Source organism: Gemmatimonadales bacterium, assembly GCA_036265815.1.
Classification (GTDB): Bacteria; Gemmatimonadota; Gemmatimonadetes; order Gemmatimonadales; family GWC2-71-9; genus CAVVWJ01.
This window is the reverse complement of sequence record DATAOI010000001.1, coordinates 57672-108208: the sequence shown is the minus strand read 5'-3', so window position 1 is coordinate 108208 and position 50537 is coordinate 57672. Positions and strand designations below refer to the sequence as shown.

The following is a 50537-nucleotide window of genomic DNA, read 5'->3' as shown; positions in this document are numbered from 1 at the left end:
GCGCTGCGCCACGCGTCCCACTCGGCGGCATCGGCCGGACCCCTGTTCGAGACCGGGGAGCTTCGAGTGGATCTGGAGCGCCGCCTGGTGTTCCGGCTCTCCGACGAGGTCCACCTCACTCCGACGGAGTACAAGCTCCTGGTCACCCTGGTTAGGAACGCCGGCAAGGTGCTCACCCACCGGCACCTGCTGCACGAGGTCTGGGGGGCCAACTACGAGGGGCAGACGCATTACCTGCGGGTGTACATGGCGCAGCTGCGGCAGAAGCTGGAGCGCGATTCCGCGCGGCCGAGGCTGCTGCTCACGGAGCCGGGGGTGGGATACCGGCTGATGACGCGGGCGTGAAGTAATGACTTTACATCAGGCATAAGTCTGACTAAGTCAGACAATGCTCGCCGACGAGATCGCTCAGGTCCGCCGCTTCAACCGACTGGTCACCCAGCGCGCCGGCGCGCTGAACGACCACTTCCTCGGGCGCGCCCGCCCGCTGGGCGAGTCACGCCTGCTCTACGAGATCGGAAACGAGGGCGCTGACCTTCGCGACCTCCGTCGGCGCCTGGGACTCGATTCCGGGTACGTGAGCCGCCTGGTCACTGCGTTGGAGAAGAAGGGTCTCGTCCGACTGACTCAGAGCCGTGCCGACCAGCGGGTCCGGGAGGCTCGCCTGACGGCGAAAGGGCGGCGGGAGCTGCGCGAGATGAATGCGCGCTCCGATACCGCCGCCGAAGCCGTGCTGCAGTTGCTGACGCAGGCCCAACGCGCGCGCCTGGTGGCCGCGATGGCGGAGGTGCACCGGCTCCTGCTGGTGGCCGGCCTCCAGATCGAGTGCGTCGATCCAGCCGACCCGGCCGCGCGATGGTGCGTCGGCCGATACTTCGACGAGTTGAACCAGCGCTTCGAAGCCGGGTTCGATCCGGCGGCCAGCCTGTCCGCCGAGGATGGTGACCTCATCCCGCCGCGTGGCGCGTTTCTGGTGGCGTCGGTTGACGGCGAGTCCGTCGCCTGCGGGGCGGTGAAGACGATCGCGCCCGGCGTCGGCTCGCTCAAGCGCATGTGGGTGGCCGACACGGTGCGCGGGCTCGGCATCGGACGGCGCATGCTGGAAGCGCTGGAGGCGGAGGCGCGGGAGTTGGGATTGACGAGGCTGCGGCTGGAGACCAATCACGCGCTGCTGGAAGCGATTGGCCTGTACCGTAGCGCGGGCTATAGCGAGGTGGCGTCGTTCAACGACGATCCCTACGCCCAGCACTGGTTCGAGAAGATCCTCGGGTGAGCCGGCTCCCCCGCTCACCTCGTTGCAGGAATCACCCCCCGCCCGGCATAGCCGAGATACAGCAGCGTGATACGCCCGAGGCCGCACCAGGCGGCCGTTGATCTACATGTAACGGTGGTTACCTTCTCTCCATGCCCCCGCTCCGCTGGATCCTCCTCTCCTCCCGCCTCCCCCGCGACCCCAGCCGTCTCCGCCTGGGCGTCTGGCGCCGGCTCCGCCGTCTTGGCGCCGTGCTGCTCCACGATGCCGTGTGGCTGCTACCCGCCGATCCCAAGACCCGGGAAGCGTTCGAGTGGCTCGCCGAGGAGATCGCCGAGCAAGGCGGGACGGCGTTCGTCTGGGAGGCCGCCAGTCTGGACCAGCCACAGGACCGCGAGCTGGTGCGCCGCTTCCGCGCCGAGGCGGATGACCGCTACGCGGGGTTGGCCCAGTCCGCGCGCGACCTGGTGCGCGCGGCCGGGCGGCCTCGCCGGCGTGCCGCGCCGTCCGACAAGCCATCCGCGCTCCGCCAGCTCCAAGGATTGGAGCGCGCGCTCCGCCTGGAGCGGCACCGTGACTACTTCCGCGCCCCTGGGCGGCTGAGCGCGGCCGCGGCGATCGCCGATGCCCTCGCAGCCCTGGACCTCCCCCGTTCCGTCACCCGCACTGCCAGAGACGCCCATGCGCTGGATCACCCGGCCGCATCCGCACGTTGACCGGACCGCGTGCGCCTGGCTGCTCCGGCGCTTCGTGGATCCGGAGGCCGAGTTCGGGTTCGCCGAGGACACGGAGGCGGCGGCCGCGCTGGGGGGCACGCCGTTCGACATGCGCGGCGTCGAGCTGGGCCATCACCAGGGCCGCTGCTCCTTCGAGAGCATCCTCCTGCGTTACCGGCTCACCGATCCGGCGCTGCAGGAGATCGCCGCGATGGTCCACGACGCCGACCTCGACGACGAGAAGTTCCGCTCACCCGAGGCGCCCGGACTCGACGCCATCGTCCGCGGGCTCGGGCTGGTGATCCCCGACGACCAGGAGCTCCTCCGCTTCACCTACCGGCTCTACGACGGTCTCTACGCGTGGGTCCAGCGCCTGACCCGGTGACCCGGCCGGTGCCACCCAGCCGGTTGGGCCGGGTAGGTCACCTGCTCGCGCTGGAGCGGAACACGCTGGCCGTGGTGGCCGCCATGTTCCTCATGGCGCTGGGCGAGAACCTCTGGCGCCGTTTCCTGCCCAAGTACCTGCAGGCGCTCGGCGCGCCGATCGTGGCGATCGGCGCCTACGGCAGCGTAGAAGACGCGCTCGACGGCCTCTACCAGTATCCCGGCGGCTGGGCCAGTGATCGGTACGGCCGCCGGCACGCGTTGCTGCTCTTCGTGATGCTGGCCGCCGTGGGCTACATCATCATCGCGGCCGCGCCGGCCTGGCCGGTGGTCTTCGTGGGCCTCCTCTTCATCATGGCGTGGACCAGCATGGCGAGCCCCACGCTCTTCGCCGTGGTGGGGGACGCGCTGCCGGCCGGCCGGCGCTCGGTCGGATTCTCGGTTCAAGCGATTCTCCGCCGGGTGCCGATCCTGGTGGCGCCGGCCCTGGGGGGTGCCGTCATCGCAGTGGCGGGGATCCAGGCCGGCGTGCGCGCTGGCCTTCTGACGTCCGTGGTCCTTGCCCTGGTGACCCTCGCCGTGGTGCGACGCATGCGGCTCGATCGGCCCGCGGCGCCCGCTCCGGCCAACGTCCGGCTGGTGTGGCGCTCGCTCCCGGGACCGCTTCGGCGACTCCTGGTCTCCGACATCTGCATTCGTACCTGCGACGCGATGGTCGACGTCTTTCTGGTGCTGTACGCGGTCAACGTCGCCGGAATCAGCCCGCCGGTGTTCGGCGGCCTCATCGGCGTGCAGATGGCCACCGTCATCCTCTGCTCTTTGCCTGCCGCCCGCCTGGCCGACCGGTTCGGGCGGAAGCCATTCGTGGTCGCCACCTTCGTCGCCTTCGCGAGCTTCCCGCTGGCCGTGGTGGCCGCGCACTCGCTGCAGGGGCTGGTCCTGGCGTTCGTGGTCGGCGGCCTGCGGGAGATCGGCGAGCCGGCGCGGAAGGCGCTCATCCTCGATCTGGTCCGGCCCGACCTGCGTGCACGCGGCGTCGGGCTCTATTACCTGCTCCGGAGCCTCGCCATCGCGCCGGCGGCCACGGTGGGCGGGCTTCTGTGGAAGGTCTCGCCCACGACCCCGTTCCTGATGGCAGGAGCCATCGGGGCGATCGGACTCGTCCTCTTCACGCTGACCGTGGACGAGCGGTATGCCGGCTGAGGCCACGCGGGCCCGCCTGGCGTGGTACTTCCTCCGGCTCGGCACCGTGGGATTCGGCGGGCCGATCGCTTTGACTGCCGCCATGCACCGGGACCTGGTCCAGGGCCGCCAATGGATCTCGACGGCCGAGTACAAGGAAGGACTCGCGCTTGCCCAGCTGGCCCCCGGACCGCTCGCTGCCCAGCTGGCGATCTACCTCGGCTGGGTTCGTTGGGGCGTGTGGGGAGCCACCATCGCGGGACTGGCCTTCGTCGGACCCTCGCTCCTCATGGTGCTGGTGCTGTCGGCCTGCTACGTCCGATTCGGGGGACTCCCGTGGATGCGGGGGGCATTCTACGGCATCGGCGCCGCCGTCATCGCGATCATCGCACGCGGTGCGAGCAAGCTGCTGCGAACCAGCGTCAGCCGTGATCCGCTCCTCTGGGTCGTCGTCCTGGTGAATGCCGTGGTGGTCGCCTGGAAGGAAGCCGAGATTCTGTGGGTGTTCGGCCTCAGCGGAGTGGTGGTCCTGATGTGGCGCGTCTGGCAGGAGCGAGTCGCCACGTCCGGACGAGCGGCCGCGGCCGTGCTCCCCTGGTGGTGGCTCCTCTCCGGCCTCCATGGTACGGCCTCCAGCGAGACGCTGCTCCGGATTCTCGGCTTCTTCGCCAAGGCGGCGGTCGTCGTCTTCGGCAGCGGGCTCGCCGTGGTGCCCTTCCTGCACGGCGGAGTCGTTCGGGACTACGGCTGGCTCACCGAGCGGCAGTTCCTCGATGCGGTCGCCGTATCGATGATCACCCCCGGGCCCGTCGTCATTACGGTGGCCTTCATCGGCTACCTGGTGGCCGGTCCGGTGGGCGGACTCGCAGCCGCGGTGGGCATGTTTCTGCCGACCTATCTGGCGGTGGTCGCGGCGGCCCCCTGGTTCCACCGGGTGACCGGAAATCAGCGTCTGAGAGCCGCGGTCGACGGAGTCACCGCGGCTGCCGCGGGAGCTCTCGCCGGCGCCGTCGTGGTCCTCGGTCGCCGGGCGATCGTCGATGTGCCGACCGCCCTGATTGCCGTCGCGGCGCTCCTAGTGCTGGCCCGCGTCCGCTTCGCCTTGGAGCCTATAATCATCATCGCCGCCGGTGTCATCGGCGTCGTGGTGACCCAACTCCGGTGACTTCAATCCGCTCCGCCCCACTCCTGGCGCTTCTCACCGCCACAGCAGCAGCCCAAGCGCCCGGGCCCGCGCCGAAGTGGCGGATGGTCGCCGAAGTGCCATTGCCCGGCCCAGCGGGCCGCTTCGACTACCAGAGCTTCGACTCGAGCTCGACGCTGCTGTGGCTGGCGCACATGGCGGCCGGCGAGGTCCTCGCGTTCGATGTCGGGAGCCGGCGCGTCGTGGCGCGCGTGTCGGGCATGGCCGGTGCAACGGGCGTGCTTGCTGTTCCGTCGCTCCGGCGGGTCTTCGTCTCCCTCAGCGAGAAGCATCAAGTGGCGGTGCTGGACGCCCACACCGGCCGGGTGCTCTCCCGGGTGGAGGCCGGTCGATTTCCTGACGGGCTGGCGTACGCGCCCTCGGCGCACAAGCTCTTCGTATCGGACGAGTATGGCCGGCAGGAGCTGGTCATCGATGCGGCGTCATCCGTGCCGCTCCCGCCGATTCCGATGAACGGTGAGGTGGGCAATACCCAGTACGACCCGGTCTCGGGCCGCATCTGGGTCGCGGTGCAGACCCGGGATCAGCTTGCCGCCATCGATCCCGCGACGGACGCGGTGGTGGCGCGCGTCGCGGTTCCAGGCATCGAACGGCCCCACGGCCTCGTGATCGACGCGGTCCACCAGCTGGCCTACGTGGCGGGCGAAGGGAACGGCCGGCTGGGTGTGCTCGACCTCCGCACCGGGCGCCTGCTGGAGACGTATCCCGTCGGGGACGAGCCCGACGTGCTCGCGATCGACGTCGAGCGTGGCCGCCTGTTCGTCGCCTCGGAGTCGGGCGCGATCGCGGCGTTCCAGATCCGGGGCGAGAGACTGATCCCGCTGGCGACCTACCGCGCACCGCACGCCCACTCCGTCGCACTCGATCCCCGCACCCACCTGCTGTACGTGCCGCTCGCGCAGGTCAATGGACGACCGCTCCTGAGAATTCTGGAGCTGGAGGAGGATTGACCGGGTACCGGCGGACGGATCAGGGTATACTAGGGTGCCCATGAACATCGATCCGCTCCTCGCCCTCGCCTCCTTCGGCATCGGCATCGTCGTCGGCCTCACCGGCATGGGGGGCGGGGCGCTGATGACACCGGTGCTGGTCCTCTTCTTCAACGTGCTGCCGCTCACGGCCGTGTCCTCCGACCTGGTGGCGAGCGCGGTGATGAAGCCGGTGGGCTCGATCGTCCATCTGCGCCGGGGCACGGTCCACCTGGGTCTAGTCAGGTGGCTCTGCGTGGGCTCCATTCCCGGCGCGTTCAGCGGCGTACTCATCGCCCGGGCGCTGGGCAAGGGACAGCAGGTGCAGGACGTGATCCGGCTCTCGCTCGGTGTCGCCCTGCTCCTCGCGGCGTTCGGGCTCACGGTGCGGGCCTACATCCGGCTGCTCGAGCGGGCCCGCCGTCGCGACGGCCGGGCAGATCCGCTCCCGCAGGGGCGCCCATCGGTCCAGCTCCGGCCGATTCCGACCCTCATCCTTGGCGCGCTAGGAGGCCTCGTGGTCGGTCTCACCTCGGTGGGGTCGGGGTCGCTGATCATCATCGCGCTGATGGCGCTCTACCCCACGCTCAAGGCCAGCGAGCTGGTGGGCACTGACCTGGTCCAGGCGGTGCCCCTTGTGGCCTCCGCCGCCGTGGGGCACATCCTCTTCGGCGACTTCCGATTGGGGCTCACGACTTCGATGCTGGTGGGGTGTGTTCCCGGTGTCTGGGTGGGAGCCCATCTGTCGGCGCGCGCGCCGGGCGGCCTGGTACGACGGGCGCTGGCCTTCGTGCTGCTGGCGTCGGCCCTCAAGCTCCTCAATGTGTCGAACAAGGACACCGGCATCATCCTGGCGCTGGTGGCCGTAATCGCTCCGGTGCTCTGGATGCTGGTGCGCCGGCGCCATGGCTTCCCCGCACTGGCCCGCAGGAAGGCCGCCTAGTTCAGACTGAAAGTTGGAGGGGCACTACCGCCGGCCGGCTCGGATCCGCTCGTACAGCTCGATATGGCGCTCCGCCATGGCGGCCTGGGTGAACCGCTCGTGCACCCGCTTGCGGCCGGCCTCCCCCATCGCCCGGCGCCGGCCGGCGTCCCCGCCGAGGGTCTCCAGAGCCTGGGCCAGCGCGGACACGTCGCGGAGCGGCACCTCCAGTCCGGTGACCCCGGGGACATTGACCTCGCGCACGGCGCTGGGCAGTGCCGTGGTGATCACCGGCCGGCCGGCGGCCATGGCCTCGAGCACCACGAGGCCGAACATCTCCTCGACAGTGACCGATGGGAGCACCAGGAAGTCCGCATCCGCCATCCGGCGGGGCAGGTCCTCATCGGGATGCTCGCCGTACCAGCGCACCCGCTCGGTGATCTCCAGCGCCTGCGCCAGGGTGCGGAGCCTGGGCCCCTCCGGCCCCGAGCCCACGATGTCCAGCCGCAGGCCCGGCACCCGCTCGAGCGCCCGCAGCAGGATGTCCAGTCCCTTGTACGCCAGGAGGCGTCCGATGAAGATGGCCCGGGGCGTTCCCCCCGGCGGCGGTGGTGGTACCATCTCCCAGCGGGTCTGGTCGATACCGAAGGGGATGACCTCTACCTTGCTCTCGTAGCCCTGCAGCTCGCTGGAGAGCGCCAGGTGGGCTCGGCTGGGGACCACGACCGCTGCCGCGCGGCGGAGCACCAGGCGGGTGAGCGGGCGGTACGCGGAGTGGCGGGAGTCGGCGTGCTGGGTGACCACCACCGGAGTGCGCCGGGCCCGAAGCAGGCAGGCCACGTCGGCCAGCGGGTGAGGATGGTGGACGTGGATGATGTCGGCCCGCTTCCACGCCGCGGCGATGTATCCAGGGGCGATCTCCTGCGTGCCCAGGGCAGCGAAGGAGAAGGCCCGGGTCACCGCGGAGCGCTGCCGGCCCTGACTGCCGGCGCGGCCCCGGCTCTCGACCGCGACCACCTCGACTTGGTGGCCCAGGTTCGCCGCGCCCTCGGCGAGGCTCTGGACCACCCGTTCCATGCCGCCCGAACGCGGCCAGTAATACTTCGCGAGGTGGAGGATGCGCATGGGAGTCACGCGAAGTTCGCTATGATCCGTGACCGAAGTCAACCGGCGTGCGCGCCGCGCCGCGCGCCCTTGGAGTCGGCCGGGTGTCCTGCCACATTTAGGCGCGTCCCACCGCCCGATCGCCCACGATTCTCGGAGACCCATGGACCGGACGGATATCGCGCTCTGCTACGGGACCCGGCCGCAGGTGATCAAGGCCAGCGCGCTCCGCGGTCCGCTGGACCGGCTCGGCGCGGTGCTCGCCATCGACACCGGCCAGCATTACGACTACGAGCTCAATGCGCTGCTGTATGAGCAGCTCGGCGTCCGTGCCCCGGAGGTGCTGCTGGACGTGGGCTCGGCGGGCCAGGCGGAGCAGACCGCGGCCATACTGGTCCGCGCCGAGCGGGTGTTCCGCGAGCGGAGACCCAGGGTGATCATGGTCATCGGGGACACCAACTCCACGCTGGGCTGCGCCCTGGCCGGCGGCAAGCTGCGAATCCCGGTGGTGCACGTGGAGGCCGGCCTCCGCTCCCGCGACGCGCTGATGGCGGAGGAGATCAACCGCCGAGTGGTCGACGCCTTCGCCACCGTGCTGTGCGCGCCCTCGGAGCGCGCCGCCGCCCGGCTCCGGGCCGAGCGCTGCGGCGACGGCATCGTGTTGGTGACGGGCGACGTCGCCCATGACGTGCTTCGGGCCCACCTGGATCAGCTCCCCCCGGCGCCTGCACCGGACCCGCCCTATTGCTATGCGACGCTGCACCGTGCCGAGCTGACCGACCGGCCCGAGCTGCTCTGCCAGACGCTCACGGCACTCGGCGCGCTCGACCTGCCGGTGGTGCTTCCACTGCATCCACGGACCCGTGCCGTGCTCGATGCCAGCGCGCCCGGTCTCGCCGCCGAGCTCGGGCTCGCTGTGGTGCCTCCGGTGGGCTACCTGGAGAGCCTGGCGCTCACCCGCGGAGCCGCCGTCGTCGTCACCGACTCGGGCGGTCTCCAGCGGGAGGCGTACTGGTTGGGCGTTCCGTGTGTGACCCTGCGCCGGGAGACCGAGTGGGAGGAGACCGTCGAGCTGGGCGCCAATCTCGCCCTGGACCCGAGCGCGGTGGCGGGACTGGGCAAGGCGGTCGAGAGCCAGCGGCGGCGCTGGGCGGCCGGGCCGGGCTGGGACCGGACCGTTTACGGCGATGGACACGCGGCCACGCGCATCGCCGCGGCCGTCGCGCCGCTGCTCGCCGCGTGAGCCACTCTCCTGGCCCCGGCGGCAACTGACGTGCGTGCCGTGGTGATGTCCCGGGTGTACGCCGACCCCGCCGCGCGAGGCAAGCTCAAGGCGCTGGCCGGCCTCGATCTCGCGGTGGCGGCGGCGGTTCCGGACCGCTGGGTCCCTGCCGGGCTGTCCCACGAGCAGCAGACGTCATGGGAGGACGAGGCCCGGGTCCGGACCGTCCCCATTCCGATCCGCGGCCGCGCCGCGGACCCGAACCCCCGCTGGCGCGCGAGCGCGCTCCGCGCTCTGCTGACCGATTTTCGTCCCGATATCATTCAGATCGAGGAGGAGCCGTGGACCCGGGGCGCGTCCATCGCGGCGCGAATCGCCCGGCGGCTCAAAGTGCCCTACGTGGTCCTTGCCCGGGAGAGTCTTCCAAGGGCGTACGCGCCGGTGGCGCGCTACCGGCGGAACCGGGTGCTGGGTGGGGCGGCCGGTCTCGCCGCCGTGAACGAGCTCGCCGCGCGTCTGGCCCTCCGGGTCCGCCCCACCCTTCCGTTCCAGGTGGGGCCCCAGCTCGGGGTGCGGCTTCCGCTCACCGCGGAACGAGTGCCGCACAGCGGACTGGCCCTCGGGTTCGTCGGCCGCCTGGTGCCGGAGAAGGGTCTCGATCTGCTCTTCCGGGCCTGCGTGAAGCTGGTGGGCCGCTGGAGCCTCACCGTCGTGGGGACGGGGCCGGCCCAGGAGGAGCTGGAAGGGCTGGCCGAACGGCTGGGCCTGGCGGGACGGGTCACCTGGCTGGGCGCGCTGCCGCGCGATGCGGTGGACCAGGTCTGGCCTCGACTCGACTGCATCGTGATTCCCTCGCGCACCACGCCCCGTTGGATCGAGGCCAGCCCGCGAGCCGCCCTCGACGCCATGGCCCGCGGCGTGGCCGTGGTGGCCACCTCCGCGGGTGCGCTCCCCGAGATCCTGGGTGACGCGGGCCTCCTCGTTCCGGAAGAGGACGTCGGCGCGCTGACCGAGGTGCTCCAGCGGCTGCACGATTCGCCCGAGGAGCACCAGCGCCTCGGCGCGGCCGGGCGGCGCCGGGTCCTGGAGCGGTACTCCGACGCTGCCATCGCGGAGCAGACCCGCCGATTCTGGTCGGGCCTCGTTCCTGCAACCGCTTGACTTCGCCTTCTGACGAGCGATCTTCGCACCTCATGTCCATTCCAGCTCTTCGACTTGGCCAGCGCCTCAGGGTCGCCGGGGTTCTGGCCTGTGTGCTGCTTTCGGCCGCTGCCGCTCTCTCCGCGCAGGTGCCCACCCAGCTGCCCTCGGGCGAGTTGCCGAGCACCGACTCGGCTCGCGCGCTGCTGCAGAACCCGGCCGTGGTGGATCAGCTTCGCCGCTCGCTCGGCAGCTCGGGACTTACGCCCGACCAGATCCGGACTCGGCTCCGGGCCGCAGGCTACCCGGAGAATCTGCTGGATGAGTACATCGCGGGGGCCGATACCACCCGCATGGTGCGTCCCGGGCCGCGGACCTTCGACGCGGTGCGTGCGCTGGGGGTGGTGAGCGACGAGCAGCTCGATTCTCTCCGCATGCGCGACTCGGTGCGGGTCCTGAGCGACTCGCTGCAGCAGATCGTCGATTCACTCACCGACCTGCGCACCGACTCGCTCCGGGCCGACTCGCTGGCCGACTCGCTCGGACGGCTGCGGCCCAACCAGCTCCACCTCTTCGGCCTGGAGACGTTTCGCAAGGCCTCGACCCGCTTCCAGCCCAACATGGCGGGCCCGGTCGACGAGAACTACCGCTTCGGTCCCGGCGACATTCTGGTGCTGATCCTCACCGGAGACGTGCAGCAGGCCTACACCCTGGAGGTCACCCGCGAGGGGTTCGTGGTGATTCCCTCGGTGGGTCAGGTCTACGTGGCCAACCTGACGCAGGGCGAGCTGCGGGACCAGCTCTATGCCCGGCTGCACCGGGTCTACTCCGGCGTCCGGAGGGATGCCCGCGCCACCACCCAATTCCAGATCTCCCTCGCCCGCCTGCGGAACATCCAGGTCTTCGTGGCGGGCGACGTGGTGCGGCCCGGCTCGTATCAGATCTCCGGGGCGGGCACCGTGATGAGCGCGCTCTATGCCGCGGGCGGCCCGACCGAGAACGGCAGCTTCCGCCAGGTCGAGATCCGGCGCGGCAGCAAGCTGGTGGATTCGCTCGACCTGTACGACTACCTGCTCCACGGCAACAACAGCTCCGACGTCCGGCTATCCAACGGCGATGTGGTCTTCGTGCCGGTGCATTCCGCGCTGGTGCGGTTGGCCGGCAAGGTGATCCGGCCGGCGATCTACGAGACCAAGCCCGGGGAGACTCTTCGCGAGCTCATCGGATTCGCCGGCGGCTTCGACCCTTCGGCCTACCAGTCGCGGGTGCAGATCCAGCGGATCCTCCAGCCCGCGGACCGGGCGCCGGGTGGCCGCGCCCGCGTGGTGATCGACATCGCCGCCGATCAGTTCGTGAATGGGCAGGCGCCCCCGGTGCCGATCGCGCCGGGCGACTCGGTGACAGTCTTCTCGATCGCCGACCGGCTCCGGGGATACGTCACCGTCAAGGGCAACGTGTGGGTCGAGGGTCGCGTCGGATTCACTCCGGGCATGAAGCTGAGCGACGCCTTGCGGTTGGCCGGTGGACCCAGGCCGGACGTCTACCTCGACCAGATCCTGATCACCCGGGTGCGGGAGGATTCGAGCATGGCGCAGCTCCGCTCCGCCTTTGCCGACTCCACCGGCAAGCTGCGAGGCGATCTCGTGCTGGAGGATCAGGACGAGGTCCGGATCTTCTCCCGCTCCACTTTCCGGGGCGTCCGGTACGTGTCGGTGGTCGGCGCGGTGCGGCGCTCCGGCAGGGTTCCCTTCCGTGAGGGTATGACCATGCGGGACGCGATCCTGCTGGCGGATGGTCTCACCGAAGATGCGTATCTCAAGGAAGCGGAGATCGCCCGTATCGCCGACCGGCGCGATCCGCAAACCCTGGCCCAGACGCTCCGGGTGCCGCTCGACTCGACGTACCTCTTCGGCCGGACCCGAGCCGGCGAATACCTCGGCCCGCCGGGCGCGCCGGCCCCGGCCTCGGGCGCGCCGGAAGTCCCACTCGAGCCGTACGACAACGTGCTGATCATGCGCCAGGCGGGGTTCGACCAGCAGCGGCTGGTCTACCTTACGGGCCAGGTCAAGTTCCCCGGCCGCTACGCGCTCCGCAGCAGGACCGAGCGGCTGGGGGATCTCATCGATCGCGCCGGTGGGCTGACCGCCGAGGCGTATGCGGCAGGGGTCCAGTTCTACCGGGCGCACGCGCCGGCCGGTGGCGGCGGCGATGAGCGCCTACCGGTGCTCGACCGTCCGACCAACGGCAACGGCGCGCTGCCACACGGATACGCCGAGCGGGTCGGAATCGACCTGGCACGCGTGCTTCAGGATCGGAAGTTTCAGGAGAACATCATCCTGGTGAGCGGGGATTCGATCAACGTCCCGGAATACAATCCGATCGTGCAGGTCCAGGGCGCCGTCAACTCACCGGGACCGGTGGCGTACACGCCGGGGAAATCGCTCGACTGGTACGTGAGCGCCGCCGGCGGATACGCCCAGAACGCCGACTCGAAGCGTCCCTACGTCACCCAGCCCAATGGCAAGCGGGAAGCCGTCAAGCGGAGGTCGATCCTGGCGGACCACGTCCCAAAGCCGGGCTCCGGCGCGGCCGTGTTCGTCCCCACCAAGGTGGCCCAGGATCGGCCGAGCAATCTCCCCAGCCTGCTGGGGATCGCGGCTCAGGTGCTGGGTGCGCTGGTGACTCTGGTCGTGGTGGCGAAGCGCTGAGTACCAGCCCTTATCGACTCTTGGTGATGAGCGCGAGCGAGTGGGTGCGCAGGAGAGGGATCCGGGCCAGGAGCAGACCGGCGAGCCAGCTCCATCGAGCCACCCGGCGGGCGATGGGCGGCGCGAGGGTCACCCGATGGAGGTCGATCGCGGAGCCTGGAAAAAGCCGGCGCAACTCCCCCCGGCCGACGGGCTGGACATCCGGATTTCCCGGATTGGGCACGTGGAAATCGTACCAGAGCACGCTCCCGCCAGGCCTGAGCACTCGCATCATCTCCCGAGCCACCCCGATGCGCGTGGTCTGGTCGAGGATCGAAGTGAACACGGTGGACTGGATCACGAGATCGAAGGTTTCCGGGGGGAACGGAAGCTCCTCCCCGCTCGCCTGGGCGATGCCGGTCTCCGGTGGCCCTTTCTTGACCGCATCCCCCAGCCTCTCGGGGAGGACATCGACTCCCACCAGCCGCTCCGGCCTGGCGCCCCAACGGACCAGGTCCCGCAGCCAGTTGGCGTCCCCGCAGCCGATCTCCAGGATCCGAAGCGCCTGCAGATCTTCCAGCCCGTGCCGCGACAGGGCGCGCAGGACCGCCCGCTCGCGCTCCTGCATGAGAAAGAGATGACCCGGCTCGAACCAGGAATACCGCCGATCGTCGTTCGACCGGCGGGCATATGCCGCCCTCAGCCGCTCGCGTTCGGCGCCCGGCGCGGGCCGCGTCTCTGGGTTCATCGTGGTCTCTCGGATCGGGTCTGCCTGCCGGGGCTAAAATAGCCACCGACCAGCCCGTAGACCATTCGCCCACGGTGTCCGTGGTGATCCCGGCGCTGAACGAAGCGGGGTTTCTCCCCGAGTGCCTGGACTCGGTGATCGAGGCGCTAGGTGAGATCGGCGGGGCCGGGGAAATTCTGGTGGTGGACGGAGGCAGCACCGACGGTAGCCGGGAGATCGCCGGCCGCTACCAGCACCGTCACCCGGACACCCGGCTGGTCGACAATCCCCACCGGTCGACCCCCTGGGCATTCAACCTGGGGATCAGCCAGGCCCGGAGCCGGCTCATCGCCATCCTCAGCGCCCATTGCCGGGTGGATCCGTCGTTCTTCACCGCCGCGCTCGCTCGCCTGGCCACCGGTGAGGCGGACATCGTGGGTGGCCCGGTCCGGACCGAGCCTGGCGCACCCGGTCTGCTCGGGTGGATGCTCGCCCAGGTGGTGAGCCATCCGTTCGGAGTGGGCAACAGCCGCTTCCGCGTCTCCCGCCGAGCCGCCTACGTGGACGCGGTGCCGTTCGCCCTCTTCCGCCGCGAGGTGTTCGACGGCGTCGGGCTCTTCGAGACCGCGCTGGTCCGGAACCAGGATACCGAGTTCTTCGGGCGGGTGGCACGGGCCGGGTACCGGGTGTTCCTGGACCCGGAGGTGGGAAGCGTCTATCGGGCGCGCGGCACCCTGACTGGCCTCCTCCGGCAAGGGTTTCGGAACGCCTACTGGAACGTCAAAGTCTGGCGGCAGACCCCGGGCGCCTTCCAGTGGCGGCACGTGGTGCCCGCCGGATTCACCCTGTCGCTCTGCCTGGGTACGATTCTGGCCACCAGGCTCCCGGCGGCTCGGGCGTTCCTCGGCCTGGAGCTGGTTGCCTATGCCGCGGCCGCGGCCGTAGCCGCGGTCCACATCGCGATCCGCACCCGGCGGGCTGCGGGGCTCCTTCTGCCACCGGTGTTCTTTTTGTATCACCTGGTCTATGGCGCCGGATCGCTCGCCGGGGTGCGCTGGCTGATCCCCCGGACATCCCCAGGACCATAGTTATATTGCCCAACGCATAGTCCCTGGCCCGCTCAGGGCGTGTCATCCTGCCCGTTGAGGGCGTGTCGTTACGACACCACTGCTTCGAAGGCGCGCCTTTGAGCCCCGAAACGTCCGCCCCCGGTCTCTTCCTTCCATTCGCCGCCCCTGACATCACCGAGGCCGAGATCGACGCCGTGACCGCGGTGCTCCGATCCGGCTGGATCACGACCGGGGCGGAGGTACGGGCGTTTGAGGGGGAGTTCGCCGAATACGTCGGGGCCCGCTACGCGGTGGCGGTGAACTCCTGTACCGCGGCACTCCACCTGGGCCTCGAGGCTCTGGGCATCAGGGCCGGGGACGAGGTGCTCACCAGCACCCTGACCTTCACGGCCACGGCGGAAGTGGCGGAATACCTGGGGGCCAGGGCCAGGTTCCTGGATGTCGAGCCGGACACCCTCAACCTCTCGCCGGCGATCCTCCGCGCCGCGGTGGAGCGGGACTACGTGCGAAGCGGCGGGAGCTGGCGGCACCGCACCAGCGGCGGCCGGCTGGGCGGCATCCTGCCCGTGCATTACGGCGGCCATCCCTGTGACATGGAAGACATGCTGGCGCTGGCCCACGAGCTCGAGATCCCGGTGCTGGACGATGCCGCGCACGCGCTGCCGGCCGCGGTACGCGACACCCGGATCGGCGGTTTCCCCTGCCCTACGGCTTTCAGCTTCTACGCCACCAAGACGATCACCACGGGGGAAGGGGGCATGCTATGCACCTCCGACCCCGATGTCGCCGATCGGGCGCGGCTCATGGCGCTGCATGGGATCAGCCGGGACGCATGGAATCGCTACGGGTCGGACGGCAAGTGGCACTACGAGGTGCTGGAGGCCGGCTACAAGTACAACCTGACCGACATTGCCGCCGCGCTCGGCCGGGTGCAGCTCTCCCGCGCCGAGACGATGCTGGCCCGTCGGCGGGAGATCGCCCGGCGGTATGACGCTGCCTTTGCCGATCTGGACACGCTGGTGCTGCCGGCCCAGCGCCCCCACGTTCAGCATGCCTGGCATCTCTACCCTCTGCGGCTCCGGCTCGACCGGCTGAGCATCGACCGAAGCGGATTCATCGGCGAGCTCCGGAAGCGGCAGATCGGCGCCAGCGTCCACTTCATCCCGCTGCATCGCCAACCGTTTTATCGGGAGCGTTACGGCTACCGTCCGGAGGAGTTCCCGGTGGCCGAAGCGACCTATCCCACGCTGGTCTCCCTGCCCATCTATTCGGTCATGTCGGACGAAGACGTCGAGCGGGTGGTGGCGGCCGTCACCGAGATCAGCGGCTGCTTCGCGGCGTGAGCCGGGCCGCCCTGGCCCGGCTCTGGATCTCCTGGGGCAAGCGCCCGGCGGATCTGCTGCTCTCCACCGGTCTCGGAATTCTGACCGCGCCGCTTCTGGCCGCCTGCGCGCTCGCGGTCCTCGCGGTGGACGGTCCGCCGGTGCTATTCCGGCAGGAGCGAGTCGGCCGGGGTGGGGGCCGCTTCCATATCCTCAAGCTACGGACGATGCGATCGGCACCCGGTCCCCAGGTCACCGCGGCGGGCGACCCCAGGGTCACGGCGATAGGGCGTCGGCTCCGGCGGGCCAAGCTGGACGAGCTTCCCCAGCTCGCCAACGTGGTCAGAGGGGAGATGAGCCTGGTGGGTCCCCGCCCCGAGGTGCCCCGGTACGTTGAGGATCGTCCCCGCGATTTTCGCGCGCTGGAGCAGTTGAGGCCCGGGATGGTGGATTGGGCATCGCTGGTGTTCCGCGACGAGGAGGAGCTGCTCGCGGCGCATGGTGGGGAGCCCGACTTCTATAGCCGGGTGCTCTTGCCGCGGAAGCTCGCGCTGGCCCGGCTCTATGCCCGCCGGGCCTCGCCGCTGCTCGACTTGCGGTTGCTGCTGGCGACGGGAGTGTTACCGCTGGTGGGCGGACGATTGAGCCGGCGTTTGATCGGCTCCTCGTTCTACACCCGGGCGCGGAGGCTCTGATCCCCTCGGCTCATCCAGCCCGGGCGATGCCACCCGGCGTGGAACGTGTGGGTCCCGGCTCCACCGGGCGGTAGTCGGGCACCAGGCGGACCAGTTGGGCCCGCAGGTCATCGTCCGACCACTCGCGCTGCGCGCCCTCGATCAGCAGGTCCACCACGCTCCGGAGCCCGACCGGCAGCAGCCCATTCTTGGCCCGCAGCACCTTGGGATGCTCGGTCGGGAAGGCGTTCTCGGAGGTGAAGAAGAGCTCCTCGTAGAGCTTCTCTCCGGGTCGCGCGCCGGTGAACCGGATCTCGATATCGAGGCCCACCTCGAGACCCGAGAGCCGGATCAGGTCGGTGGCCAGGTCGACGATCCGGACCGGCTCTCCCATATCCAGCACGAAGACCTCTCCGCCCTTGCCGATGGCGCCGGCCTGCAGCACCAGCTGCACCGCCTCGGGGATCGTCATGAAATAGCGGCGCATCTCGGGATGGGTGATGGTCACCGGACCCCCGGATTGGATCTGCCGGAGGAATGTGGGTACCACACTGCCGCGGCTCCCCAGCACGTTGCCGAACCGCACGGCCAGGAAGTTCCGCCGCTGCCGCTCCGCGATCTCCTGCACCAGTTGCTCCGCCAGCCGCTTGGTGGCCCCCATGACGTTGGTGGGCCGGACCGCCTTGTCGGTCGAGATCATCACCAAATGCTCGACCCCGAACTCGGCGCTCAGCTCGGCGATGTTCTTGGTGCCGAGCACGTTGTTGGTCACCGCCTCGGCGACGTTCTCCTCCATGAGCGGCACATGCTTGTGCGCGGCCGCGTGGAACACGGCGTAGGGCTGATATCGCTCGAAGACGTTGCGCATCCGCTCCCGGTCCCGCACATCGGCGATGATGGGGACCAGACAGGTGGTGGGGAACCGCTCCGAGAGCTCGGCCTGGATGTCGAAGATCGAGTTCTCCCCGTGTCCCAGGAGAAGGATCTGCGCCGGATCGAGTCCGGCGAGCTGGCGGCAGAGCTCGCCGCCGATGGACCCCCCGGCGCCGGTGACCAGGACGGTCTCTCCGGTAGCCAGACAACGGACCAGCTCGAGGTCGGTCTGGATCGGCTCCCGCCGGAGCAGGTCCTGGATCTCAACCTGCCGCAGCGAGGCGACGCTCACCTTGCCGGAGATGATATCGGACATGGAGGGGACGGTCCGGGTCTTGACCCCCGCCAGGAGCGCGGCGCGCACCACCTGGCGGACCGTGGCGCCCGACGCCCGGGGCATGGCGATCACTACTTCGTCGACCTCATGGGCCGTCACGATCTTCTGGATCTGTGAGATTGGACCCAGGACCGGGAGATCGCACATCCGGTGGCCGTGCTTGGAGCGGTCGTCGTCCACGAAGCCGATCGGGTTGAGTCCCAGCATCGGGTGGCTGAGCAGCTCTTTGACGATCATCTCCCCGGCCGCCCCCGCGCCCACGATCAGAGCACGGCGTCCATCTTCCAGCCGGCGCCACTGTCCCCGCCGGCCGTAGGCCAGGACCGCCAGTCTGGGAAGGGCGGCGAAGGCGGCGGTGATCAGGGCGTCCAGAAACAGGACCGAGATCGGCACCCGGCTTGCGATCAGTCCGGCGCTGGGCAGGAGCAGCCCCCCGATCAGCAGGCAGATCAGCCCCGACAGGGACGAGGCGGAGATCAGCCGTTCCAGGTCCACCATGCCAGCGTACCGCCAGAGCCGCCGGTAGAGGCCGACGAACCAGAAGATGCTGACTTTGAGGGGGAGGGAGAACAGGAGGTACAGGCGGGCGGCGTGGATCTGGTCGGAGCCCCAGTCGAAGCCCTCGAACCGGAGCGTGAACGCCAGGATCGTCGACGCGGCGAAGAGCAGCACGTCCGACCCGAACAAGTAGCGATTGCGGACGCTGTTCGCTACCGGCAACGGAGAGAAGGCTGACATTGCGCTAGAGTATCTCTGTGAACGGGGGCGCAGTCAAGACTTTGCCCTTCCGACGGTTAGAGTACCCCGGCGGTCCCGCCCGCGAGTTATCGGCCGCGGCGCAGCAATCGGAGGGGACGCTTGAGGTCGTCCACCGCCTCCCGCTGCAGCACCACGAAGTCCTCGTAGGTCGTGTCACCCGCCTCGCGATTGCGCCTGCCATATTCGCGCCCAAAAGCAAGGAGCACGCCAAGCATCAGCCCCAGGGTCACCCCCACGACGGCCCGGACGATCAGGCGCCGGGAGTCCGGCTCCACCGGGAGGACCGGCGACTCGACCACCGTGATCACCGGGGTGTCCCGCACCTCGTCCATCTTGGATTGCTCGTACGAGGTGGCCAGTGAGGTGTAGACCTGCTGGCGCAGGGAAACCTCCCGCTGGAGGCGATCCCGCTGGAAGGACAGCTGGGGCGAGTCCTCGAAGTCCCGGTTCTGCTGCAGGAACGCCTGCAGGGCGTTTTCGGCGGTCCGAAGCTCCCCCCGCACCTCGTCCATCCTCCGCCCGGCGAAGAGCCGCTCCTGCCGTGCCTGGGACTGCCGGGTGCGCAGGTTGAAGTCGTTCAGCAGCTCGAGCATCCTGAGCGCGACCTGCTGGGCGATCACCGGGTCGGAAAGGCGCACGTCCAGCTCGACCATGCCAGTCTTGTTGGACGTCACCACACCCACGGCCCGGAGCAGCCGATCCACCGTCCGTTCGCGGCGGAGGGCACCGCCCCCCGGCGCGTGCAGCACGTCAGCGAGCAGGAGCGAACCCCCGGAATCAGCGGGGAACCGGGTGTCGACCACCGCCCGGAGGAGCTGGCGTGAGGTCATCACGTCGGCGTAGAACTCCGGGCTGGGCCCGTTGCCCGTGGGCAGCCCCACGACGCCGAACTGAGCGGCGAGGCCGGCCAGACGGGAGAGCCCTTTATCGGTGGTCTGAGGAACGAAGCTGGCGGTGGCGGTATAGGACCGGTGCGCCAGCAGCCCGGCGGAGACAAGGACGGTGCTCACGGTGAGGACCGCGATGGTGATCAGGTACCGGTACCTGAGGAGCACCACCCCGACACTGGCCAGGGAGAGCGGAGGGATCTCCGAGGCTTCCGCCTCGTGGAACCCCGTGCTCAGGCGACCCGTGCCCGACCCTGTGACGTTGCCCACACTCATCGCACCTCCCCCGTTGCCGGTGAAGTGTAATAGGACCGGGGACGCCCCGGATTTCGATGGGTCATAGGGCGGGAGCGGCCAGGGAGGCGTTGAACCGCCGGGCCCAGAGCTCCAGCATGAGGGGGCAGAGGATGTCCTGCGCCCGCATGCTGCCCCGGGGACCCTGCGCCAGGTACGCCGCGTAGCGGGTGCGGAGCGCTGCCCGGTCGATCAGTCCCCATTCCTCGGTGAGCATGGGCTCAGCCAGCCGGGCGAGGATCCAGGGCCGCAGGCCCCCGGCCACCCAGCGGTCCTCCGGGGTGGTGAACCCCTTCTTGTCCTTCCGCCAGGCGATGGCCGGGGGCAGATCGGGCGCCATGGCCTGGCGGAAGATCCACTTGGTCCAGCCGCCCCGGAGCTTCCAGCTCGGGGCCATCGGCAGCAGCAGAGAGACCAGCCTGTAGTCGAGGAACGGCACCCGCATCTCCCGGCTGTAAGCCATGGACATGCGGTCCTCGTTGTGCAGCAGCGCCGGCAGCGAGTAGCGAGCGAGGTCCTCCGCCTGGCGCCGCACCAGGTCCAGGCCACCCAGGCCGAGCTCCAGGGGGGCGCCGCCGGGGCGGAGCCGGGCTCCCCGGATGTCCACCTGCGAGGGCCGCAGCGCCCGGGGCAGGTACCGGCGGGCGTCGGCCACCCGGAACTGGCGCAGGACGGTACCCTGAGCGGCAAAGGCGGAAAGGAGTCGGCCAGCCTCCAGCAGGCGGCCCCGGCGCGCCAGCCATTCGAGCTGGAAGCCGAGGTACTTGAGGTAGCCGCACAGGAGCTCGTCGGCGCCCTGGCCGGTCAGCAGGACCGTGATACCCAGCTCCCTGGCCTGCTCCATGACCAGGTAGTGTGCCACCGGCGAGAGCCCTCCGAGCGGCTCGTCTCCGTGGTAGATCGCGCGGTCGAGGTGATGCGCCAGCGGGCCCGGCTCCGACGGGAGCCGCACCTTGTGCACCGGGCACCCCAGGTGCCGGGTCATGCGATCGATGTGCTGGTCTTCGCTGTAGGCCGGATCGTCGCTGACGGCCGCCAGCGCATGCAGATCCGACTCCCGCCCCAGCGAGTGCTGCATCGCGACGGCGATCGAGGAGGAGTCAACCCCGCCCGAGAGGAGGACCCCCACCGGCACGTCGCTCCGGAGGCGCAGGCGGACGCTGTCGAGGAACAGCTCGCGAACCGCCTGGATGCGGTCCTGCTCGGTACCGGTGAAGTGGTCCTCGAGTGGCAGCCGCCAGAAGGAGCTCGGCTCGGGAAGCCGCGTGGCGGAGCCCTGCCGGAGATCGATGGTGAGGTGAGTACCCGCCGGGAGCTGCGTGATACCCGCGAAGAAAGTCTCGCTCTGCGCATCCAGCTGCTGCTGCTCCAGATACCGCGCCGCCACCGTGGGGTTCACGGTGAACCGTCGGCAGGTCCCCGCCAGGATCGCCTTGATCTCGGAGCCGAAGTACACCGTTCCGGCCTCATCGCTGTGCAGGTACAGCGGCTTCACCCCCATCCGGTCGCGGGCAAGGAAGAGGGTGCCCCGCCGGCGGTCCAGCAGCGCGAGGGCCCACATGCCGTTGAACCGCTCCAGCGCCGCGGGCCCCCAGGCGGTGAGCGCCTGCAACACGACCTCGGTATCGCACCCGGAGTGGAACTGTATGCCGGCGGCGGCGAGCTCGGAGCGCAGCTCGAGGTAATTGTAGACCTCGCCGTTGTAGATCAGGGCGTGGTTTCCGTCCATCGACCACATCGGCTGCCGGCCCGCGTCGGATAAGTCCAGTATCGCAAGCCGGGTCTGTCCCAGCGCGACCTGGCGGGTGCCGGAGGGCCCGCACCAGATGCCGTCGCCGTCGGGACCCCGATGGCGCAGGCAGCCAACCATGCGCTCGATCGCCTCGTCGAGGCGGGCGTCCGCGGAAGCGATGATGCCGGCAATGCCGCACATGGTTCAGCCCTGCCTCAGGCGCACTTCGAGGTCCCCATAGGCCGACAGGAGCACGCGTTCCATCCGATCCCAGCTGTATCGCTCGCGGACGGCGCGCTGGCCCGCGTGGCCCATGCACGCCAGCTCCTCGGGCGAGCGAAGCAGCTCCTCGATCCCGCGCACGATCGCCAAGACTGACTGGTCGTCCACCAGCACACCACATCCTTCCTCTCGGATGATGCGCCGCATCTCCGGGAATCCGAGGCTGAGGACCGGGAGACCCGCGTTCATGTAGTTGAACAGCTTGTTGGGCGGGCCCGCCAGGGTGTTCGTCAGGCACTCACGGAAGAGGATGAGCCCGGCGTGGCTCCCGCGCAGCGCATCGCCCACCTCGGCATAGGGGAGCCACCCCGTCCGGACGACCGTCTGGTGGAGCCCGCGGGAATCGAGCTCGCGGTCCAGCCACTCGCGCTCGGCGCCGAACACGTCCCCGATGATCATCAAGCGTACCCGGTCCCGCAGCTGCTCCACCGCCGATACCATCTCCCGGAGCCCTCGGTTGAAGCCGAGGGAGCCCTCGTGACACAGCACGAATGGGTGACCGGGCCCGGGCCACGGCTGGATGGGGGACTGGCGAAAGAGCCGGAGGGCGGGCCCGTTGTAGAGCACGTCCACCGAGGTCGTTGGGGCCAGCACCTGGGCGTACCCGCGGACCACACTGTTCGCGGTGAAGATGTGGTCGACTCGGCGGTTGGTGGACCAGTCCCAGCCGACCAGCGCGGCGTGGGCCGGGCGCTTGACCCACCGCGGGAGGGTGTCGACGGTGCCGCCGGGCGGATACTCGTGCATGTCGTGTACGACCAGCGCGCGCCTGCCCTGCCCGGCCAGCATCCGTCTGGCGCGCAACGCGACCGCGAGCGCCAGATCCGGCTCGTGAGCATGGTACACGTCGGCCTGGACCGCGGCGGCGAGCCGCGCGAGCGCCCGGTAACGCTGCCATCTGCCGGCAGGCCCATGGCGCCGGGGCACGCCGAGGACACGAAACCCCAGGTGCTCGGTTTCGCCGTGCGGGGCGGTCCCGGTGGCGATCACCCGACCGTCATGACGGGTGAACCGGTACTCGCGGTCACAGGAGAACAGGAGCACGACCTCGTGGCCGGCAGCCCGGAGGGTGTGCGCCTCCTTGTGAACGACCCTCGCATCGTCCAGCGTGTGACGCGAGGCCACCATACAGATTCTCATCCGGCGGGGGCGCCGTCCTGGGCGGCGGCTCCACGCATTCGGGGGCGGAGCCGTCCAAAGATCGGGTGAAGCTCGCGGACGACCAGCAGGTGCCACAGCACCGCTCCGAGCAGCACCACTACGACTTCCTCCGAAAAGACGTTCTGCAGCGACTCGGACCCGTATTTGACCATCCGCTCGGTCAGGAGGGCATACAGCGCCAGAAAGAACGGCGTCCGCGGCAGCCGTTGAAAGAGGAGCTGTAACGCGATCACCTGCACGGCCATCGCGCCGAGGACCAGGAAGATCCCCGGAAAGCCGAAGTTGGCGTATCCGATGGTGAACGAGGGCGTGGACCAGTTGGTTTGCGTTCCCAGCGCGCGGTCTCCCAGAAAAATGGAGATGTCCACCGGGGTGTAGGGCAGCAGCCCGCCGGGGTTGGCCAGCGCGCGTCCGTCGAAGAACGGCTGCTGCAGGGGAATGATCTTCACCAGAAACGCATGCCCCTCGGCGTAGATGAAGAGCAGCCGCTCCGCGAGGTAGTTGCCGAAGACCGACAGGACGGCGCCCGCGGACCGGTCGAGCAGGTACAACCGGTAGAACAGGAACACGGAGGAGACCGCCAGCAGTCCGTAGAGACTCACCTGGCGGAACGAGAGCCCGGTGCCCCGCCAGAAGATTCGGGTGATCAGCACGATCAACACCAGATGCAACAGGACGTCCTTGTTGGCAAAGCTGGTGGCAAAGGCCAGGGTAAGGAGAGTGGTGGCGACGAAGACCAGCCGCATTCCCCACGTACGATGCTGCAGCCAGAGTACGTAGCTGTAGGCGAACAACAGGTAGGGGATGACCTGGAGACCCAGGACATACCAGTGGGCTCCTTCGGCGAGTCGGGTCGTCTTCTCCGCCCGCACGGCGTAGAAGTCCACGTACTGATTCAGTCCCCCGGCCAGCGCGAAGATCGGGGGGAGTCCGTGACGACTGATGTACAGCGCCAGGAGCCAGCAACTCACGGCCCAGAGCGGCAGCGCGGTCGCGGCAAAGAGCGTCAGCGAGGGATCGCGGTCCGCGCGGCTGTAGTCGACCATGACCGGTGGGCCAATGCCGATCAGGATGGCATAGAACGCATAGCAGCACGCGATGACCACGAGCATGCTGTAGAAATAGGCATCGGTATAGAGGTCGGGCGTGTAGATCACCTTCCCCGCCCCGATGCAGGTGAATCCGTAGATGCCGGCCACCGCGACGAACGCCGGGAGGCACCGCCGGTAGTGACCGCTCCGAAGGGCCCACACCAGGAGCGGCAGTGGCAGGACTGCCAGGGTGAGAGTGAGCAACAGTCTCATGGCGGTAAACCTAAGTCGCCACGGTGGCGCGTGCGATCTCGGTCAGGGACGACGCGCGCCAGAACACCAGCAGACAAAGCACGCCGGCGCTTACCGCGGAGGCCATGGCCACGCCGAACAACCCCGACTCCCTCACCAGCAGCGCCGCCCCCAGCAGGTTGAGCAGCAGCGCGACGAAATAGGAGAGGGCGAGCTCGCCGGTCCGGCCGGCAAGGTAGTAATGGGTGGAGAGCAGGCGGTAGACGCCGAGCAGGAAGCTGGAGGCGAGCAGGGCGGCAAAGACCCGAGGCTCCACCCGATAGGCGGAGCCGGCGATCAGCGGAATGAGCCACGGCTCCGCCAGGTAGAACGCCGCGGCCGTCAGCGCGCCTACCAGGGTGTAGATCAGGAGATATCGCCCCAGGATGCGGTGGGCTTCGGCCGGCCCGTTGCGCTCCCAGGCCTGGAAGATGCGCGGGTGAATGTAGGTCACCAGCGGCTCGTACAGCGCCTGCAGTCCCAGCGTGGCCACGGTGTAACCGATCACGTATCGTGCGATGAGCGTCGTGCCCATTCCGGCCAGCCCGATCACGTACCGATTGAGGGTCGCGTACATCTCCCCCAGGAGCATGACGCCGACGATCGGGCCGCCGAAAGTCAGGATCTCCCGCAGCCGGTGCGGCTCGGGCGCGCTGGCCGCCTTCCGCCAGCTCCGCCGGCGGCGCGCGGCGATCGGCAGCACCACCGCGGCGGTCCCGATGGTGCTGCCGATCAGGAAGGCCTCGATTGGCGAGCGGGGCCACCACCACACCGCGAGCGCGACTCCCGCCAGGATGCCCACGCGCTCGAGCACCACGACCATGTTGTAGCGCAGGTGCCGCTCCTGGACCCGCAGCAGCGCCTTGATCAGCGCGGCGAACTGGCCGGCGAACAGCGCGGCGATCAGCAACACCGCCAGGAGGGCACCGGGCCTGATGTCGGCCACACGGGGGTCGACGGCGATCGCCAGTCCGCCGAGTACCAGGCTCACGGCCGCGGTCGCGGCCAGCGAGAGGGAGAGACTCTCCCAGAGCACGGCGCCGCCGTCGCGCGAATAGAAGCGGACGATGAACTGGGGGGTCCCCAGGCCGCCGATGACCACGCACCATCGGATGATGGGGGTGACCAGCTGGAGCGAGCCGAAGGCGGACTGGCTCAACAGCGCGGTCAGGACCCGGGTCTGGGCCAACCCGAGCAGAGGAAGCGCGGCGAAGCTGACGTAGTAATAGAAGGGCGCCGGCAGGCGAAGACGCGACTTACCGGCCGACATGCACGAAGCGATCGATGATGCGGGCCACTCGTACCCCGTCGTGCGCCGTGGTCAGCAGCGGCTCCTGGCCGCGAACCGCGGCAAAGAAGTTGGCGAGGTGCGCGCGAAACCCCTTGTCCGGCTTGGAGAGCGCCGGGGCGGAGCTGCGCGCACCGTGGGCGGAGAGCCGCGAAAACTCGTCCAGCACGAACGCCTTCCCTCCGGCGAAGACCTCCAGTCGCTCCTTGGCAAGCCCGGCGTTCCCCTGGCCCGAGTACACCACGGTGGCCAAGTCCCCGTTCTGGAATCGCAGTGACAGAGCGAAATTGTCTTGCGCGGCCGATGCCTGGGCCGCGCCGCCGAGAAAGCCTCCGCTCACGTCCGTCACCTCGCTGTCGGCCAGGTAGCAGACCAGATCGATGAAGTGACAGCCTTCGCCGATGAGGCGTCCGCCCCCTTCCAGCGGATCGAGCGACCAGTGCCCCACCGGCAGGAGGGGGGCATTCACCCGATAGAGAAACTGCCGCGGCTGTCCGGCCGTAGCGAGCGCCTCGCGCAAGGCAAGGGTGAGCGGCGCGAGCCGGCGATTGAAGCCGATCGTCAGCATTCCGCCCTCCCGTATCACCGCCGCTTCGACCGCCTCGGCGTCGGCCAGGGTGAGCGCGAGCGGTTTTTCCAGGTGCACGGCCTTCCCCGCCGCCAGCGACTGGATCGCCAGCCGGGCGTGGGAATCGTGCCGGGTGCCGATGATCACCGCGTCCACCGCGGGGTCGGCCAGGAGCTCCGATGGGTGCGTCGTCAGCAGCGCCGGCCGGTAGACCGCGTCCAGCCGGGAAAATGCCGTCGACCCCCTGTTGGCCACGGCGTGCAGCCGCGCGCCAAGACCGGAGAGGTGGGGAAGCAGATTGGCCTCGACGAACGAGCCCGCCCCGATCACGCCGATCCGGAGCTCGCCGGCTTTGGCGACGGTGGCCTTCCGGCGAACGGGAGCTGGACGCGGAGCCTCGAGCGGCTTGGTCGGATACAGCAGCACCGCGGCCAGGGCCGTGTCCGGAGTCTCGACCAGGTCCCGGTAGGCCCTCTCCGCCTCCGCGATCGGGACCCGGGCAGAGATCATCGGCTCGACCGAGAGCGTCCCGTCCCGAAGCATGGTCATGACCTGAACGAGATTGCGGCCCTCGGTCCAGCGCACATAGCCGACGGGGTAGTCGAGGCCGCGCCGCTCGTAGGCGGGATCGTAGCGGCCGGGGCCGTAGGAGCGGCTCACGGTGAGCTCGAGCTCCTTGCCGAAGAGCGGCCCTCGTTCGAGCGAGAGTCCCATATCACCGATCATCACGATCCGGGCTCGGTCGCGCGCGTAACCCAACGACTGGTTGGTCACCTCGCTGTCCCGGAGCGCGGCGCAGAGATAGACCACGTCGGCTCCGAGACCGCCGGTGAGTGCCAGCACCGTGCGCCCCAGGTCCTCCTCGGCAGCGGGGTCGAGCACGTGATCGAATCCAAGATCGCGTGCCAGGCGCCGCCGGGCGGCGATCGGCTCGACCCCGATGACGCGCAGGCCCGACGCGCGCGCGCACTGGGCGGCGAGGAGACCCACCAGACCGAGACCCACCACCGCGGCAGTCTCACCGAGGGTCGGCTCTCCCAGCCTGACCCCGTGCAGCGCGATACATCCGACTGCGCCGAAGGCCGCAGCATCCAGGCTCACTCCTTCCGGAACCGGCGCGACGAGCTGCTGGTCCACCGCGACGTATTCGGCATGGACCGCCCCGGCGTACGCCACCCGGTCACCCGGGCCGACCGAGCGCACCTCATCCCCCACCGCAGCCACGAGCCCGGCCCCGCTGTAGCCCAGCGCGGTGCGTTCCTGAGTCTTGGCAACGAGCTTCCGGCCGGTCGCCTCCAGTCCCTCGGACCGGAGGCTCTCCGCCAAGCGGCCGAGCGACGACGGGTTCCGCACGCCGCGCGCGAGCAGCCCGCCGGCGCCGTAGCCGGCCGTTTCCGTCCCGGTGCTGATGAGCGACGCACCGACCGCGATCAGGACCTCGCGTGGTCCGCAGCGAGGCACATCGACCTCGACCACTTCGGCGACCTGGCGGGCGTTGAGGAAGACCTGTTTCACCGCTCGGCCTGCAGTCCCAGGCGCGCGCTGGCCATGGCGCGGAGCATCCAGGCCTGACCCCAGCGGATGAATGGAACCGTGGTGCGGAGCCGGAAGCCGAAGGAGCGACGGCTGGCGGAGGCGAAGTAGCCGGCCTCGCGCGTGGTGGAGACCCAGAGGTAACGCGCCGCCGCGCTCAGGCTCCGCGCCAGGTGAGACGGCAGGTCGGCCACGGCCAGTCCCGGCCGCCCCGCAAGCTGCGCGGCACAGAGCAGCGCCTCGGCGCAGCTGTGGACTTCCACCGTGCCGGGCCGGGCCGGGCTCATCAGCGGGGTTCCGTCGATCGCGAAGTACTTCCGCAACCAGGTCTCGAAGTAACGATCAGCGGCCCGACGGAATTCCTCCCGGCCGGTGCAGCGCGCGATCGAGTCGAGCATGCGGATCTCGAACCCCGAGTGATAGAGGTCCTGCTGCAGACCCGAGCTCTGTGCCGCGGACCAGTAGTTGAGGGTTCCGTCTTCCCGGAGCTCGCGGAGCGCGAAGCGCGCGGCATTGAGTCCGGTCTGCATCCACTCCTCCCGACGCACCTCCCCGCCGATTCGGACCAGGAACTCCGCGGCCAGCAGGTTCGCGTTATGGACCTGGAAGCGGTCCACCGGAGTGTAGGAGAAGCAGAACGCTCCGTCGGCTTCGGGGACGCTGCGGTTGAGACTGTCCAGAATGAATCGGCAGACCTCCTCGCAGCGTCGTAACGCGGCGGGGTCGCCCCGGCGGCGGTAGCGCAGCCAATAGGCGTCGCCGACGAAGGCGGAGGTGACCACATTGGGGGTGTTCCGCGGAATCAGCACCCGGGCGCGCCAGTCAAAGGGATATCCCCAACCGGTGCCCTGCCCCGATGTGACCCGATGGGACTCGAGCCAGTCGAAGCACTGATCCGCAGCCGGAGCCCCGCGGAGACGGCGCGGCGCGCCTTCCATCGATTCGAGATCCAGGAATGCGGCGGCGAAGAGACCCATCGCCTTGGCGTTGACCTCCGGGCGAGCGCCGACCAGGCGTCTCAGGCCCAGCGGGAACAGCACATCGAGGCGTGAGAGGGCGCTCGCCACGGCTCGCCGGGGGAAGCTCCCGCCGGCGAGGGCCCAGAGGCCGAGCCGATGATCCCAGAGATCGTACGGGTCCCAGCCGCTCCAGCCGTTCCGCTCCAGCCAGTTGACCAGCCGGTCGATGTGGGTCTCCAGCAGAGCAATGGTCCGGGTCGGCGTGCTCGGCGGCGAGGAAGTCGTCATCCGGCGACTCCCTCCCGGCGCGCACCGAGGGGCGATGCTACCAGCGCCTCCACCACACGTTCCGCCGCGTGGCCGTCCCAGCCTTCCGGGCATCGCGCTCCCACACCCGGCCGGCCGGATGCCAGCGCGGCTTCGAACGAGCGCACCACACCCGAGACCGTGAGCGGCCAGGGCGCCATGCGATTGGTGCCACGTTCCACGGTCACCGGCCGCTCGGTCACCTGGCGGAGGGTCACGCAGGGCACCCCGAGCGCCGTGGTCTCCTCCTGTAGACCGCCTGAATCGGTCAGCACCACCGCGGCGGCTTCGCTCAGTGAGAGCATCTCGGTGTAGCCCAGCGGTGGACAGGTCCGCAGCGGGCGAGCCAGGTCGTCCAGCCGGAACGCCTCGATGTTGGCCCGGGTGCGCGGGTGCAGCGGCAGGACGACCGGCAGCCTGTCAGATACCTCGACCAGAGCCTCGAGCACCACGCGCAGCGTCACCGGCTGATCGACGTTGGAGGGCCGGTGCAAGGTGGCGAGGACATAGCCTTCGCGAGCGAGCCCGAGCCGGGCCGGCACCGCCAGCGCCTGCGCGGCGGCCAAGTGGGAGAATACGGCATCGATCATCACGTTGCCGACGAACACCACACGCTCCGGTGAAATTCCCTCCGCCAGAAGGTTCGGCAAGGCGTCATGGGACGGGGTGAAGAGCAGGTCGGAAACCCGGTCGGTGAGCACCCGGTTGACCTCCTCGGGCATGCCCCAGTCACCGCTCCGGAGGCCCGCCTCGACATGCGCGAGCCGACAGCCGAGCTCCCGCTTGAGCTTCGCGGTCGTGAGCGCGCACGCCAGAGTCGAGTTGACGTCGCCGACCACGATCACCCAGTGGGGGCGGATGGACACCAGCACCGGCTCGAACCCCATCATCACGCGAGCGGTCTGCTGCGCGTGAGTGCCGGAGCCTACCCCGAGGTAGTGATCTGGTGGAGACAACCCGAGGTCGCGAAAGAACGCGTCGGACATCTGGTCGTCGTAGTGCTGGCCGGTGTGCACCAGGACGCCGGCGTGACCGGCCGCCCGCAGCGCGGCCAGGATCGGCGCCACCTTCATGAAGTTGGGACGTGCGCCGGCCACCAGCAGCACGGTCAGGGTCACGGCATCACGGGGGAGGGTGTGGTCCGCACCGGATCGCCGCTGGGCGGGCCGTCAGTACTCAAGCGGAAGCGCGACCCGACCACCGTCCCGGGCGGAGAGATAGGTGGCGATGAGGATCTCGAGCGAGTGCAGGCCCTCCCGCCCGTCGGTGTCGGGCGTCGCCTCGCCCCGGAGCGAGTTGATCACGTTATCGTAGTAGAGCGGATGCCCGAAGCCGTAGACCGACGTGGTCTCGTAGCTTGCCTGCTCCACGCTGGCATCGTCCGGATCGGCATCCGCGAACTCCCAGGCCTCGATCTTGTTGACAGCCACCCCGCCGATCCGGACCGTGCCTTTCTCTCCGATGATGGTGATCGAGCCTTCGTAATTCTTGGGATAAGTGAGCATGGTGACATTCATCGAGCCCAGCGCGCCGGTCCGCCAGCGAATGCTCACGACCCCGGTGTCCTCCACCTGAATATTGCGGCCCAGGGTGGCCGTGTAGGCCTGCACGCTTTCCACCGGCCCGATGAGCCAGTCGAGCAGGTCCACGTAGTGGCTCGCCTGGTTCATGAAGGCGCCGCCATCGAATTCCCAGGTGCCCCGCCAGGCGGCGCTGTCGTAGTAGGCCTGCGGCCGGGACCAGAAGACGTTGATGTTTACCATGTAGATCCGGCCGAACCGCCGCTTGTCCACCGCCCGCTTGAGCAGCTGGAGGGTCGCGTTCCGGCGGTTTTGCTTCACCACGAAGAGGTGCACACCCGCCTGATCGCAGGCGTGGACCATGCGCTTTCCGTCCTGCCAGCGGGTGGCCATCGGCTTCTCGGTCATCACGTGCCGCCCCGCCGCCGCCACCAGCACCGCCTCCTCGGCGTGAATCCCGCTCGGCGTCGCCAGAATCACGATGTCGGCCGACGTTCCCGCGAGCAAGGCGTCGATGGTTCGGAAGGCGGGGGCTCCGGTCCGTTCCTGAGCCCGCTCCAGGGCGTTGGGGTCGATGTCGCAGATCCCGACCAGCTCGGCCCGGTCGGCATGACGCTCGAGGGCATCGAAATGGTTGGCCGAGATGCGTCCACACCCCACCAGGGCAAATCGAATTTTGCGATCCTTGACGAACGGCTTAGTGATGAACATGGATCTCGGGGTGAGTGCGGGTTCGGGTAGGATCGCCTCCAATCTAAGCGTGGCCCGGGTTCGCAGGAATGCGACAGTGGCGCCACTGGCTGGGTACCGGGGCTGGCGCGAAGCCGCCGGACACGCTATCATGTGAATAGTTTCACAAACCTTTGCTCTCGCCGCCTCTCCTGCCGGGCCGGCCGAGACGGGCGGTGCACCCTGCTCCCGGTGGCGCCGCGATCCACCGGAAGGAGACAAGTTCATGGCCACTGCGAACCCTCCCGTGTCCCCCGACGCGGTCTTTCCGGCCGCGGCCGTCGGCAAGCTGTTCGCTCCGCCGGAGACCGAGGTCCCAGCCGACAAGCTCCGGCGCCTGCTGCGTGAGGCGCAGGCGGCCGGGAGCTATCTCCATACCGCGGGCGCTTACGATGCCTTCACCGCGGCCATCATGACTCGGCTCGGCTTCAAGGCGCTGTACGGCAGCGGCTGGCAGCTCGCCGCGACCAAGAGCATGTTCCCCGACATCGGCGTCTACGCCTCGCATGACATGGTCAAGCTGGTGCACGAGATGTGGATGGGGGTCGAGGGCGCGCGGAACACCCATTATTACGATACCGACGGCAAGGAGATCCTGGACGCGCCGCCGGCGTTCGTGGACATGGAGGCCGGCTTCGGCGGGCCAACCCAGACGTTCACCCTGGCCACCGAGCTGATCCGGGCGCGTGCCGGCGGCGTGCACCTGGAGAACCAGGATCCGGCGAACCGCACCTGCGGGCACATCGTGAACGTCGGCAAGCAGAAGCGAAGCAAGGTGTTGGTCCCGCGGAAGCAATGGACGGCCAAGCTCAAGGCGATCAAGGCCGCGGCCCAAGCCACCGGGGTCGACGTGGTGATCATCGCCCGGACCGACTCGATCGACGGGGCCCTGCCCGATCAGGAGCCGGGTGGTGTGAAGATGGCCGTCGAGGACGCCTGGGAGGCGGCCGAGCTGGGGGTCGACGTGATCTGGCCGGAGTTCAACAATACCGAGCTGGACCAGCCGCAGGAGTTCGCCGAGGGAGTGCGCAAGTATTACCCCAACCAGATGTTGGGGTTCAACCTGTCGCCCTCGCTGTATTTCGGGAAGGCCAAGAAGGCCGGCACGCTGATCACCAATCAGCAGCTCGCCGATCTGGGCTTCACGCTGCAGTTCTCCACCCTTTTCAATTTCCGCACGGCGGGGCTGGCGCTGGAGAGGGGTCTCAACAAGTTCCTCAGCAGCGGTCTCGATGCGCTCGCCGATCTCCAGATCGAGGAGGACGAGGCCGCGGGCGGCTCGCCCAGCACCAAGATGCATCAGAAGTTCGCCGGGATGAACCGGTGGCTGATTCTGGAACAGGTGCTGAGCGGGGAGAAGTAGCCGGCTCGGCTCAGCCGGTGCGCTCGGGAGTCCCGTTGCCCCGGGCACCTGGCAGGAGCGCCTGGTAGAGCGCCAGCAGGTTGGAAAACGCCGAGCTCCAGTTGTACCGCTCGCGCACGGCACGGCGGCCCCGCTCGCCCATGGCCTGGATCGTGGCGGGGTCGGCCAGAATTTGCTCCAGGCAGTCCGCCAGGCCCTCCGGGGTGTTGTCGGTGACCAGTCCCGCCCCGACCTCCAGCGTCATCCGCGCCACATTGGTGTCCCGGCTCGCGACCACCGGGAGCCTTCGGGCCCAGTACTCCGTCAGCCGGTTGGGTACGCCGAGCGCGTTGAAATCGCTGGCCTCCAGCAGAAGCACGCAGCCGACGGATGCCGTGGGAAGCAGCTGATCGAGCAGCTCGTCGCGGGCATAGGGGCCGCCGATGAGCACATCGCCGGTCAACCCCCGCTCCTCCACCGCGCGCTCCAATTGGGCTCGGTCCTCTTCCCGTGGAAACCAGCCCCAGAACGCCAGCCGGCAAGGGCGCCTCGCCCGCAGCTTGGCAAAGGCATCGACCATGAGGAAAATGCCCCGATCCCGGTTGAGCAGCCCGGTGGTGACCACGAGTGGGGGCTGGGAGCGTACCGGCCGGGTGTCCGTGGCTTCCTCCAGCAGCTCCTCCTCCACGTAGTTTCCCACCACAGCGGTGCGTATGGCCGCTCGCTGGTAGCGGTCGGCCATCATGTCGGTGATGGTGACGACGCCGGCGAACGATCGCCGGCACGCCAGGAGCTCGTAGCGGTCGAACAGCCGGCCCGCCGCGACGCTCGCGGGCCGCCAGCCGAGCTGGTTGAAGTGAGGGATGGTCTCGGTGTAGACCTCGTGGGCATCCCACACGACCGGAGTTCCGGTGAGGTGATGCAGCGCCTGCATGACGGGCATCAGCTCGGGGTCGTGGAAGTGATAGAGCTCGGCCCGCGTCGCAGCCGCCCGCCGGGCGGCGAGCAGTGGCCAGAGGGTCCGCCGGGCGAACGCTCCTCTGGGCTGGGGCAGCGGAATGATGTGCACCCCGTCCACCACTTCCTCACGGTCGTGAGGAAGCACCAGATGTACGTCGTATCCCGCCTCGACCAGCGAGCGACATTCGCGGCGAAAGATCCGAGTATCAAACGCGGGATGGGCAGTGCTGAGGTGACAGACCACGGGCCGCCGGTGTGTCACCAGCCCCGGCCGGCTCACGACCGCACGCCGTCGACGCCGGTGCAGTGCAGGAATGATTCGGGGAAATCCTCAGGCAGGCGGCGCTGGGTCACGAAGCCGATGCCGCCGTATCCCGCGTCTCGGAACCAGCTCCCTACCTCCTCATTGGAGTGCCGGTGGATGTACCGGGGGGTGAAGCGGTCCCGCGCCGCATGCATGGCCTCGTTGAATCCGTAGCGGATCGATCCCGCTTGGCCGTTCGCGCGCAGGTTCTGATGCGCGAGATAGAGTGGAACCAGGGGGAGGAGCACGGCCGTCTGCAGAGATTCCGGCAGCCTCCAGCACACCGGCCGCAGCAGCCGCTCCAGCAGCATGAGTCCCCTCCGCACCACGCTCCGCTCCTCGTCCTCATGGCTGTAGACCCAGACGTACAGCCTGCCCCCGCGCCGGGTCAGCCGGCTCAGCGACTGAAAAGCCGTTCGGGTCGAGAATGTATGGTGGATGACGCCCTGGCTGTAGACGAAATCGAAGCTCTCCTCCGGAAACGGCGGCGCGAAGACCGAGGCCTGCACCACGTGAAGAAAGGGGTTGCCGCCGAAATGCCGTCGCGCCGCGTCGACGGCGTAGCTGAGGTCGATGCCCACCAGCTCGCACTCCTGAGTCCGGGAAACGTGATCCGCGATGCCCCCGATTCCGATGCCCGCCTCCAGCACCCTGGCATGACGCACCGGCCGCTCCTCGAGATCCAGCATGCGATCCATGCACCGGTAGATGTGCTCCGGTGTCATGTTCCAGTAGGTCCGCCCGTCCCACTGGTAGTCCAGCCACTCGCGGGAGAAGGTGCGGAGCACATCTTCCTCGCCGGGCATGGGCGCCAACTGCGGCAGATGGTAGCCCGGAAGCTCGGCCCGCAGTCTCCCCCCGAGCTCCTGCTCGAATCGGGCGCCGACGCCGGTCGGGAAGACCAGCATGCGGGGCACGCCACCGAGGATCGGATACGCGACCTTGCGCACCCGGTTCAGTAGCACGCCGGTTTCGACGTCCTCCTCCAGCGTGGTGGGATCGATGCCCATGGCGCCGGCGCGGGCGCGCTCCGCCGCCTCGAGCGGCCGCCGCCGGGTGTCCCAGGCGATCAACTCCAGCGGCGTCCGATCGATCGGGCAGGCCAGCAGGCTTTGGAGTCGCCGCCTCATTCGGGGTTACGGCCCCCCGCTCACCTTCCGGAGCGCCGGGTTGCTCGTCGCCTCCGTCACCTGGATCCCGTCCTGCTGCAGCCGCTCCACCTGCCAGCGGTCGAGCCGGACCATCACCTCGTACTCGTCCCCGACCTCGTCCCGGCTCAGCACCTCGCCCTGGCGGTAGAGCGCCGCCAGCCTGGCTCCGTCGGCCACCGGCAGGCGGATCTTCACCGTCGGCCGGCCGGTACGCTCCATGGTCCGGAGCACGGCCTTCAAGGCGGCCGTCCCGTCGGTCCGCATGGTGCTGGCGGTGATGGCGCCGGGATAGAGCTCCCGCACCCGCTTGGCGAATGCCAGCGGGACGGGCACCGCGTCGATCTTGTTGAACACCGGCAGGATCGGCCGGTCGGCGAGATCGAGCTCGGCCAGCACCCGCTCCACCACGTGGAGCTGGCCCTCCCAATCGGGGTGGCTGGCGTCGATGATGTGGAGCAGCAGGTCGGCCTCGCGCACCTCCTCCAGCGTTGCCCGGAAGCTTGCGACGAGGTGGTGCGGCAGCTTCCGGATGAATCCGACCGTGTCGGTCACCCGGGCCTTCTGGCCTTCGCCCAGCTCCACCTCCCGGGTGAGCGTGTCGAGGGTGGCGAAGAGCCGGTCTTCGACCAGAATCTCGTGCTGCCCCGACAGCGCGCGCAGGATGCTCGACTTCCCGGCATTGGTGTAGCCCACCAGGGCGACGCTGAGCATCGGGTCGCGTCCCGCGCGCAGGTTCTCCCGGTGGCGCTCGACGCCTTTGAGCTTGGCCTTGAGTCCCTGGATGCGCTGGCGGATCAGCCGCCGGTCGGTCTCGAGCTGGGTCTCGCCCGGGCCCCGAAGGCCGATGCCGCCGCGGATACGGGACAGGTGGGTCCACATGCGGGTGAGCCGAGGCAGCAGGTACTCGAGCTGCGCCAGCTCGACCTGGAGCTTGGCCTCGTGGCTGCGAGCGCGAGTGGAGAAGATGTCGAGGATGACCTCGGAGCGGTCCATGACGCGCACATCGAGCTGGCGCTCGAGATTGGCGCCCTGGACCGGGCTCAGCTCCTCGTCGAAGATGACCAGGGTGGCGTCCGCGGCGCCCACCTCGGCGGCCACCTCCTCGACCTTGCCTTCGCCGATGAGGGTGGCCGGATTGGGAGCGGCGATCTGCTGGGTGATCCGTCCGACCACCTCGGCCCCCGCGGTGTCGACCAGCCGGGTCAGCTCCTCGAGGTGCTCAGTGACGTGACGGGCATCGGACGAGCCTTTCCGCGGAGCGGCCACCAGCACCGCGCGCTCGACCGGATCACGAACCTGGATCAATGCTCGAATGGAGACTCCTTGCCGTCCGGTCTCACTGACCGGCCGGAATGGGGATCAGTCCGCCCAGCCGGCTGAGCGGAGCGCGTCCCTGTCGGGTGAACGGCACCACGCGCGGCCCGAACGGCGTCCGCAGCGTGAGCTGGCCTTTCATGGTGTACGGCAGGGCCCCCGTCCCGAGCGCCGACCGGACCGCGGCGCTCACCCCGGACCAGTTGAACCGCAGGGGAAGCGAGAGCGCGGCGGTATCGCCCTTCTGCACCTGGAACTCGCTCCTGTACTCCAGGTCTCCCAGGTGCGAATCCTGCACGTCGAAGCCGAGCTGCAGTCCGGTGCCCTGAAGGTCGAAGCGGTTCGGGTTGAACACGCCGAGCTGCAGATCGAGCACGCCGCCGGTGACGCTCAGGCTCTTGAGAACGACACGATCGAGATGGATCTCCGGCTCCTTGAGGACCTCTCCGATGCCGGCGCAGCCGGCCAGCAGCAGCATCGCGATGATCACGCCCGACCGTGAAGCCAGCTTCATTCTTCTCCCAATCCACTTCGAGGAATATAACCGGCGCGCCGGTCTCGGGCCGTACCGATGTTGCACCGGAGTGGGGCGTGGGGCGGTGGGCCGGCTCACAGTGCTACTCCACCGCGTCCTGTCCGGTCGCCTCGTTCTTGCCTTTCGGTTGCCCATCACCTTCCCCCGCCCCCTCCGCCTTCCGCTTCTCCCACCAGTCCAGCCGCTCGGCCACCTTCTTCTCGTACCCGAACGGCCCGGGCACATAGAACGCGGTGCCCCGGAGCTGGTCGGGCAGGTACTCCTGCGGCAGGTAGGCGTCGGGCGAATCGTGAGCGTAGCGGTAGCCCCGGCCGTATCCCAGCTCCTTCATGAGGCCGGTGGGCGCGTTCCGGATGTGCAGCGGTACCGGCGCCGCGGGCGTATCCCGTGCCGCCTCCAGCGCGGCCCCCAGGGCCACCTTGGCGCTGTTCGACTTGGGCGCGGTGGCCAGGTAGATCGTCATCTCCGCCAGCGGAAGGTAGCCCTCCGGCGGACCGAGCATGTGAAAAGCGTCGCGGGCCGCGACCGCCAGCGGCAAGGCGGTGGGATCGGCCAGTCCGATGTCTTCGGCCGCCATGGCGATCGCCCGGCGGAACAGCGTCATGGGATCCTCTCCGCCGTCGAGCATGCGCGCCATCCAGTAGAGCGCCCCCTGCGGATCGCTGCCCCGGAGGGACTTGTGGTAGGCGGAGAGGAGATTGAAGTGCTCCTCGCCCGCCTTGTCGTACCGGGCGAAGCGCTTCTGCATCGCCTCCCGGGCCATATCGGTGGTGATATGCCCGCCCACGCCGGCGTGGGCGGCCGCCGCCTCGAGCACGGTGAGCGCCCGGCGGGCATCGCCGTCGGCCTCGACGGCGATGGAGCGCAGCGCGTCGTCATCTATCTGGAGCTGCATGGCCCCGAGCCCGCGCTCCTCGTCGGCCAGGGCCCGGCGCAGCAGCGTCTCGATGTGCTCGGCGGTGAGCGGCTGGAGGACGAAGACCCGGGTGCGCGAGAGCAGCGCGCCGTTGATCTCGAAGCTGGGATTTTCGGTCGTCGCGCCGATGAGAGTGAGGGTGCCATCCTCGGCCGGCGGCAGCAGGCTGTCCTGCTGGGCCTTGTTGAGCCGGTGGATCTCGTCGATGAAGAGGATGGTCTGGCTGCCTCCGGCGTCCAGCCGGGAGCGCGCCGCGGTGACGATCTCCCGAATCCTCGGCACACCCTCGGTAACCGCACTGAAGGGGACGAAGGCCCGCTCGGTGGTGGTAGCCACCAGATGGGCCAGGGTGGTCTTCCCGCTGCCGGGCGGTCCCCAGAAAATCATGGAACCGGGCACACCGCGCTCGATGGCCTCGCGCAGCGGCTTCCCGGGAGCCAGCAGCTGCTCCTGGCCGATGAACTCGTCCAGCGTGCGCGGGCGCATGCGTCCCGCCAGAGGCTGCGCCGCCCGGTTGGAGAACAGCGAGGCCTCCGCCTCCGCCGTGCGCTTCCGTGCCGTCATTGCACCCAGACCTCCAGCAGCCGCTCGGCGAGAAAGTATCCGGCGGCGCCCCCGAAGAACGCGAGGGCACTGAGCCACCCGCGCTTTGCCTGAAACTCGGGCACCAGGTTGGACGCCGCAACGTACAGCGTCACACCGGCGGACACGGCCAGGCCATGGCGAGCGAGCGGCGCGACCTGCTCGGTGAGCAGCACACCCAGCACCGTGGCCCCGCCCAGCACGGTGGCGGCTCCCATGGCCTGCCCCCGGGTCTGGCCCCCGGCCACCATGACGCTGGCGATGGTGACTCCTTCCGGCAGCTTGTGCAGCAGCACGGCCAGAAAGAGGAGGATGCCGAGCTGGCTGGAGACGAGAAATCCGCCGGCGATCGCAACGCCGTCGAAGAAGGTGTGCAGGGTGAGGCCGAGCAACGCGGATATGCCGGCGGAGGAGCTCACCCGGTGGGTCTCCTCGCCGAAATGGAAATGGGGGGTGAACACGTGCTGCGCCAGGTGCACCGCGAGATAGCCCAGCAGGATGTAGAGAGCGGCCGCCGGCGACCCGTCGAGCACCTCCGGGATGACGCCGAGCAGCGCCACGGCCAGCATGAACCCGGCGCCGAAGGCGAGGCACGCCTCGATCACCCGGAGGCTTCGGCGCTCCCGGTGCACCACTGCATACGCGCCCGCGATGTTGCCCACCGCCGCGGCCAGAGCAAAGAAGAGCGGGCTCAGAGCATCTCCCGGGCCATCGCCAGCAGGGTCTCGCGGGTATTGAGCGCCGGCGTCTCCAGCACCCGGTCCATCAGCATGGAGAGGATCTCCCCGATCCGGCGTCCGGAGGCGCCGGCGTCCCGCAGATCGTTGCCGGTGATCGCGAGGTCGGCCCGGGTGAGGGCATCGCCCCGCTGACGAACGGCGCGGACCACCGGCGCCCACGCCGGCTCGGCCCCGTGGCGCATGACCCAGAGCGCCAAGAGGTCCTCGGCGGCAGTGCCCACGCGAGACAGCCATCGGCGCACCGCCGGCTCGTCGATGCCTTCCGGCGCGGGCGGTCCCTCGGAGCACGCCGTCCCACGATCCACCTCGGCGCTGGAGGCGCGGAGCCGCCGGAGCACGTGGCCGGGGGTGGCGGTCAGCAGTGCCGTGAGCAGCACCGGATCGCGCCGGTCGAGCGGCAGCTCGGCTGCCCGCGCCAGGATCTCCGGCGGGGTGCGGTCCAGCTCCGGCATCCAATGCGTCGTCGCGCCCACCCCGCGCCAGAGGGAGACCAGCGCCGCCACCGACCGCGCCGTGCGCAGCCCCTTGAACCACTCGTCCCGCACCCGCTCGGCCGAGAGGTTGGCGAGACCGGACGCGGCCCTCCGGCCCGCGGACCAGGTGGCGGGCTCGATGGTGAAGCCGAAGCGAGCGGCGAAGCGGATTCCACGGAGGATCCGGAGATAGTCCTCGCGGAATCGCTGGGCGGGGTCACCGACCGCGCGGACTAGTCCATCCCTCAAATCGCCCAGGCCCCCGAACGGATCCTGCCATTCCCGCCGGATCGGGTGATAGGCGATCGCGTTGATGGTGAAGTCTCGCCGGGCCAGGTCTTCCGCCAGGGATACACCATACTCCACTACCGCGTGTCGTCCGTCGGTGATGACGTCGCGGCGGAAGGTGGTGACCTCATGCAATACCCGCCGGCGGTCGATCACCCCGATGGTCCCATACTTCGCCCCCACGGCGGCGGTCCGTCGGAAGAGCGCCTGCACCTCGGCGGGCGTCGCGGACGTGGCGATGTCGAAATCGGAGACGGCGTGAGGCTCATCGAGCAGCACGTCCCGGAGCGCGCCTCCGACGCACCACGCCTCATGGCCCGCCCGCTCCAACGTGCCGGCGATCTCCAGCACTTCCTCCGGAATGGAGATGGACTGGGGGAGCCTCATCACATGCCGTAGGGCACGCCGGCGGAGAGCGCGATCGTGAGCTCCATCCGGGCCTGGGAGGGCGTCCTGGGACCGGCGGGGATCACTCCCATCGCCACGGTGCGAGCACCGCCGCCGTCGAAGGCGTAGACAGGGATCACCTCGCCGAACGGGCACCGGCTCGCGAGCACGACCGGCTTTCCTTCGTCCAGCCAGCGGCTCATGGCGGGTACCGCCCCGGGCGGGACGTTACCTGCGCCGAAGGCGACCACCACGACCCCGGCTTGGTGCGGACGCGCATGATCGAGCATGCGTCCGTCATCGCCTACGACCACCGGAACCAGCCCGACGTCGGCCGAGAGGCCGTTCCGTGGAGTCGGGGGCGGCAGCTTCGGTGGCACCGGCGCGTGATACGTCACCGTTCCCCCCGCAACCCTGCCGATCGGTCCGGCGTGCGGCGCGGAGAACGCGGCCAGATCGGTCGCGTGGGTCTTGACCGCGGTGACCCCGGAGAACACCTCGCCGTTGAAGACGACCATGGCACCGCGGCCTTGGCTCGCGGGACTCGCGGCCACGGTAGCCGCGTCCGTGAGATTGCGGGGACCGTCCCAGCCGGCATCGCTCGAGGTGCGCATCGCGCCGGTGATGGCGACGGGGATCCGCGGATCGAGCGTCCGGCCGAGCAGGTACGCGGTTTCTTCGATGGTATCGGTTCCGTGGGTGACCACGATCCCCTTGACTTCGCCGGATTCCGCGACCGCGCGCACCCGCTCGCGCAGCGCCCACAGACGGTCGGGCCCGAGATGGCAGGCGGGCAGCTTGGCCCAATTCTCCACCCGGTACTCTCCCAGCCGCTGGAGTCCGGGCGCGAAGCCCACCAGTGTCTCGCCCCCATGGGTGGGAACATTGCCGCCCGCCGCCGGGTCCCGTTGCATGGAGATCGTCCCGCCGGTGAAGAGCAGATGAATCATGTGGTCACGAGCCGCGGAGCAATTCGTCCTCCACCAGCTCGACGATGAGGTGCTCCAGCGCCATGTGCATCACCTGGATCTGGCTGGTCTCGTCCGACCGCACGACGACGGCCTGATCTACCTCCGCCGCGAGCGGCCCGCCATCGCGACCAAGGAAGGCGGCCGTGCCAGCGCCGCGCGCCCGCGCCGCTCGGGCCGCGGCCATCAGGTTGGGGCTCCGGCCGCTGGTACTGTGGAGCACCAGCAGGTCGCCCGGCCCGCAGAGGGCGTCGACCTGGCGGGCAAAGATCTGCTCGAAGCCGAGGTCGTTCCCGGCGGCGGTGAGGAGCGAGGCGTCGGTGGTGAGCGCGACGGCGGCGAACGGCCGCCGGGCGACCCTGAAGCGCACGATGTACTCGGTGGCCAGATGCTGCGCATCCGCCGCGCTTCCGCCGTTCCCACAGAAGTAGAGGGTGCCCCCGTCCCGGAGCACGGCAGCGTAGCGCGCGGCCAGGTCGGCCACCTGCGCACTCAACGACTTGCTCGCGGTGGCCAGGTGGGCCAGCTGGTCGAGTCCCTCCTCCACCCGGGAGCGACTCACTCGTCGCCCTCGAGCAGCTGCCGGATCTTCTGCATCAGGGACTGCTTGAGCTTGATCGGCGGCACCGGGACGAGCGGCTCGTCTCGCAGAATCGCCCCGGGATTTTGAACCGCCAGCAGCTGCGCTTGCTCCTCGCCGTCCTGTTCGACCAGGAAGCCGATGCCGGCGGCGATGGTCCGTTTGTCCCCGTGATTGTCGGCCGCCATGATGTCGGCCAGTCCGAGCGATACCAGCTCCCGAGCCCGATGTCCCCGCGCCTGGGGAGAGAGCAGCGTGGTCGCATCGACCTGCATCCGCGCGCCCAGCTCCCGCCAGAGGGCAACCGCGTCGGGGGAGCAGCAGGTGTACCGTTCGGGGTGGGCGAGCACCGACACCCACCCGGTCTCCGCGATCCGGCTGAGCGCGTTGTTCACGGTGTCTAGCGCCACCATCCGGGGAAACTCGACCAGAATGTACCGCGTGCCGCCAAGGCTAAACGGTCGGGTGGCCTCGGTATCACCTGCCAGCGGCCGATCCAGCATCACCTCCGCGCCACGGTGCAGCCGGGGTGAGGCGGGGGCCTTTGCGCTCAGCGCCCGAAAGGCGTCCTCGTGCCGCGGGTTCGGACCCCGGGACGTCTCGCTGGAGCGAACATGAGGGGTAAGGCAGACGTCGGTGACCCCGAGCCGGCCCATTTCACGCAGCACTCCGACCGATTGCTCCACCGAGCGAGACCCGTCATCCACACCGGGCAGCAAGTGGCAGTGGAGGTCGATCACGCGTCGGGCCGAACCGAATGGAGGATCGAGCCGGCGAACTCGCTCAGCCCCTCCGGAGCGCGCTGTGCCTGGGCCAGGAGGGCGAGCGTGATGAGGGCATCTGCCGCGAGGAGATCGAGCGCCACCGAGCGGTCGCCCGGATGGGTCAGTACCTGATCCAACGCCTGCCGGGCCGCCCGGGCCAGCGCCGCCGGTACCGTGGGCCCGCCGTCGGCCGCCATGACATGCTGCTGGACTCGAGTCCGGAGAGCCGCCGGCGCCTCACTCGTGTGCCGCTCGACCCAATCCGCGAGCACCGTCAGGCGCCGACGCTTTCAGCAACTGGTCGATTGGCCAGCCAGGCGGAGACCAGACCCGGCGTGGCTGCGCGCGCGGCCGTCAGTTTGCCAGGGTCGCCGGCCCCCGCGGAGGCGAAGTGCGGGCGACCACCACCCCGGCCACCGCTCACCGCGGCGATGCGATTCACCAGGTCACCCGCTTTCCGGCCGGCGCTCACCAGATCGTCGGTGAGGGCCACGTGGATGGCACCGCGACCGGTGGTGCTGAACTGGACCAGCACAGCGCTCCGCTTGCCCTCGCGGAAGCGATCGGCGATCTGGCCCGCCTCGTCACGGTCCTCGGTGGTCGTCTCGGCCATGGTGAGCTGCACTCCGTCCACGTCCACGACTTCTCCGGCCGCGGAAGCGCCCGCCCCGGCCTTGAGCGCCTCCGCCAGCCGGGCCTCCAACCGCTGCCGCTCCTCCAGGAGCTGCTCCACCCGGCGCACCAGGTGCTCGGGCTGCGCCTTGAGGGTCTCCGCCACCTGGGCCAGACGCTGCTCCAGCTCTCGGATGGCCCGAAGCGCGCCGGTGCCGGTGACCGCCTCGATGCGCCGCACGCCGGCGGCGACGCCGGTCTGCGCCGAGAAGCGGAAGGTGCCGATCTGACCGGTGCTCCGCACGTGGGTCCCGCCGCAGAGCTCGATCGACGGACCCATCTGCACCACCCGGACTCGGTCACCGTACTTCTCGGAGAAGAAGGCCATGGCGCCGAGCGCGAGGGCGTCGGCGTAGGGCATCTCGCGAGTGGTGACGGGAGTGTTGGCAAGCAGCAGCTCGTTCACCGCCGCCTCGATCGAGTGCAGGGTGCCCGAGTCGATGGGCGCATGATGCGAGAAGTCGAACCGCAGCCGGTCCGGCTCGACCAGCGAGCCCTGCTGGCGCACGTGGGAACCCAGGTGCTTCCGGAGCGCGTAGTGAACCAGGTGGGTGGCGCTGTGGTTCCGCTCGATGTCGTGCCGGCGCGGCGCATCGACCGCGGCGAGCAGCGGCTCGGGGGCGAACTCCTCGGCGAATCTCCCGGACACGACAGTTCCCTTGGGGTCTTTCCGCACCGTGTCCACGGGCAGGGTCCACCCCTGCCCCGACACGGCGCCGACGTCGCTCACCTGGCCACCGGATTCGGCGTAGAACGGGTTCTCCCGCAGGATCAGGTCCACCCGCGGGCCCTCCTGCCGGAAGGCGAGGATGTCGGTGTCGGCCTCGGTACTCTGATAGCCGACGAACTTCTGCTTGCCACGCTTGAGGCTACGCCACTTGCCTGCCTTGGATGTGTGGACGGCTGGAGCCTGCCCAGTCACGATGAGCAACCCAGTCGCGGGGGTCACTCGTGCCGCCCGAGAACGCGCCCGCTGTTCCTCCAGCGCCCGCTCAAACCCGGCCACATCCACCGTGACCCCCCGCTCCCCGGCGATGATCTCGGTCAGATCGATCGGGAAGCCGAAGGTGTCGTACAGCTTGAAGACGTCCTCGCCGGGGATGGCTTTGGCGCCGGAGGCGAAGATCTCCTCCAGCCGCTTGAGGCCGCCCTCGATGGTCTCGAGGAAGCGGAGCTCCTCGGTTTGCGTCACCTCCTGCAGGTATGACTCCTTGGCCACGAGCTCCGGGTACACTCCACCCATCTGCTCGACCACCACTTCGGTGAGCGGGGCGAGCGTGGGCTCCCGCCGGCCGAGCAGCCAGGCGTGCCGCACCGCGCGCCGGAGGATGCGGCGGAGCACGTAGCCCCGGCCTTCGTTGCTGGGGTAGACGCCGTCGGCGAGCAGAAAGCTCACCGCCCGCGCATGATCGGCCAGCACCCGATAGGAGGCGCGCTCGTCGGCGGCCCGGTCGTAGGGGCGTCCGACCAGCTCGCCCACCCGCTCGATGATCGGCAGGAACGCGTCGGTGTGGAAGTTGTCGTCCTCTCCTTGCATGACCGCGGCGATCCGCTCGAGCCCGGCGCCGGTGTCGACCGACGGCTTGGGCAGCGGTGTGAGCGTGCCATCGGCCGATCGGTCGAATTGCATGAAGACCAGGTTCCAGATCTCCAGAAACCGGCCCTCCTCCGCAAGCCGCTCGAACTCGGCCTGGGGGATCTCGGCCGGCGCTTCGCCCGGCCGCCACTCCAGGTCGACGTAGATCTCGCTGCAGGGGCCGCACGGCCCGGTATCGCCCATCTGCCAGAAGTTGTCCTCGTCGCCCAGACCGTAGATCCGATGGTCCGGCAAGCCCGCGATCTCGCGCCAGTAGCCCCGCGCCTCATCGTCGGTGTGGTGGACCGTGACCCGCAGCCGGTCGGCGGGAATGCCGAGATACCTGGTGCCGGTGACGAACTCCCAGGCGTAGGCGACCGCCTCGCGCTTGAAGTAGTCGCCGAAGGAGAAGTTGCCCAGCATCTCGAAAAACGTGTGGTGCCGTTTGGTGTGGCCCACCTGCTCGAGATCGTTGTGCTTGCCGCCGGCCCGCACACACTTCTGGCAGGTGGTGGCACGACTGTACTCCCGCTGCTCCTGGCCCAGGAAGGTGCGCTTGAACTGCACCATGCCCGCGTTGGTGAACAGGAGCGTCGGATCGTCCGCCGGTACCAACGACGAAGAAGGCACCTCTCGGTGCCCCTGGGCGACGAAGAATTCCAGAAACAGGCGTCGGATCATAGTGGACTGCATGGAGACAAAATATAGAGGCACCAGCACCTACGGGCCATGGGCGGCGGTGGGATGCGCGGTCGGCCCGGCGAGGCGATCAGGCCACCACCTTAGCGACGATGTCGGAGATGTCGTGCCCGGTGAAGCCACGGCGCGCGAGATAGGCGAGAATGCGGCGGCGCTTGACCGGCCGCGGCAGATCGCCCAGCTGGGCGGCCCGCTTGGCAGCCAGCGCCTGCGGCACCCTGGTGCGATCGGCCCCCTCCGGCCACTCGGCCGCGAGCGCGCGGTCGATGTGGCCGCGGTCGACTCCCATGGCCAGGAGATCGCGCATCAGGCGGCCGGGACCCCGGCCGCGCGCGGCGCGGGTGCGCACGAAGTCCCGCGCGAACGCCCCATCCTCCAGCAAGCCCATTTCCGCCCCACGGGCCAATGCCGCCTCGACGGCCGGACGAGGATGACCCTTCCGCAGCAGCCGTCGCTCCAGGTCTCGCCGGGCGAACGAGCGTCGCTCCAGTGCGCGGAGCACCGTGTGAAACGCCGCCTCCGCATCCGCCGCCTGGGTCAGACGCGGTTGCAGCTCCGGAACTACCGGCTTCCCCACCGCGAGGCCGGCCGCGGAAGCGAACTCCCGCGGTACGGCCCCGAACTTCACGCCGTCGATGGCGAGGCGGACCGTGCCTGGCCGGCGGGGATCCGGCTCGACGGCGGTGATGATCGGCAGGGTCACTCCTCGTCGTCTCCCCGCGCCGCGCTCGCCACCGCATGCATGCCGAGGAGTTCCTTCACCTTCCCCTCGACCTCGGCCATGAGCGGCGGATTGTCGCGCAGGAAGAGCTTGGCGTTCTCCCGTCCCTGGCCGATCCGCTGATCGCCGTAGGAGTACCAGGCGCCAGATTTCTGAATGATGTTGGCCTCGGAGGCGAGATCGACCAGCAGCGAGGTGTGGCTGATCCCCTCGTCGAACATGATGTCGAACTCGGCCTGGCGGAACGGCGGCGCGACCTTGTTCTTCACCACCTTCACCCGCACGTGGTTCCCGATGACCGCTTCGCGCTCCTTGACCGGACCGATCCGGCGAATGTCGAGCCGCAGGGAAGCGTAGAACTTGAGGGCCTTGCCGCCGGTGGTGGTCTCCGGGTTGCCGAACATGACCCCGATCTTCTCCCGCAGCTGGTTGATGAACACCACCGCGCAGTTGGACCGGTTGATGGCCCCCGCGAGCTTGCGGAGCGCCTGGCTCATGAGGCGGGCCTGGAGCCCGACGTGGCTGTCACCCATCTCGCCCTCGATTTCGGCCTTGGGCACCAGTGCCGCCACCGAGTCGATGACGACGATGTCCACCGCACCCGAGCGCACCAGGATCTCCACGATCTCCAGCGCCTGCTCGCCGGTATCGGGCTGGGAGACCAGCAGGTTCTCGATGTCGACGCCGAGCTTCTTGGCGTATTCGATGTCGAGCGCGTGCTCCGCGTCCACGTAGGCGGCGACGCCGCCCATCCGCTGCACGTTGGCCGCCAGATGCAGGGTGAGAGTGGTCTTGCCCGACGATTCGGGCCCGTAGATCTCGGTGATGCGGCCGCGGGGAATGCCGCCGACGCCGGTGGCGGCATCCAGGTTGATGGCGCCGGTGGGGATGGCAGCCACCTTCACCCGGGGCGACTCGCTGCCCATCCGCATGATGGAGCCCTTACCGAGCTGCTTCTCGATCTGGGAGATGGCGAGCCCGAGGGCCTTCCGGCGATCGGCATCGAGCCGGGTCTCTTCTGCGGCCATTGTATCCTCTGATGTGTTGTAGTGGCTGATTTTGCTACACCGGAATACCTGCCTTGAACCTAATACCGAAAAGGAGCCGAATCAAGAGTAGATATGTGACTTGTTTTGCTCCACCAGAAAGCCTCAAAGACGCCACGCATCCTCCAGGTGCTCAATGGCGTACCCGCCACCCGCCCGGAACTGAATGGCGATGACGTCGAACCGGTACTCGTCGTTCGGGCGGCCGTGGCGCACCTGCCAGAGCGCCGCGACCTTGCCGAGGATGCGCCGCTTCTGCCAGCGGACGCTCTCCTGGGGGATGCCGCACAGCAGGGAGCCACGCGCCTTCACCTCCACGAACGCCACCAGTGAACCGCGCCGCGCCACCACGTCCACGTCGTGACGGCCCAAGCGGAAACGATGCCCTTCGATGTGCCACCCGCAGCTGGTGAGGAACGCCATCGCGATTCGTTCCCCCCAGAGCCCCCGCCGCTGACGTGCGTCTTCCCATTGCGAGGTCGGGGTGAAGCGTCGGGTGGGTCGCATGGTGCACGGTATCGGCGAGCGGCGGTGGGGGCGCCACCATTCCGGTGAGGAAGGGGGCCACAAAGCGCCGGAACGGTCGACCGGCGCTGAGGACGTCCGGACGCTACCGCTGGATTCGAGTCGTGGTCGTTGGAAGGAGAAGGCGTGCCACCGATCGCGTGCGCCTTGAGTCGGCGGGGCACCCCTCAGGCCATGTCGTTCACCGGCAGTATTCGTCGATCTGCTCGATCCCGATCCGCACATCCCGCGGCTTGCTTCCGTTGGCGGGGCCCAGGATGCCGGCCTCCTCGAGTTGGTCCATGATCCGCGCTGCCCGCCCGTAGCCGATACCCAGCTTCCGCTGCAGCAGCGAGGTCGAGCCGCCCTGGTTCTGCACGCAGGCGATGGCGGCGTCCTTGAACTGCGGGTCACGCTCCCCGGGGTCGGTGGCCTCGTCGCCTCCTTCCCCTTCGGCCTCCGGCACCTCGTCGAGGATGTTGCTCTCCGCCAGCTCCGCCATCCCCCGGTGGTCCCGTTCCTCGCGCCACTGGCGGTACCGCTCCATGATGCGCTCGCTCTCCTCGGTGGAGATGTACGCGCCCTGCAGCCGCATCGGGTCGCTCTTGCCCGGCTCGAGAAACAGCATGTCGCCTTTCCCCAGCAGCGCCTCCGAGCCGTTCTGGTCCAGGATGGTGCGGCTGTCCACCTTGGAGGCGACCCGGAAAGCGATCCGGCTGGGAAAGTTCGCCTTGATGAGACCGGTGATGACATTCACCGAGGGGCGCTGGGTGGCCAGGATGAGGTGGAGCCCAACGGCGCGTGCCTTCTGCGCCAGCCGGGCCAGCGGCGTTTCGACCTCTGTCTGCACCGTCATCATCAGGTCGGCCAGCTCGTCGACCACCACGACGATGAGCGGCAGCTTCCCTTCGGTGTAGGTGTCACCCACCGGCGCCGGCGGCGGGGTGTCGGGCGGCTCGGCTACGATGTCGGTGAGGGTCACCCGGCGCGGCACCGGATTCCGGAGCGGCTTGCCCTCCAGGACCTTGCGGTTGAAGTCGCTGAGATTGCGGGCACCGTTGGCCTCCAGCAGAACGTAGCGGCGCTCCATCTCACCGACAGCCCACTTGAGGACCCGCGCGGCCTCCTTGTTGTTGGTGACGACCGGGTGCCGCAAGTGGGGGAGGTCCTTGTACATCGACAGCTCCACCATCTTGGGATCGATCATCAGCAGGCGGAGATCTTCCTTGTGCTGGTAGTGGTAGATCAGCGAGGTGATGATGGCGTTGATTCCGACCGACTTGCCGGTGCCGGTGGCGCCCGCGATGAGCAGGTGCGGCATCTTGGCCAGATCCGCGATGACCGGGCGGCCCTCGAGGTCGAGCCCCAGCGCTACCGGCAGGAGCCGCTCCTCGCCGCTCCACTGCTCGTCTTCCAGCAGCTCGCGCAGCAGCACCACGCGCGATTTCGGGTTGGGCACTTCGACGCCGACCATGTCGCGCCCGGGAATCCGGGCGACCCGGATCGAGCGCGCGCTCATCTTGAGCGCGAGGTCGTCGGCCAGGGTGACCAGGCGGTTCATCTTGACTCCGGCCCGGAGTCGAACGCCGTACTGGGTCACCACTGGTCCGGTGGTCCGGCCCGCCACGTCGCCCTCGACCTTGAACTCCGCCAGGGTGGACTCGAGCCGCTCCTGCAGCACGTCGAGCTCGGCCTCGCCGGCATCCACTGCCTTGGCACGCGGCGCCTCCAGCAGCTCGACGTCCCAGACCGGGCCGAGCTCCTTCTGCCCGGGAGCCCGTCTCGGGTCTGGCCGCTTGCCAGGCTTGAGCCTTCCGGTCTTCCCATCGCCGCGAGCCGCGGCTGGCTTGACCGGCCCATCGGCCCGGGGCAGCGCCGGTGGGTCTTCCTCTCCCTTGGCCGCCGAGGCCGGTGCCTTGCGTGCGCGACCCTCGGCATTGCTGCCAGTGGTGCCCGGCGTGAACGGCGACTCCGGCTTCCGTTCTAGCGGCTGCAGCGGGTGCCAAGCGAACGTCGCGAGGGTGAGTGCGGTGAGCGCCAGGAAGCCCACCAGGACGGCGCCCGCGGTGCCGACGCCCATGGGGATCTCCACCGCGAAGAAGCCCGGCACCACGCCCACCATTCGGCCGAGCAGTCGCTGATTGTCGAGGTCGCGGACGCTGACGTGCAGGAGGACTCCGACCAGGTAGGGGAGCAGCACGCTGAGACCGACGATGAGGAACGCCGCGCGCTTCATGTCCAGCGTGCCGAGCCGCTCGAAGCCGGCCAGCGCGAGCGCGATCCCGAGCACCGGAATGCCCAGCGCGCCGGCACCCAGCACCCGCCAGAGCGTCGCGCCCAGCGCGTGCCCGATGGGCCCGGTCACCGACAGAGGCAGCAGGGTGAGCCCGACGAACAGACCGATCACCAGCGCGGTGACCGCGCCGAACCGTCTCCGCTGCACTCCGCCCGCTGGGCGGCCGTTCTCGGTCGTCATACCGGCACTGGCGCGAGCGTCACCCGGCGTTCGTGGAAATACGGCAGGACCGGGTAGGCGTCGAGGTGGGCCGCGTCGACGACGTCGTCCCGAAAGCCCAGCTTGATCAGCTCCCGGCCGGCCCGGCTGTAGGCCAGCGGGCGCTCCCAGTTGTCGCCGTACCGGCGCACCAGGTCGAGGCTGGCGATGCCCGCGTCGCTCAACCACCGCCGGGGTCGCCGGTCGCCCAGCACCGCGGCCACCAGCCTGCCGGCGCAGTAGGCGTCATCCAGCGAGAAGGCGCCGTCCCGACCCGCACATACCACCAGCAGGTCGCCATCGCGCTCCAGGGCCTCGCGCGCCTTCTCCGCGGCCAGGCTCAGATTAGCGGCACACGCGGGGTAGACGGCGGCCGCGCCCTGGCAGGCGAGCAGGG

Annotated in this window: 44 protein-coding genes (1 of these 44 only partly in view); 15 read left to right on the top strand and 29 right to left on the bottom strand. The window is 69.3% G+C overall.

What is annotated here, in order from left to right; genetic code table 11:
• The 8 genes from VHR41_00460 to VHR41_00425 all read left to right on the top strand — a co-directional run.
• Positions 1-345 (top strand): winged helix-turn-helix domain-containing protein (locus VHR41_00460; protein ID HEX3232636.1); only part of this gene is annotated, 345 nt, incomplete at its 5' end.
• A gap of 43 nt (positions 346-388) precedes the next feature.
• A complete protein-coding gene (locus tag VHR41_00455; protein ID HEX3232635.1) occupies positions 389-1273 on the top strand; it encodes a bifunctional helix-turn-helix transcriptional regulator/GNAT family N-acetyltransferase in 885 nt (294 codons plus the stop codon).
• A 131-nt stretch (positions 1274-1404) separates the two neighbouring features.
• The gene (locus VHR41_00450) at positions 1405-1968 is read left to right on the top strand and encodes a Chromate resistance protein ChrB (protein HEX3232634.1); all 564 of its coding nucleotides are present in this window, start codon (positions 1405-1407) and stop codon (positions 1966-1968) included.
• Positions 1934-2353 (top strand): chromate resistance protein ChrB domain-containing protein, encoded by a 420-nt coding sequence (locus VHR41_00445; protein HEX3232633.1) that lies wholly within the window; start codon positions 1934-1936, stop codon positions 2351-2353. The genes VHR41_00450 and VHR41_00445 overlap by 35 nt, the downstream gene beginning before the upstream one ends.
• Positions 2329-3555 (top strand): MFS transporter, encoded by a 1227-nt coding sequence (locus VHR41_00440; GenBank protein ID HEX3232632.1) that lies wholly within the window; start codon positions 2329-2331, stop codon positions 3553-3555. The genes VHR41_00445 and VHR41_00440 overlap by 25 nt, the downstream gene beginning before the upstream one ends.
• Positions 3545-4699 carry a chromate efflux transporter gene (chrA, locus tag VHR41_00435; GenBank protein HEX3232631.1) on the top strand — a complete coding sequence of 385 codons (1155 nt, stop codon included), beginning with the start codon at positions 3545-3547 and terminating at the stop codon, positions 4697-4699. Before VHR41_00440 ends, chrA begins: the two co-directional genes overlap by 11 nt.
• A 95-nt stretch (positions 4700-4794) precedes the next feature.
• Positions 4795-5688 carry a PQQ-binding-like beta-propeller repeat protein gene (locus tag VHR41_00430; protein ID HEX3232630.1) on the top strand — a complete coding sequence of 298 codons (894 nt, stop codon included), beginning with the start codon at positions 4795-4797 and terminating at the stop codon, positions 5686-5688.
• Between the two features lie 40 nt (positions 5689-5728).
• The gene (locus tag VHR41_00425; GenBank protein ID HEX3232629.1) at positions 5729-6649 is read left to right on the top strand and encodes a sulfite exporter TauE/SafE family protein; all 921 of its coding nucleotides are present in this window, start codon (positions 5729-5731) and stop codon (positions 6647-6649) included.
• A 24-nt stretch (positions 6650-6673) separates the two neighbouring features.
• Here the strand turns inward: VHR41_00425 and VHR41_00420 are convergent, their stop codons facing one another.
• Entirely contained in the window at positions 6674-7753 is a 1080-nt protein-coding gene (locus VHR41_00420; protein HEX3232628.1) for a glycosyltransferase, read from the bottom strand.
• Between the two features lie 142 nt (positions 7754-7895).
• Here VHR41_00420 and VHR41_00415 point away from each other — a divergent pair, with 142 nt between their 5' ends.
• The 3 genes from VHR41_00415 to VHR41_00405 are packed head-to-tail and all read left to right on the top strand — an operon-like array spanning position 7896 to position 12802.
• Complete coding sequence (locus tag VHR41_00415; GenBank protein HEX3232627.1) at positions 7896-8975, top strand: UDP-N-acetyl glucosamine 2-epimerase; 1080 nt, start codon at positions 7896-7898, stop codon at positions 8973-8975.
• 30 nt (positions 8976-9005) lie between these two features.
• Entirely contained in the window at positions 9006-10115 is a 1110-nt protein-coding gene (locus VHR41_00410) for a glycosyltransferase (protein HEX3232626.1), read from the top strand.
• Between the two features lie 32 nt (positions 10116-10147).
• Positions 10148-12802, top strand: coding sequence for an SLBB domain-containing protein (locus VHR41_00405; protein HEX3232625.1), 2655 nt, complete (start codon positions 10148-10150; stop codon positions 12800-12802).
• A gap of 10 nt (positions 12803-12812) precedes the next feature.
• Here the strand turns inward: VHR41_00405 and VHR41_00400 are convergent, their stop codons facing one another.
• Positions 12813-13529, bottom strand: coding sequence for a class I SAM-dependent methyltransferase (locus VHR41_00400; GenBank protein HEX3232624.1), 717 nt, complete (start codon positions 13527-13529; stop codon positions 12813-12815).
• Positions 13530-13612: 83 nt separating this feature from the next.
• Between VHR41_00400 and VHR41_00395 the strand changes: the two genes are divergently transcribed.
• The 3 genes from VHR41_00395 to VHR41_00385 all read left to right on the top strand — a co-directional run bounded on the left by VHR41_00395 (position 13613) and on the right by VHR41_00385 (position 16595).
• On the top strand, positions 13613-14596 hold the full coding sequence (locus tag VHR41_00395) for a glycosyltransferase family 2 protein (GenBank protein ID HEX3232623.1): 984 nt from the start codon (positions 13613-13615) through the stop codon (positions 14594-14596).
• Positions 14597-14694: 98 nt separating this feature from the next.
• Positions 14695-15921, top strand: coding sequence for a DegT/DnrJ/EryC1/StrS aminotransferase family protein (locus VHR41_00390; GenBank protein HEX3232622.1), 1227 nt, complete (start codon positions 14695-14697; stop codon positions 15919-15921).
• On the top strand, positions 15918-16595 hold the full coding sequence (locus VHR41_00385; protein HEX3232621.1) for a sugar transferase: 678 nt from the start codon (positions 15918-15920) through the stop codon (positions 16593-16595). The genes VHR41_00390 and VHR41_00385 overlap by 4 nt, the downstream gene beginning before the upstream one ends.
• A gap of 10 nt (positions 16596-16605) precedes the next feature.
• Here the strand turns inward: VHR41_00385 and VHR41_00380 are convergent, their stop codons facing one another.
• The 10 genes from VHR41_00380 to VHR41_00335 all read right to left on the bottom strand — a co-directional run bounded on the left by VHR41_00380 (position 16606) and on the right by VHR41_00335 (position 31106).
• Positions 16606-18522 (bottom strand): nucleoside-diphosphate sugar epimerase/dehydratase, encoded by a 1917-nt coding sequence (locus tag VHR41_00380; protein ID HEX3232620.1) that lies wholly within the window; start codon positions 18520-18522, stop codon positions 16606-16608.
• Positions 18523-18608: 86 nt separating this feature from the next.
• Positions 18609-19706, bottom strand: coding sequence for a GNVR domain-containing protein (locus VHR41_00375; GenBank protein ID HEX3232619.1), 1098 nt, complete (start codon positions 19704-19706; stop codon positions 18609-18611).
• Positions 19707-19767: 61 nt separating this feature from the next.
• Entirely contained in the window at positions 19768-21657 is a 1890-nt protein-coding gene (gene asnB / locus VHR41_00370; protein ID HEX3232618.1) for an asparagine synthase (glutamine-hydrolyzing), read from the bottom strand.
• Between the two features lie 3 nt (positions 21658-21660).
• Positions 21661-22866 (bottom strand): glycosyltransferase family 4 protein, encoded by a 1206-nt coding sequence (locus VHR41_00365; protein HEX3232617.1) that lies wholly within the window; start codon positions 22864-22866, stop codon positions 21661-21663.
• An 8-nt stretch (positions 22867-22874) separates the two neighbouring features.
• Entirely contained in the window at positions 22875-24203 is a 1329-nt protein-coding gene (locus tag VHR41_00360) for a hypothetical protein (protein HEX3232616.1), read from the bottom strand.
• A 10-nt stretch (positions 24204-24213) separates the two neighbouring features.
• Positions 24214-25491 carry a lipopolysaccharide biosynthesis protein gene (locus VHR41_00355; protein ID HEX3232615.1) on the bottom strand — a complete coding sequence of 426 codons (1278 nt, stop codon included), beginning with the start codon at positions 25489-25491 and terminating at the stop codon, positions 24214-24216.
• Positions 25478-27592, bottom strand: a complete 2115-nt coding sequence (locus VHR41_00350) for a zinc-binding dehydrogenase (GenBank protein HEX3232614.1) — start codon at positions 27590-27592, stop codon at positions 25478-25480. The genes VHR41_00355 and VHR41_00350 overlap by 14 nt, the downstream gene beginning before the upstream one ends.
• Positions 27589-28857 carry a hypothetical protein gene (locus tag VHR41_00345; GenBank protein ID HEX3232613.1) on the bottom strand — a complete coding sequence of 423 codons (1269 nt, stop codon included), beginning with the start codon at positions 28855-28857 and terminating at the stop codon, positions 27589-27591. The genes VHR41_00350 and VHR41_00345 overlap by 4 nt, the downstream gene beginning before the upstream one ends.
• Positions 28854-29993, bottom strand: coding sequence for a UDP-N-acetylglucosamine 2-epimerase (non-hydrolyzing) (gene wecB / locus VHR41_00340; protein ID HEX3232612.1), 1140 nt, complete (start codon positions 29991-29993; stop codon positions 28854-28856). The genes VHR41_00345 and wecB overlap by 4 nt, the downstream gene beginning before the upstream one ends.
• 51 nt (positions 29994-30044) lie before the next feature.
• The gene (locus VHR41_00335) at positions 30045-31106 is read right to left on the bottom strand and encodes a Gfo/Idh/MocA family oxidoreductase (protein HEX3232611.1); all 1062 of its coding nucleotides are present in this window, start codon (positions 31104-31106) and stop codon (positions 30045-30047) included.
• 244 nt (positions 31107-31350) lie between these two features.
• On the opposite strand from VHR41_00335, the gene VHR41_00330 reads away from it, so the two are divergent.
• A complete protein-coding gene (locus VHR41_00330) occupies positions 31351-32487 on the top strand; it encodes an isocitrate lyase/phosphoenolpyruvate mutase family protein (protein ID HEX3232610.1) in 1137 nt (378 codons plus the stop codon).
• A 10-nt stretch (positions 32488-32497) separates the two neighbouring features.
• Here VHR41_00330 and VHR41_00325 read toward each other — a convergent pair whose 3' ends face one another.
• The 17 genes from VHR41_00325 to VHR41_00245 form a co-directional block, all read right to left on the bottom strand.
• On the bottom strand, positions 32498-33706 hold the full coding sequence (locus VHR41_00325; protein HEX3232609.1) for a glycosyltransferase: 1209 nt from the start codon (positions 33704-33706) through the stop codon (positions 32498-32500).
• A complete protein-coding gene (locus VHR41_00320; GenBank protein ID HEX3232608.1) occupies positions 33703-34860 on the bottom strand; it encodes a methyltransferase domain-containing protein in 1158 nt (385 codons plus the stop codon). Before VHR41_00320 ends, VHR41_00325 begins: the two co-directional genes overlap by 4 nt.
• Positions 34861-34866: 6 nt before the next feature.
• Positions 34867-36186 (bottom strand): GTPase HflX, encoded by a 1320-nt coding sequence (gene hflX / locus VHR41_00315; GenBank protein ID HEX3232607.1) that lies wholly within the window; start codon positions 36184-36186, stop codon positions 34867-34869.
• Positions 36187-36217: 31 nt separating this feature from the next.
• Positions 36218-36709 (bottom strand): LEA type 2 family protein, encoded by a 492-nt coding sequence (locus tag VHR41_00310; GenBank protein HEX3232606.1) that lies wholly within the window; start codon positions 36707-36709, stop codon positions 36218-36220.
• Positions 36710-36812: 103 nt separating this feature from the next.
• Complete coding sequence (locus VHR41_00305; protein ID HEX3232605.1) at positions 36813-38210, bottom strand: replication-associated recombination protein A; 1398 nt, start codon at positions 38208-38210, stop codon at positions 36813-36815.
• Complete coding sequence (locus VHR41_00300; GenBank protein HEX3232604.1) at positions 38207-38890, bottom strand: ZIP family metal transporter; 684 nt, start codon at positions 38888-38890, stop codon at positions 38207-38209. The genes VHR41_00305 and VHR41_00300 overlap by 4 nt, the downstream gene beginning before the upstream one ends.
• Before the next feature lie 29 nt (positions 38891-38919).
• Positions 38920-40116 carry a CCA tRNA nucleotidyltransferase gene (locus VHR41_00295; protein HEX3232603.1) on the bottom strand — a complete coding sequence of 399 codons (1197 nt, stop codon included), beginning with the start codon at positions 40114-40116 and terminating at the stop codon, positions 38920-38922.
• Positions 40116-41066 carry an asparaginase gene (locus VHR41_00290; GenBank protein HEX3232602.1) on the bottom strand — a complete coding sequence of 317 codons (951 nt, stop codon included), beginning with the start codon at positions 41064-41066 and terminating at the stop codon, positions 40116-40118. The genes VHR41_00295 and VHR41_00290 overlap by 1 nt, the downstream gene beginning before the upstream one ends.
• Positions 41067-41070: 4 nt before the next feature.
• The gene (locus VHR41_00285) at positions 41071-41646 is read right to left on the bottom strand and encodes an SIS domain-containing protein (GenBank protein ID HEX3232601.1); all 576 of its coding nucleotides are present in this window, start codon (positions 41644-41646) and stop codon (positions 41071-41073) included.
• On the bottom strand, positions 41643-42404 hold the full coding sequence (locus VHR41_00280) for a CpsB/CapC family capsule biosynthesis tyrosine phosphatase (GenBank protein ID HEX3232600.1): 762 nt from the start codon (positions 42402-42404) through the stop codon (positions 41643-41645). Before VHR41_00280 ends, VHR41_00285 begins: the two co-directional genes overlap by 4 nt.
• Entirely contained in the window at positions 42401-42700 is a 300-nt protein-coding gene (locus VHR41_00275) for a hypothetical protein (GenBank protein ID HEX3232599.1), read from the bottom strand. Before VHR41_00275 ends, VHR41_00280 begins: the two co-directional genes overlap by 4 nt.
• A gap of 2 nt (positions 42701-42702) precedes the next feature.
• Positions 42703-45357, bottom strand: coding sequence for an alanine--tRNA ligase (gene alaS / locus VHR41_00270; GenBank protein ID HEX3232598.1), 2655 nt, complete (start codon positions 45355-45357; stop codon positions 42703-42705).
• An 88-nt stretch (positions 45358-45445) separates the two neighbouring features.
• Positions 45446-46078 carry a regulatory protein RecX gene (locus tag VHR41_00265; GenBank protein ID HEX3232597.1) on the bottom strand — a complete coding sequence of 211 codons (633 nt, stop codon included), beginning with the start codon at positions 46076-46078 and terminating at the stop codon, positions 45446-45448.
• Positions 46075-47124, bottom strand: coding sequence for a recombinase RecA (gene recA, locus VHR41_00260; GenBank protein HEX3232596.1), 1050 nt, complete (start codon positions 47122-47124; stop codon positions 46075-46077). The genes VHR41_00265 and recA overlap by 4 nt, the downstream gene beginning before the upstream one ends.
• 123 nt (positions 47125-47247) lie before the next feature.
• Positions 47248-47649, bottom strand: a complete 402-nt coding sequence (locus tag VHR41_00255; protein ID HEX3232595.1) for a YraN family protein — start codon at positions 47647-47649, stop codon at positions 47248-47250.
• A gap of 199 nt (positions 47650-47848) precedes the next feature.
• A complete protein-coding gene (locus VHR41_00250) occupies positions 47849-50122 on the bottom strand; it encodes a DNA translocase FtsK (GenBank protein ID HEX3232594.1) in 2274 nt (757 codons plus the stop codon).
• A protein-coding gene (locus VHR41_00245) for a 2-phosphosulfolactate phosphatase (protein HEX3232593.1) crosses the window boundary here: on the bottom strand, positions 50119-50537 show its 3' portion. It continues 325 nt past the right edge of the window; the window shows 419 of its 744 coding nt (coding positions 326-744); its start codon lies off the right edge, out of view; the stop codon is at positions 50119-50121. Before VHR41_00245 ends, VHR41_00250 begins: the two co-directional genes overlap by 4 nt.

Coding starts and splice junctions, on each gene's coding strand:
- VHR41_00445 (HEX3232633.1), top strand. CDS start 1,934: ATGCGCTGGATCACCCGGCCGCATCCGCACGTTGACCGGACCGCGTGC.
- VHR41_00335 (HEX3232611.1), bottom strand. CDS start 31,106: ATGTTCATCACTAAGCCGTTCGTCAAGGATCGCAAAATTCGATTTGCC.
- VHR41_00250 (HEX3232594.1), bottom strand. CDS start 50,122: ATGACGACCGAGAACGGCCGCCCAGCGGGCGGAGTGCAGCGGAGACGG.
- VHR41_00295 (HEX3232603.1), bottom strand. CDS start 40,116: ATGAGGCTCCCCCAGTCCATCTCCATTCCGGAGGAAGTGCTGGAGATC.
- recA (HEX3232596.1), bottom strand. CDS start 47,124: ATGGCCGCAGAAGAGACCCGGCTCGATGCCGATCGCCGGAAGGCCCTC.
- alaS (HEX3232598.1), bottom strand. CDS start 45,357: ATGATCCGACGCCTGTTTCTGGAATTCTTCGTCGCCCAGGGGCACCGA.
- chrA (HEX3232631.1), top strand. CDS start 3,545: ATGCCGGCTGAGGCCACGCGGGCCCGCCTGGCGTGGTACTTCCTCCGG.
- VHR41_00375 (HEX3232619.1), bottom strand. CDS start 19,706: ATGAGTGTGGGCAACGTCACAGGGTCGGGCACGGGTCGCCTGAGCACG.
- VHR41_00425 (HEX3232629.1), top strand. CDS start 5,729: ATGAACATCGATCCGCTCCTCGCCCTCGCCTCCTTCGGCATCGGCATC.
- VHR41_00330 (HEX3232610.1), top strand. CDS start 31,351: ATGGCCACTGCGAACCCTCCCGTGTCCCCCGACGCGGTCTTTCCGGCC.
- VHR41_00290 (HEX3232602.1), bottom strand. CDS start 41,066: ATGATTCATCTGCTCTTCACCGGCGGGACGATCTCCATGCAACGGGAC.
- VHR41_00360 (HEX3232616.1), bottom strand. CDS start 24,203: ATGAGACTGTTGCTCACTCTCACCCTGGCAGTCCTGCCACTGCCGCTC.
- VHR41_00345 (HEX3232613.1), bottom strand. CDS start 28,857: ATGACGACTTCCTCGCCGCCGAGCACGCCGACCCGGACCATTGCTCTG.
- VHR41_00355 (HEX3232615.1), bottom strand. CDS start 25,491: ATGTCGGCCGGTAAGTCGCGTCTTCGCCTGCCGGCGCCCTTCTATTAC.
- VHR41_00365 (HEX3232617.1), bottom strand. CDS start 22,866: ATGGTGGCCTCGCGTCACACGCTGGACGATGCGAGGGTCGTTCACAAG.
- VHR41_00310 (HEX3232606.1), bottom strand. CDS start 36,709: ATGAAGCTGGCTTCACGGTCGGGCGTGATCATCGCGATGCTGCTGCTG.
- VHR41_00305 (HEX3232605.1), bottom strand. CDS start 38,210: ATGACGGCACGGAAGCGCACGGCGGAGGCGGAGGCCTCGCTGTTCTCC.
- asnB (HEX3232618.1), bottom strand. CDS start 21,657: ATGTGCGGCATTGCCGGCATCATCGCTTCCGCGGACGCCCGCCTCGAC.
- VHR41_00405 (HEX3232625.1), top strand. CDS start 10,148: ATGTCCATTCCAGCTCTTCGACTTGGCCAGCGCCTCAGGGTCGCCGGG.
- VHR41_00450 (HEX3232634.1), top strand. CDS start 1,405: ATGCCCCCGCTCCGCTGGATCCTCCTCTCCTCCCGCCTCCCCCGCGAC.
- VHR41_00320 (HEX3232608.1), bottom strand. CDS start 34,860: ATGAGGCGGCGACTCCAAAGCCTGCTGGCCTGCCCGATCGATCGGACG.
- VHR41_00380 (HEX3232620.1), bottom strand. CDS start 18,522: ATGTCAGCCTTCTCTCCGTTGCCGGTAGCGAACAGCGTCCGCAATCGC.
- VHR41_00455 (HEX3232635.1), top strand. CDS start 389: ATGCTCGCCGACGAGATCGCTCAGGTCCGCCGCTTCAACCGACTGGTC.
- VHR41_00400 (HEX3232624.1), bottom strand. CDS start 13,529: ATGAACCCAGAGACGCGGCCCGCGCCGGGCGCCGAACGCGAGCGGCTG.
- VHR41_00420 (HEX3232628.1), bottom strand. CDS start 7,753: ATGCGCATCCTCCACCTCGCGAAGTATTACTGGCCGCGTTCGGGCGGC.
- VHR41_00255 (HEX3232595.1), bottom strand. CDS start 47,649: ATGCGACCCACCCGACGCTTCACCCCGACCTCGCAATGGGAAGACGCA.
- VHR41_00415 (HEX3232627.1), top strand. CDS start 7,896: ATGGACCGGACGGATATCGCGCTCTGCTACGGGACCCGGCCGCAGGTG.